This window comes from Devosia sp. WQ 349K1, assembly GCF_016595685.1.
Classification (GTDB): domain Bacteria; phylum Pseudomonadota; class Alphaproteobacteria; order Rhizobiales; family Devosiaceae; genus Devosia.
This window is the reverse complement of the sequence record NZ_JAENGO010000006.1, coordinates 168217-225251: the sequence shown is the minus strand read 5'-3', so window position 1 is coordinate 225251 and position 57035 is coordinate 168217. Positions and strand designations below refer to the sequence as shown.

Sequence of the window (57035 nt, the reverse complement as noted above, 5' to 3'; positions counted from 1 at the left end):
GACGGCAGGGGCAGCAAGGTCGGCTCGGTCAGGCCCAGATTGCCCGCGAGGACCGCCCGCACCTCCTGCAGCTCGGACTTGGCAAGCGACGCCTTAAGGTCAGCAAGAGCGCCGGCGGCTGCCGCCTTCTCGAGGATCAAGCGGCGAGCAGCGGCTCCGAGCGCTGTCGGCAACATAACCAGCCAGCCGTCCTCATTTCGTAGCAGCGGAAAGCGTTCGAGCGAACTGTTGGCCAGCGACTCGTTCGCCAGATCGGCAAAGTCTGCCGCATTGCCAACGAAGGGCGCGATATCGCGGGCGGTCAGCCCCATTACGGATATATCTTGCAGGCTGAAAGTGACCGCTTTCACCCCCGCTTCGACGTTCCTCGGCGCAACTCTGATCTGCGAGCTTGGTTGAGAGTCGGCGAGGGTATAGCGGACCACACCTGCCTTCTGCGCGACCGCCTTTGCCATGTTGACCAGAGACATCACAGCGTGCATCGCCTCGTCTGCCCAGGCCTGTCCGCGCATGGGTAACAACGCAGCCATCACTCGTTGCAGGTGATAACCGTTATCCTGCCAGGCTCCCTCGAGGATCGTGGCGCTACCGACGCCTGAAGGAACCACGGTGCTGAACACATCCTCAACCGGGTCCTCGCCCCTGCCGATGGCATCCTCGAGCAGAATCTTATTGACCCATTCGCGGACCTGCGGAAGCGTCGGTTTCCGCGTGCCATTGCAGTAGAGGAAAGCGAGATGGATCATGGCTTCAATACGCAGCGTCGCCGCATGGGTTTCTGGCTGCGTCAAAAGCCCGGCAAGGATCTCAACTAGGTGTATTCGGCTGAATTTCACCAGCCGGGCGCACAGCGACCGCTGGCGCTTCGTCAGTCTTTCGAGGCTGAACGAAGAGGCGCCGCCTGCGGCTGCGATAAGACCTTTGAGGGCATCCAGATACGATCATTGACGGCCATGTTCTTGTCCTTAAACCATTCGGCCTGCATTCCAGCAACTCGACCGGATGAGGCTATTCGCTGCTTGCGGTTGGCCGCGATGTGACCGTGCCATAGCATTTTGAAATCTGTGATTCCTGCAAGGACGAAGGGGCGCGCGAAGACGCATTTCTGACAGGCAGCTCGCGACCTCAATTTCGCCATTCCACGGTGAATGACTGCGTCGCAAAAAAAACTCCCGTTATGACGCGCGTACCAGCATTCTGATGCCGAGTATGCAACAGTCTGCGTGATAAATTTCGACCCTGGCGACTGTGTTCATAGAATGCCTCGTGGACTCGCAGACCTCCGGCACCCTGGTTCCATTCACAGGAAAATGTTGGAAACCATCGAGCGCGGGATCCCATGTCACCAAACACGAGGGCGGCGGTAGGATCAGCAGGGCGTGCGGCTCAACGAGACGATCTGTTCGTGCCTCCTTTGCGTCACGGTAACGCCTGCCATTCTGTGTCATGAACATCCTTTGACCTGCCGACTGAAATTCCCCGCAGACGGCATGCCGGAATGATGCATAACGATTGTGCACGTACCTGAAGCTGCATGCTTTCTGTGTTGACATATTGTATTCTTGTCATACAAGATGACGCTCATGGTTTGAGTGGTCATATTGGGGGCGAGACATGCGGACTGCCATCGTCAACTTGGGTTGCATCGTCAGCGGTGACTGGCGCCAACCTTTCGTATCGGGCGATGCCATCGTTATGGCTGACGGTCTTATTGAAACTGTCGGCACCGTGGACGCGGCGACTTTGGCATCCTGTAATGTGGTGGTCGACGCAGGCGGCGCGACCGTTATGCCGGGCCTGATCGACTCGCACGTTCACATCACTTTTGGTGACTACACCCCGCGCCAGAAGACCGTTGGTTATCTCGAAAGCTACGTGCATGGCGGTGTCACCACCTCCATTAGTGCCTCGGAAGTTCACGTGCCTGGCCGACCAACGGACCCAACCGGCGTGAAGGCTCTGGCCATCGCAGCGCAGCGTTGCTTTACCAATTATCGCCCCGGCGGCATGCGTGTTTGGGCCGGTTCGGTCATCCTAGAGCCTGGCATGGTTGAGGCTGATTTTGCAGAACTCAAAGCTGCCGGCGTTTGGCTGGCAAAAGCTGGCTTCGGGGCTTTCGAAGACCCATTGGACTACAAGCCCTTGGTCGCGCTGGCGCGTGAGTACGGCATGATCACCACTATGCACACCGGTGGCGCGTCCATTCCAGGTTCATCCCCGATCAGCGGCGATCACGTCCTTGCCGTTAATCCGCATGTCTCGTTTCATATCAATGGTGGCCCCGTCGCCATGCCTGACAGTCACTTTGAAACGGTTATTCGTGAGAGTGATGTTGCGCTGCAATTGTGTACAGCTGGCAATTTGCGCACCGCATTGCTGTGTACCAAAGCGTCTATTGCCAACGACGAATTTGATCGCCTGCTGATTGCCACCGATACGCCAACCGGTTCGGGCATTATGCCCCTTGGCATGTTCTATACCATCACCCATCTGTCGAGCCTGCTCGACCTGCCACCGGAAATGGTGATTGGCGCAGCAACCGGCAACAATGCGCGGGTCTATGGGCTCAACTCCGGCTTCATTGCAGCTGGTAAAGATGCCGACCTCGTGCTGGTTGATGCGCCCTTGGGTGGCACACAAACCACGGCGCTCGCCGCCCTGCATCACGGCGATCCCGTCGCTGTCGGTGCTGTGTTTACCGATGGCGTGCCGCGCTTCGTCGGTCGAAGCCGCAATACCCCAGCCCCAACTCGCGCAATTCGCGTCGCCGAAAATCGCCTTCCGCGCGATTTCGGTGGTGGTGGTCACTAAGCTAAGATTTAGGAGATTATCCGTGTCCGATAATAACCGCGTTCTCATCAGTGGTGGCGGCCCTGTGGGCCTGTATGCTGCACTGGCGCTCGCACGCAGCGGCGTTCCTGTAACTGTACTTGAGCGTTTTGACGCGCTCCAGGACGATCCGCGCGCTGCCACCACCCACTCTGCTACACTTGAGCTTCTGGGGGCCTTAGGCCTCGAAGAAGAAATTCGTGCAGCAGGTCTTGTCGCTGAAACCTTCCAGTTTTGGGATCGCGTCTCCGGCGAGATGATTGCCGAATATGACCACGCACTCATCGCCGATGAAACGAAATACCCTTATGTGGTGCAGTGCGAGCAGTTCAAAACTTCTAAGATCATCCTCAAGCACCTGCAGGATGAGCCGAATGCAGAAGTGCTGTTCAGCCATGAGTTGTTGAGCTTTGAAGCATCTGACACGGAGGTTGTTGCAGAGGTCCGCACGCCTTCTGGCTACCAGACCTTTAAGGGACGATATCTCATCGGTGCTGATGGCGCCCGCAGTGCTGTCCGCAAGGGGGCTGGCATTGAGTTTGCAGGCTTCACCTGGGAAGAGCAGTTCCTCGTTCTCTCCACGCCTTTCGATTTCCAGGCAAGCCGCGGCTACGCCTATCGCAGCTATTTTGCCGACCCCGGCGAGTGGTGCAATTGCTTCAAGGTTGCTGCTGATGGACCGCCGGGCCTCTGGCGCACTGTATTCCCAACCTTGGCAGAGCATACCGAAGCTGAGTTGATGTCGGATGAGGCCGTGCAGGCGCGTCTCCAGCGCTTTTTCCCCAAAGAAGGTGATTACGAGATCGTCCATCGTAATCTCTATCGCGTGCATCAGCGCGTCGCCAAAACTTTCCGTTTGGGCCGCGTGCTGCTGGCTGGTGACGCTTCGCACGTCAACAATCCGATTGGTGGCATGGGCTTGAATGGCGGCATTCAAGACGCGGCAAATTTGGCTGAGAAGCTGGCGCGCGTTTGGCATGGCGAAAGCGACGCTCTGCTCGATCTTTATGACCTGCAGCGTCGCACGCTCTCGACTGAGTTTGTGCAGGCGCAGTCGATCCAGAACAAGAAGCGCCTCGAAGCCAAGGACGAAGCCACCCGTCAGGCTAATTTCGCCGAAATGCGCCGCATGGCTGCCGATCCAGTGGCTGCGAAGGCGCATGTTCTGCGCTCGTCAATGATCGAAGCCAATCGCAAGATTGCCCAGCTCTATCTGAGCTAAGAGAAATCCGCTTCAAAGGAATAGCAAGTGACTCACCCGTTCAGCGACAGTCCATTTTTCCGCCAGCAGCTCTATATTGGCGGCAAGTGGAGCGATGCTCTTTCTGGCAAAACTCTGGCGGTTGAAGATCCTGCGACCGGCACGATCCTCGGTTCCATCCCCAATGGTGGCACCGAGGAAACGCGCCTCGCCATTGAAGCGGCGCACACTGCGTTCAAAAGCTTTAGCCAAACGACAGCCGCCGAGCGGGCCGATATGCTTCGCCTGCTGCATCAGCTCATCCTCGACAATAAGGAAGTGCTGGCGCAGATCCTAACGGCAGAGCAAGGCAAGCCACTGAGTGAAGCGCGCGGCGAAGTCGGCATGAGCGCAGCCTACGTGCTCTGGTTTGCCGAAGAGGCTCGCCGCACCTACGGGGAGATCATCCCCTCCCCATGGCAGGGTCGACGGATCATGGCGACGCGCCAACCCGTCGGCGTGGTTGGTGCCATTACGCCTTGGAACTTCCCCTCTTCCATGTTGGCGCGCAAAATTGCTCCAGCCATTGCTGCGGGCTGCACCATGGTGTGTAAGCCTGCAACGCAAACGCCATACTCAGGGCTTGCTTGGGCTGAGCTGTGCGAGCAGGCGGGCATTCCCGCCGGTGTGGTCAATGTCGTAACCGGCTCAGCGCGCGAGATTGGTGCAGAACTGACCGCGAACCCAAAGGTGCAAAAGATCACGTTCACCGGCTCGACAGATGTGGGCAAGGTCCTTCTGACTCAAGCTGCGCAAACCGTTAAAAAGGTGTCGATGGAATTGGGCGGCAATGCTCCCTTCATCGTCTTTGACGACGCGGATCTTGATCGGGCTGTCGAAGGGGCAATCGCTTCGAAATTCAGAAATGCGGGTCAGACCTGTGTCTGCACCAACCGCATCTATGTTCAGTCTGGCATTTACGACCGCTTTATCGACAAGCTCACAACGGCAACTGCGGCCCTTCAGATCGGCCGTGGAACGGAAGCGGGTACCGAGATCGGCCCACTCGTTGATGGCAATTCGGTCGATAAGGTTGACGAGCTGCTGGCGGACGCTGTTGCCAAGGGTGGGCGTGTGGTTGCGGGCGGTAAGCGCCATGCACTCGGGGCGAACTTCTTTGAGCCCACTGTCATCGCCGACGCCACCTCCGACATGCGCTTTGCTCGCGAAGAGATTTTTGGGCCACTGGCGCCTGTCTTCCGTTTTGAAACCGAGCAAGGCGCTATCGATCTGGCCAATGACACAGAGTTCGGTCTGGCTTGCTATTTTTACACCAAAGATCTCGGTCGCGCCTTCCGTGTCTCTGAGGCTCTGGAATATGGCATCGTCGGGGTCAACGAAGGCCTTGTGACCACGGAAGTCGCGCCCTTCGGCGGCTTTAAGGAATCCGGCATGGGCCGGGAAGGTTCGCTCCACGGCATCGCAGACTATTTGGAGATCAAGTACGTCTGCATGGGCGGGCTGAACGCCGCGTCTTAGCGCCAATACTGCGGAGCAACGCCATGCCTCTCTTCGAGTTGGCGGTGATTTTTATCTGCCTGGCCTGCGGCGGAATACTCAAGGGCGCCACTGGTGCTGGCGCCCCCATTCTCGCCATTCCGGCCCTTGCGGCCTTTTACGACGTTCGTTTTGCCATCGTCATTCTGACGGTGCCGAACATCGTCACCAATTTCACCCAGCTGTGGCGCAATAGGCAGTTTACCTTGCCGCGCTACTTCTTGATCCCGTTTGTTGGCGCTGCGGCGATCGGCGTTCTCGCTGGCTCTTGGGTGCTCCTCTTGATGGATACCCGTACGCTCTCGGTCATAGTCGCCTTGGCGGTTGTTCTCTATTTGCTGGTCCGATCGCTCAACAGTCGTTTTGTGTTGAGCCTTGCTCTTGCTAGCAAACTTGCCCTGCCGACTGGCTTCTTGAGCGGCTTGCTTCAAGGAGCAGCGGGTATGTCTGCCCCCATTTCGATCAGCTTTCTCAATGCCATGAAATTAGACCGGCAAGTCTTCATGTGCACCGTGTCCTTGTTGTTCGTCACCTTTGGCAGCCTGCAACTAATGACGCTTAGCCTGATTGGCATCATCACGCCCGAGCTTTTCATGCTGAGCTGTATCGCTGTCTTTCCGATGCTGATGGGCATGCCAATTGGCAGTGCCATTAGCCGGAAAATCTCACGCAGGTGTTTTGATCGGCTGATCATGCTGCTTCTGGCGGGTCTCGCTATGCGGATGCTTTGGGAAGCAATAGCATTGGCATCATAAGATTGACTGCTGTATGATTGTATGACAAAAAAGTTTGAAACTTTGGAGCTTCCCTATGGATATTAAGATCCGCCGCACCTTCACCATCATTGACGACAAGTACGTCGAAGCAGGTCAGCAGGCCGCTTCCCCGTTGCGTAAGGTTGCCGTCGTTTTTATCGTCGAAAACCCCTATGTCGGGCAGTACGTCGAAGACCTCTCCGGCATGGTCACCGTCAGCGCCGAAATCGGTCGTCGAATTGGTGAAGCCGCCAAAGTCGCGCTCGGCGGCATGGCTGTCCAGGGTTATGGCAAGGGCGGTGTTGTTGGCCTCGGCGGCGAACAGGAACACGCAAACGCGCTGTTGACGACGACTTTTGCCAATCCAATTCGCGACGTCATCGGCGGCGCTAAGGCCTGGATCTCTTCCTTCACCAAGGTCTCTGCACCAAACGCGCTCATCGACGTGCCAATGAATTGCAAGGACGACGTTTACGTACGCTCGCACTACGACGGCATGACAATTCACATTCCTGATGGTCCAAAGGCGGATGAAATCGCACTGATATTCTGCATGAGCACCGGCCCACGCCTGAACGCCCGTGTTGGCGGCATGACCTACGAAGAGGCTCAGGGCTAATCATGACCAAGACCCCGGCGACCCAATCACTGCTTATCGCCCCGGATGCCGACTATCGCTCCGGCAAGACGACGCCGAACGATGTTCTGGCGCAGCGCTTGGGCGTGATTGATCGCCGGGAGGCCTCAGTGAAAGCGTTTACTGCGCTCGCGCGTGACGCGGCACAAGAGGCTGCGGAAAGGTCCACCCGACGGTGGCGAGACAATGACCCTTTGTCTCCCATTGATGGCATGGTGATAGGCATCAAGGATGTCATTGAAACCTGCGATCTGCCGACAGGTCAGGGGTCTCCGCTATGGGAAGGTTTTGAGACGCGCCGAGATGCTGCTTCGGTTCAGGCCCTGCGCGAGGCCGGAGCAATCATTCTCGGTAAGACCACCACCACCGAATTTGCGACGAGCTACACCTACGCTGACACTCGCAACCCTCATGACACGAACCGGACCCCTGGAGGCTCCTCCTCGGGTTCTGCCGCTGCTGTAGGTGCGGGCATGATTGCGGGCGCGCTCGGCACACAGGTCGTTGGGTCAACTCTGCGCCCCTCGAGCTATTGCGGCGTCGTCGGATACAAGCCCAGCTTCGGTGCGCTCAATCGTGGCGGTTCCTACGATCAGCTCAGCCATTCCTGTCTCGGCACACTCGCCTCGACCCTGTCAGGCGCATGGTCAATAGCCATGGCAATTGCCAAGCGTGTTGGGGGTGATCCTGGCCATTTTGGCTTGTGCGGGCCCGAAGACCTGCCAGAGGCGCAATCTTTGAGCCGCGTTGCTGTTCTAAAAACAGCGGGTTGGTCTGAGCGAACGGCTGGAGCCAGTGCTTCCTTTGAAGAAGAGCTGGCACGCCTAAGTGCCGCTGGTGTCAAGCTTGTCACCTCCGAAACCGATAGCGAGCTATTCTATCTTGAGCAATTGCTCGCCCAAGCCTGGCCGCTGACCATGCGCATTTTGGCATGGGAATTTTCGTGGCCCTTACGCAGCTATCCTTACGATCAGCTCAGTCCAACCATGCAGCACCGTGTTGATGCTGGAAAAGCTATGACTTTGGCACAGTATCATGACGCCCTTGTTCAGCGGGATGTTATCCGAGGTGTCTATGCCAAGATCGCTTCCCGGGTTGATTGTTTCCTGACGTTGAGTGCGACAGGCGCAGCCCCGCGCATTGATGAGAGCACGGGCAGCCCCGCCATGAATGTCCCGGCGTCACTGCTGGGCGTGCCCGCGGTCTCGCTGCCCATTTTGCAAGATCAAAACCTGCCACTAGGCCTGCAGCTAATTGGGCGGATGCAGGATGACGCTTTGCTCATGTCGCAAGCCCGTTGGCGCCTCGAAGCGATCGCCCCCTAATTCGCGGAGACAGTCATGTTCAAGATGATGGTGGCAGACGTCGACTCTCCCTCCTACATCGTCGCAACAGCGGCGGTAAAACTGGGCTTTTTCGCTGCCGAGGGTGTCGAGGTCGAGTTCATCCCGGTTTACGGCGCAAAAGACGGTATCGAGCAGCTCAAAGCAGGTAAAATCCACTTCTTTGGTGGTCCGGCTTTTGCAGCAACCCGGGCCTTTCCGCAGTGGCGCGGTGCCAAATTGCTCTGTGCTTTGGCTCAGAATTCTTACTGGTTTATGGGCATTCGCAAAGACATTCCCATTGCGCGGGGTGATGTGCTGGCGCTCAAGGGCGTGCGCATAGCCTGTTCCTTCGCATTTCCCAAAACAGCGCTGCAGCACATGCTGTCTGAGGCAGGTCTCGCGCTAGGCGATGTTGAAATCGTCGAAAGCCTTAAGAACGGCTCAGAATGGCATAGCCTTGATGGCATTCGTGCCATTGAAGAGAATTATGCTGATGCGTTTTGGGGTAATGGCATGCGTCTGGCTCTCGCAGAGAAAGCCGGGCTTGCTAGAATGCATATTGATACGCGGCGTGGCGACGGGCCGAGCGGCACAAAGCATTATAATTTTGCGGCCCTTACCGTCAGCGATAGATTAATCGAGCGTTCGCCCGAGGTTGCAGCCGCCGCGGTCCGGGCGATTAAGGCTACGCAGAAAGCTTTGCAGCGCGATCCATCGCTGGTCCGCCATTTTGCCGATGAGATGTTCCCCAAGGCGCAGGCTGAACTCATGCCGGAGCTCATCGATCGTGATAAGAGCTTTTATCAAGCAGAGATCGGCGTTGAGGCGCTATCTGGCCTCAACCGTTTTGCGCTTGCAAACGGGTTGCTCGACCGAGCACTTGAGCCTGAGGAAGTCATCGCCACGCAGTTCATGGATACGTGGCTGTAGGCCAAATGACTTACTAACGACGTTTACAGGTAAAGGCGCCTCTCGGCGCCTTTACCCTATTTTGCTTTGGCTTCGAGAGCGAGTTGTCGAAGAGCGGCGTCGCGTGCATTCGAAACGTGCAAGCGGGCAATATCCTCGGCGCGCCGTGTATCTCGCGCAACGATCGCATCACACAGCTGGCCAATTTCCTCGACACTCACCTTCAAGCGGCCGGGCTCGCTGAGCGACTTGCTACGCAGGAAGGCAACGCGCGCCATGAGCTGGCGTACCACACTCTGCAGCACCGCATTGCCTGCGCCATCGAGCAGAGTATCGTAGAAACTGCCCATGCTGGAGAGCAGGGCTGATTTCTCGCTGGTTGCAGCGGCTTTGGCAAACGCTTCAGCCGCCCCCTTGAGCGCAATGCATTGCGCATTGGTGGCGCGTTCCACAAAAGCTCGGACCACTGCGGTTTCAAAGATAATCCGGGTTTCGTAGATCGCATTGGCTTCAACCACACCGATGGTGGCCACCGTCGGGCCTTTGCGCGGCTCGACGGTGATTAACTGCTCGGTTTCAAGCTGACGCAAAACTTCACGGACGGACGTGCGGCTCACTCCAAGTGCTTCGCAAAGTTCCCGCTCAATCAGGCGTGTCCCTGGAGGGTACCAGCCTTCAATAATAGCGTTCCGCAGCTTGTCTAACACTTGCTCGCGAAGCAGTGCCCGAGGTTGAACGATGCGAAGATCTTGCATGAGGTCGAATCCAATTATCCCGCGAATAGGACCGCAGCGGGCTTTGTTACTTTATCCATTTGTAGGACGTGGGGTCTAGCCTGCAGGTGTTGCCTGAAACCGATCACTTCGTTTGTCGAAGACCATATAGCTGCCCTTGAACCAGTTTTCAGCAGCCAAACGGTCGCGCCACGGCGTATCGCGCGCTGCGGCGCGATGCGGGCTGTTCATCGCGTCCACGGAGGAGAGGTGATGCAGGGCGATATGGGTATAATTATGCGGCGTGCCATCCACAATTTCATAGCGTCGCACGCCGAGCCACTGCGGCTCTACCAGCAGTTTCGGCACATGGTCTTCTGTGTACCAAGCGTTGAAGTCATTGCGACGCTCTTCCGGAACTGTGAATAGCACGGCGTACAGGACAGGGCTTTCTAACATCTCCAGCTCGCTGACGGCGTCCTGCTGCTGCCAGCTGATCAGGCGAGCGGTGTAGCGGGTAAAACCAGTTACATCGCGCAGCATGCGGACGGTCGTTTCGCTCGGCTGGCCTTTGATGGCCTTATATTCAGGGGTCTGTAAGACCTCTGGGCTTTCCATGTCGTAGACGGCCAGAAAGCCCTCACCGTCATGACGGTTATAGCGCTGTGCTCCCAAGAAGCCCGGTGCCGCCATGCGGATGGGGATATGGTGGGTGTCATACCAGGAATGGAACTCTCCCTCCCAAGTCGGATCTGGGGTCATTTCGGAAAACAGCACGGCGCCTGGACGCATCATTGGCCTCTATTGACGTTTGTATTCTTGTATGACGATACTATGGCAGTTCGTACAAGGATTGTCCACTAGTCGTCTAATGCTATGGAAATACGTTATTTTTTCGAAGTCATGGCTTTTCGCTTTCGGTGCTGGTGTGCTCATTTTAAGTGCCGATTTCAAAAACGACTAAAGATCGAGCTACTGTCTGGACATGCTTTGTATGACATAATATCGTCTAACAGTGATGAGCGAATACGCTTTACGAGCTAGGAGAGCTCAGAGGGCGGAATGCACGACCACAGAAGGGGCGCATCGATGGCAATGGGGAACGTTGTCAGTCGAGTTGCCCTGGGCGCGCACTGACAAATCACGGGCACGCAAACCACGCTGTCTATCCGGATGGCGCCGCGTGCTTGTCGAACAAACTGAGGGACTGATTTATGAAAAAACTTATTTGCCTCACCGCAGCAGCGCTTTGCGCCACAACGTCGATTGCCACGGCACAGGAACTAGAAGCCTTCCGTTTCGGCACCGTTGCCGCTAAGGGCGATGCGGGCTTCGTATACATGGTCGGTGAAGACGGCTTCGACGACTACTTTGGCCTCGACGTGGATATTCAGGCCTTCAAAGGAGATGCGATCCTGTTGCGCGGCCTGCTCGCTGGCGAACTCGATGCCTATATCGGCAATCCAGGCGGCCCAATGATCGCCGCAGCGCAGGGCGCTGACGTCAAGGTTATTGGTTGCCCATGGCCAGGCTTGACATACGGCCTATTTACCAAGCCAGAGATCACCAGCATCAACCAGCTCAAGGGCGGCTCGATCGGTGTTTCTGCCCCAGGTTCGCTGCCTGACCTGTTCGCGCGCGCCGTTGTGCTCGCTGCGGGCATGTCGCTGGACGATGTTGAGTTCACTGTTGCCGGCTCCGACGCTGAACGTGTGGCAGCTGTTTCGGCCGACATTATCGCCGCCGCACCCAGCTCGAGCGAGTTTGAAGTTAAGGCGCCAGAACTCGGCTTGCATATGCTGGTTCATGCGCGTGACGTGGTTCCCCAGTACACCCGCTTCTGCCTGATGACCCGCGGCGACCTGATCAAGGAGCGTCCTGAGTTTGTTGCAAAGTTCCTTGCTGCTCAGATGAAGGGCTTCCAGTTCGCGCTCGACAACAAGGACGCAACGATCGCCCTGTCTTATGACAAGGCGGAGCTACCTGCGGACGACAAGGCACCACTCGCGATCTTTGAAGAAGTTGTCGCTAACGATGCTGTCGACCCAAGCATGACCATCGACATCGATAAGCTGCGTTGGCTCAGCAATCTGCTGGTCGATACCGGCAATATGACTGCTGGCTATGACCCAACCAACATGGTCGACACGACCGTGATTGATGCCGCCCAGGCACTGCTCGCAGCGCAATAAGACGACTAGGAAGGAGGCGCCTTATGGCACTGGTTGAAATCCAGAATGTTACAAAAACATTCAAAACCAAGGTGGGCGGCGTCCATCGAGAGGTTAAAGCGCTACAAGGCGTCTCTTTTTCGATGGAACGCGGCGAGATTGTCGCTATTACTGGCGCGAGCGGTTGCGGTAAGACCACAATGCTGCGCATCATCATGGGCCTTGAAAGGGCCTCTGGCGGAGCTGTCATCGTCAATGGCAAGGAAGTCAACGGGTGCGGTTATGACCGCGGGCTGGTGTTCCAGCATTCCGAACTGCTCCCATGGCGCAATGCCGAACAAAATGTTGCCTTCGGCCTTGAATTGAAAGGCATGGGCAAAGTCGAGCGTCAGGCTGAGGCTAAGCGAAACCTCGAACTGGTTGGCCTCGGCCATGCTGGTGACCGTTTGCCCCACCAGCTTTCGGGGGGCATGAAACAGCGCGTCGGTATTGCACGCGCTTTGGCGATCAGCCCCGATGTGCTACTGATGGACGAGCCATTCGGAGCTCTCGATGCGCAAACGCGCGAAAGTCTCCAGAATGAGCTTTTGGTCATTCAGGCGAAAACCCAGCAAACCATTATCATGGTCACGCACGATCTCGACGAAGCTGTCCTGCTTGCCGACCGCATTGTCGTCATGAGCCAAGGACGTGTAAAAGAGGTTCTGGAAGTCCATCTTCCACGCCCTCGACCAAGCCTGGCTGCACTGCGCGGCGACCCAGAATTCGGCGAAAAGCGCCTACGCCTGTTCGACTTGCTCAAGTCGGAAATGGAAGCAGACGCCAAGAGGGCAGCATAATGACCACAGAGACAACGGCTACCACAGACGCCGCGCGCCCGCGTTTTAACATCACGTGGAACAGCAATAAATTGATCACCGTGGGCTCTGTAGCCTTCGTCTTCCTGTGCTGGGAAATCTTCGGTCGTCAGGTCAATCCGCTGTTCGGCTCATACCCCTCGGCAATTGCTGCTGAGATGTGGCAAATGCTGCAATCCGGCCGCCTGACCAAAGCCTTCTTCCAGAGCACGCAGACGTTCGCCGTCGGTTTTCTGATCGCTGCCGCTTTGGGGATTCCTCTCGGCATGCTGCTCGGCCGTTTCCCCAAGGTTGAAGCAGCGCTGGGGATCTATGTGACAGCAGGCAATGCGATGCCGCTGATCGCGATCACCCCTTTGTTCATGCTCTGGTTTGGCCTGGGCTTTAACGTGAAGGTCGCGATCATTGCGACGCTGTCCTTCTTTCCCATTTGCATGAGCACGTGGGATGGCGTGAAGTCGATCCCCAAAACGCTCATCGAAGTGGGCGAGTCTTTTGTTGGTTCGCGTCGTGCCATTCTGACCAAAATCGTGCTGCCCGCATCGGTGCCGTCGATTATGGCTGGCCTGCGTCTCGCCGTCGGCAAAGGTATTATTGCCATGATCGTCGCCGAGTTCTTCACCGCACTCTCTGGCCTTGGCGGCATCATCCTGACCGCTGCCAACAACTATAACACAGCGCAGATGTTCGCGCCGATCATCGTGCTTCTGACCTTTGCTATTGTGCTCAATGCCCTTGTCGCTTGGCTCGAACGCAAAATTGCTCCGTGGCACATACAGGTCACCGGCCGCGGCCACTAAAAGCGCACCAACACTGAATGGGAGGGCCTCAACGCCCTCCCGTTTTTCTTTTGGTGCAGTGCTAAATGCTGAACTTAATGTTTGTCATAGCCTTATCTAATGCCCATCACGCAGCGCGTTATCGAGGTGATTGTGCTTGAGACGTCCGGATATGGGGCTGAAATGAGGGCGTTGTCTGTTACTAACATTGAGGTCGCTGAGGAGGTCTCGGACATCCTCGAAACCTCTAGTTTTGAGACCGGATCCATTGGATCATCGTCTGTTTTTGGGTAAACGCTAGACAAACGTCAACGTCAGATTTGGGGGCGAGAGCTGAACATTCCCTATCGATCTGCCAGCTATGCGCACGGACGCTGAGGCGGGACAGATCGCGTTCTTTTCGCAACGCAAAAATGGAAAAGATGCCTGAAAGCTAAGTTTAAGCTTGGCTCGATATCAACCCTTTCCGGGCTGAGGCGATGTGGCGGCGCATAAGCAATTCGGCCAGCTCTACGTCACGGTCTGCAACCGCTTCAACGATGCGCTCGTGCTCAGCCAAGGCGCGCTGTGCACGGCCCGGTACGATGCGGTGCTGCATACGATAGAGGCGGAACAGGGTGTAGTATTCGCCGCACAGCAGATCAAACAAGTGCTGATTGCGACCAACCCTGGCGATCATAAAATGAAAGTCGGAATTGGCCGTTGCCTGCCAATAGACCAAGGCGTCAGGCTCAGATAAGGCGCCGCGATGGCGCTGCAGCATGGCCCGCAATTCATTGATCTCGGCATCGGTCGCATGCTCGGCGGCCTGGCGAGCGGCCAAGCCTTCGAGCACTTCGCGAATGGTGAATAGCTCCAGCGCATCACTTGGGGTGGGTACGACAACGCGCACACCCTGGCGGGGTGCGCGTGTCACAAGTTTGCGTTCCTCAAGGCGTCGAATAGCCTCGCGAAGTGGTCCACGGCTCACGCCGTATTGAGCTGCAAGCCGAGGCTCACTGAGTTTCGCACCCGGCGCGAAAGTGCCTAAAACAATGGCTTCGCTCAGTTGCTCGAACAACTGGTCGGTCAGCAACCGTTCGTCGGTACCTTCGCTTGGCCCCAAGATCTGCTCCATATTACTCGCTCGTCGCGTAACGCTTTTCGAGGGTGTCGTAGAAAGGTTTGTTCACGAGGCGCTGACGTTCCTTGAAGGTCGCCACCGGCCCCCTTTCGTCAAGACTGCCATCGGCCTTGAGCTGCCCAAGCGCATTCTGCATGCCGTAGACAGCGCCTTGCAAAGCTACGTTGGCGTAGAGGACCAGCTTAAAGCCCATCGTGCCCAGCTCTGCTAGGGGTAAAATGGGTGTGCGGCCACCAACCACAAGGTTGACCAGTTGTGGTGTCTTGGGGAGGCGGGCTGGGATCGCCCGCAGTTCCTCTACGCTCTCGGGCGCTTCCACGAAGGTGATGTCAGCACCATCCTCGATGAAAGCCTGTGCCCTCTCTATGGCGGCATTGGCACCCAGCGTCGATCGCGCATCTGTGCGCGCAACGATGAGCAGGTTGGAATCCTGACGTGCATCGGTGGCTGCCTTGATGCGGCCCCTCGCTTCATCGAGCGAGACAACGTCTTTACCGGCAAAGTGCCCACAGCGCTTGGGGTTAACTTGATCCTCGATCTGAATGGCACTCGCCCCAGCACGTTCGAGTGTTCGGATTGTGTGCCGTACATTGAGCGCATTGCCAAAGCCGGTATCGGCATCGACGATAATTGGCAGGTCGGTGGCATCGCGGATGGTGGCAGTATGCTGGGCAATCTCGGGCAAGCCAATAAAGCCAAGATCTGGCATGCCAAGATAGGTATTGGTAAGGCCAGCCCCAGAAAGGTATATCGCCTCAAACCCCATGTCCGCGATTATCCGTGCCGCCAAAGCATTGGCCGCGCCGGGGAGCAGCAGGACGCGATCCTCGGAAAGCCGTTCACGGAAAGACCGATTTATCTCGTGGTTCAGCATTAGATATTACTCAAGACCGTGGTCGAAAATACCCTGGCCAGTTGGCTTGGATGGCGAGACGCGGCCAAGCTGTAGGGCCGGGATCAAAGCGTCGAGTGCGCCTGCGGGCAGTGTCGCAAAGGCTTTTGCGGACGCGAGAAACGTCTTGCGCTCGCTGTCCGATAGGTCGTCCATCGTCAACGTATCGAATTTGTTGGCATAGTCCTGCCATGTCCAAGGGTGATTGCCGTTGGGATGTGCATCGGCGACGCCGCGTTCACCAGTGATGACCTGACCATCGTCGAGCGTCACAATGATCTTGCCGCCAAAGGCGCGCTTGGCTGGGTTCGGATCGAGATAGCGGATAGTCCAAGATGGCTCTTCCACGGTCGCGATCTTGTGCCAGAGCGCGACTGTCGATGCCGTCCTCGCCCGCTCGCGAGTGTAGGAGTTGACGTGGTGCCAGTTCCGGTCCTCTAGCGCGACTGCAAGGATGTACATGATGGAGTGGTCAAGCGTCTCACGGCTCGCTTCTGGATCCATCTTCTGCGGATCGTTGGCGCCAGTGCCGATAACGTTATGGGTATGATGGCTGGTTTCGAGCAAAATATCTTTGACCTTTGTCAGGTCTCCGATCTGCGCGGATAGATCAATAGCAAGATCGATGAGGGCTTGTGCCTGATATTCAGCGGAATGGGCTTTGGTATAAGTCTCCATGATACCGCGTGGGCTCTCACCGACAGCTGGGAGCGAGACTTCGTAGGCTTCGTTCTTACCGCCGAGCATCCAGGCGAGAACCGACTCTTCGCCTTCGTAAATTGGCGACGGCGAGGCTTCGCCACGCATGGCGCGGTCCACGCACTCGGTGGCGAGCTTGCCCGAGAAGCCCGGCACATAGGCCTTCCAGGAGCTGATCTCCCCCTTGCGCGATTGGCGTGTGGAGAAACTCAGATGTACCGCTTGGTTGACCGCTTGGAAGATGATTTCCGTCGGCAGGCCAAGCATCGCGCCGATACCAGCGGTCGTTGCTGGGGCCAAATGCGCGACGTGATCCTTTTTATACTTGTGCAGAGAAATTGCTTTCACCAGAGCGACATGTACTTCGTAGGATACGGCGATGCCGCGCGCCAAAGCGCTTCCATCAAGTCCCATCTGCTGGGCCACAGCGATCAGAGGCGAGATCGCATCGCCGGGATGCGAATAGTCGGCAGCCAAGAAGGTATCATGGAAGTCCAGCTCACGAACCGCAGTGGCATTTGCCCACGCGGCCCATTCCGCATCGACCCGCACATCACTGCCAAGTCCATAAACCGTTGCGCCACCTTTGCGCGGATGGGCTAGAGCCATCGCGCGTGCTGCAGCCACAGGCGCACGATTTATCGCCGCTAGGCCGACACTGGCGTTGTCGACAATACGGCAGGCGATCATGTCGACCACGTCGGCATCAAGCGGACCGCAATGCGCGGCAAACTCTGCGATATGCCAAGCCAGTTGATGCTCGCGTGGCAGATTTGCGGCGGAAGGGTGAACTTTTACGCTATAGGTATTCATGCTCGGAAAATTTTCCAATTCAGATAATTAGGCGCTCGCGCGAAGGCGCTTAAGCACAATGGGCAGTGCCAGAAGCAGCACGGCGAGAGTGATGAGAACGGCCGAGAGCGGGGTCGAGATCAGGACCAGCGGATTACCCTGTCCGGCCGCAAGCGCGGTGCGCAGCTGTGTTTCGGCCATGGGGCCAAGGATCAGGCCGATCAGTACGGGCGCGATGGGGAAATCATAGACCCGCATCACATACCCGCCCAGCCCAACGACCAGCATAATTGTTAGATCCATCCATGATCCGGCCAGCCCCCAGACACCAATCATGGCGAAGACGAGAATGCCCGCGTAGAGCTGTGGGCGCGGAATGCGCAGCAGCTGCACCCACATCCCAACCAGAGGCAGGTTCAGCACTAACAGCATCACATTGCCCACATAGAGCGAGGCGATGAGGCCCCAAATCAGGGCGGGATTAGAGGTGAAGAGAAATGGGCCTGGCTGTAAGCCATAGTTCTGGAAGGCGGCCAACAGCACTGCGGCCGTTGCCGATGTTGGCAGACCAAGGGTGAGCAGCGGCACAAGAATACCGGCCGCAGCCGCGTTATTCGCCGCCTCCGGCCCGGCAACGCCTTCGATAGCGCCTTTGCCAAATTCTTCGGGATATTTGGTGAGCTTGCGCTCAAGTGTATAGGACAGCATCGTCGGAATTTCCGAGCCGCTGCCCGGCAAAGCGCCCATTGGGAATCCGATCGCCGTACCGCGAAGCCAAGGCTTCCAGGAACGTGCAAAGTCTTGCTTGGTCATCCAGAGCTGACCCTTGATGGGGGCCATCACGCCGGGCGTGCTCCGATAGCGGCTCGCGACGTAAAGGATCTCACCAACAGCGAAAAGGGATACCAAGACGACCGTCAGCTGAATGCCGCGTAAAAGCTGCATATTGCCGAAGGTGAGGCGCGGTTGCCCGGTCATGGTGTCGATGCCGATGACGCCGATTGCAATGCCGAGGAATAATGAAATGAACCCACGGGTGCGGGATGTGCCCATCACCACGGCAACGGAACAGAACGCCAATGCCGTAATGGCGAAATAGTCCGTTGGCTTGAAGTAGAACGCTAATTCCGCCACGGCAGGAGCGGCAAATGTCAAAGCAAGCGTCGCGATGGTACCGGCGACAAAAGAGCCGATAGCAGCAGTTGCCAAGGCGGCAGCGCCACGACCAGCACGGGCCATTTTGTTGCCCTCAAGGGCCGTCATCATAGACCCGGCCTCGCCAGGCGTATTGAGCAGGATCGAGGTCGTCGAACCGCCATACATCGCGCCATATAGTATGCCGGCGAACATGATGAAGGCGGAGGTTGGCGCGAGTGCGGTGGTGACAGGCAGGAGCAGGGCGATCGTTAACGCCGGACCGATGCCGGGAAGAATGCCTATGGCGGTGCCTAGAAGCGAGCCTATCAAAGCCCACATGAGATTCGTTGGCTGCAGCGCAACGCCGAAACCATTCAAAAGAAGCTCGAAAGTTCCCAAGACTTACACTCCCAAAGGCGGGAAGAACCGGCCAAGTTGCAGGCCCAACTGCTTGAACAAGAACCAAGCGGCGCATGCCAGAGCGATGCCGCAGACCAAGTCGAGCATCCAGCGGCGCGAACCAAAAGCGTTAGCAACGAGTACGAACGACAGCGTAGCGGTAAACGGCATACCCAGCGGACCCATCGTCCCAATCGGCAGGGCGACGGCGACAAGTGCGGTCAAAAAAGCGCGCTTATCCATCTTGTTCGAGCCGTCCGCGTCTTCCGCGTCCTGCGCTTCAAAGCTTTCGCCGTTGCGGATTTGGAGCATCAGGATAACGCCCAAAATAAGGAGGGCGGCACCAGCTATTGTTACGAAAAGGCCCGGTCCAACAGCGGCGTAGCGCGCACCTTGCGGTAGGCCGAAACCGGCATAAAGCCAAACCAGACCGATCACCATCAAGCCGATGCCAATCCAATAGGGTTTGGCGGGGGCAGCCGCTGCGCTGCCCCCGTGAGTTGATTTTTGACCGTCAGTTGACAAGACCAGCGTCCTTCAAGATCTGGCCTTGACGCTCCGTTTCCTCAGTGATGAAGGCGCCGAACTCGTCACCGGCCAGGAAGAAGTCGTCCCAGCCCTGTGCTGTGAGGACAGCTTTCCAAGCATCGCTCTGCGAGAGCTTGGTGAAGTTCTCTACCCAAGATGCGTAGTTTTCGTCTGGAGCGCCCGGCGCTGCCAGAATGCCGCGCCAGTTTGCGATCTCAACGTCAAAGCCAGCCTCATGGTAGGTCGGCACATCTGGCAGATTGCTACGACGTTCGGCAGAGGTCACGCCGAGGATCTTGATGCGCCCCTGTTCGGCGAACTGAGCAAATTCCGACGTGCCCGAAACACCGGCAGTCAGAGTGCCGTTGACGATCGCGGTGACCGTTTCAGCGCCTGACGTCTGTGGAATATAGTTTAGATCGGCAACTGGAATGTCGCCAGCTTGGGCGAGCAGTGCGAGGGAGATGTGGTCAACACCACCAGCAGAGCCCCCACCGAGTGCCGCCGCACCAGGGTCAGCCTTGATGCCTGCGACGAGGTCTGCAAGGGTGTTGTAAGGCGAGTCAGCAGCAACGGCGATCACCAGATACTCAGCGGTCAACCGGGCGACAGGGCGGAAGTCTGCGAGGTTGATCGGCGAGTTATTGAGCTGGATTGCGCCAACGGTGATGGCCCCGAATACCGCCAACGCGTCAGGCTGGCCAGAAGATGTGCCAAGGAATTCGGCAAGACCCACTGTGCCACCAGCGCCGCCAGTGTTGGTGAAATTCACACCACCCGTGTAGATGCCAGCGTCGTTGAGTGCTTGGAACGCTTGACGGCCGGTGCCGTCCCAGCCGCCGCCAGGATTTGCTGGCAGCATGACGTTAACCTGAGCGCTAGCTGCACTAGTCCCCAGTGTTGCAATCACAGCTAATGTCGCTAGTGTTTTTGTAAAATGCATATTTTCCTCCCGAACAGACTGTCTCTGCAGGCTTCCCTAGCGCAGACTGTCCATCTGTTCATTCTGTCGACAGAACTGACTTTGAAATCAGAACAAATACGCCATAAAGTGTCAAGGCATCAATTTATGTCGACATAAATCGCAGTGTGATGCCGAAATGAGCTTCGGCGCATTTTGCAGGGGAAGCACAATCAGCGTCGCTCATTTCCAGAGGCGTGACTTGTTTTATCTCGGCCATACCGGCCCATTTTGTTGGTGTACGTCGCCTTTCTGAAGAAGAATGGGTTCCGGTCTGCAGACCTGCTGCGGCGACCAACAAGCACGCAAACGCAATGATGTTCGATGCACCAAGGGCCTTAGGCACCTCATCGGTCTCACGACGAGCAGGGCTCTCCGTGAGTAGCTTACTGATCTGGATGGATTATCTCGCTTTGGGTGATGGATAGCGAGGGACGTACCGTCTTAATCTCTTTCGCCATGTTCCAGCCTATACGGCTCCGTGAAAAGTGGGTGCGCCCGGAGTCCAGCATCTTTCCCCCCAAACAATATGCGCTCAGAACGTTGGCAATGCAGAGTTGCGGACAGCGATGAAGTTGGTTCCACCTAGCAGATAGGGCCAGCCTTCTCGAGATGACGCTACTTGCGTCTATCAGCGTAGCCCCGCAGTCTAATTTTAGGAAGGCGAGGTAACTCGCCGACGACTTTATTTGGGGCCGCCGCGCGGGTCATACATTGCACTGAAGAAGCGGCTCTACACCATCGATACCGCGGTGCCGCAATATCCAATAGTCAGCTGTGCGGCTGGTGTGTCCGCTTTTAGGAGGTCGGCAAAAGCACTCTAATGACCAGAATGGGGGCGGAAGCGGTTCTGCAGCATTTCTGTCACGAGCAGTCATTATCCAGCGTCAGTAAGTGATTGGTCTGGCGGTAACGCGCAAACGGGTGAAGGCACAGCTTTCTCTGAATGTGCCAGTTGGGTATGGCGCGTCCGACTCGCGGCATTGGGTCAAGCTCATAAGCAAATATCAGGCAGTACCTGATCATTTGCTACGCATCTTGCATTAACTGCTTACGATCCCGTCGCGTCTCCTACAGCTCATTGTTCAAACAATAGGCATTCAAACTCATTGACAACGTTATCATATGTCGCTTGTATGGTAACGTTGTCATTTGGAGGTTGTAGCGGCCATGCTGCGTGGTTTAGTTGGTGTGATCGAGGACGGTGTGGATGCTACTACGGCGGGTCTACGGCCAGAGCGTGGGGATTTGTCGCTGCCCGTCCTGACACTTGATCTCGCGGCGTTCGAACGAAATGCCGATGCCATGCAAGGCTATGCGAGCGCACTCAATCTCCTGCTCGCGCCGCATGCCAAAACGCCGATGTCTCCAGAACTGAGTCGGCGCCTCGTAGAAAAGGGCGCCTATGGTCTCTCCGTTGCCAATCTGCAGCAGGCTGCTGTCATGCTGCAAAACGGCTTTGAACGACTTTTCGTCGCCAACCAGATCGGCGGTGCAGTGTCGGGCGCACGCTTCGGCAAGGTGCTTGCAGCCTATCCATCCGCCGAGGTGACGTTCTTCGCCGACTCCGTGCCCTCCGTGCGCTCAATCGCGGCGGCGGCGGACGCAGCTGGTCGAGCGCTACCGGTTCTCGTCGAGATCGGCCGTGGTCGCGCTGGCGCCCGTGATGAGGAAACGATTGCCACGATCATTGCGGAAATTCTTGCGTCGACGTCGCTAATCCTGTCTGGGGTTGCGTGCTATGAGGGGGCCGTCGCCAAGGCATCGGCCGTCGAGACCGATGAGGCAATCGCCGAGCTCTGCACCTTTTCTGCCCAAGCATTTGCGCAGATCCGCCAAGCTCGCCCGGATGCCAATCTCATGCTCAGCGCCGGCGGCTCGTCTTACTTCGATCTTGTCGTCAAGCACCTGCTTCCTGTGGCAGAGGCCGATGGCAATGCCCGCGTCGTACTGCGCAGCGGCGCCATCTTCTTTCATGACCACGGCGTATATGAGCGCTCTCTCGCCCAACTCGATGAGCGTAATGGCTTTGCACCGGTCACCGGCCGTACCGCGTCTGGTGCTTTTACCCCCGCCCTTCGCGTCTGGGCCGAAGTGTTGTCGCGCCCCGAGCCCGGCCTGCTGATTTGTGGCATGGGCATGCGCGATGTCTCCTCCGACCAGGATCTGCCGCGTCCACTCGCTTTCTATCGTGGCGGGCTATCGCTGGCAGACATTGGAGGGGCAGCGGTTTTCAAGCTCAATGATCAACACGCCTTTGTGCGCGTCCCGACCACACACCCTGCTCAGGTCGGCGATGTCGTTGAATTTGGCATTTCCCACCCTTGCACCTGCATCGATCGTTGGCGCGCCATTCTGGGCCTCGGTCGAGACGGCACCGTCAGCGCCAACTTCCCAACGTATTTTGGCTAACCGGCATAAAAGACCCGCCACATGAACCTCAACTTCAACCAGCTCTGGCGTTATCAGGACGATTTCCTGCATGGTATTCAGACGACACTGACGCTGACCCTAATAGCGACGGTGGCTGGCATGCTCATTGGCCTGGCCGGTGCGCTTTTGTCCAACAACCGTCAGCCGGCGGTGCGGTTAGCCGTGCGCACCTATGTAGAAATCATCCGCAACACTCCGGCGCTGATCCAGATATTCCTGATCTTCTTCGTACTGCCTTTTGCTGGGTTGCGCCTGCCGCCGTTTGAGGCGGCTGCACTGGCGCTATCGATCTACATGGGCGCCTATACAGTCGAGATCTTCCGATCCGGTCTCGCCTCGATCCCGAAGAGCCAGATCGAAGCCGGCCTCTGCCTTGGTCTCTCTCAGTTCCAGCTGTTCCGCTACGTGATATTGCTGCCCGCAATGCGAAACGTTTATCCGTCGCTTGCCAGCCAAGTGATCCTGATCCTACTGGGGTCGTCGCTTGCCAGCCAAGTATCGGCAGATGAGTTGTTCCACACCGCCGCCTTTGTCGAAAGCCGCACATATCGCAGCTTCGAAGTCTACGCCGTAGTCTGTGCCATCTATTTCACCATGGTGCTTTCGCTGCGGCTGATCTTTGTCGGTGTCGAGCGGATTGCCTTCCGCTGGCCAACCCGTCGCTAGGAAGCAAACGATGCGCGGATTTACCTTCTCCGACTTCCTCACCATGCTTTGGGCCGTACAATGGACTGCCACGCTGGTGATTATCTCGCTCACTCTCGGTGGCCCGCTGGGTCTAGCGATGGCAATGATGCGGTCCAGTCGCAATGTCATCCTCAACGGCATTTCGCTAGTTATCCTGCAGGTCGTGCAGGGGGTGCCTTTGCTCGGCATGCTGATGTTCTTCTACTTCGGTGTGCCGATTTTCCTGGGCATTCAGGTACCAGCGCTTGTCTCGGTTTGCGTTGCGTTCACAATTTTCACCGCAGCGTTTCTCGGTGAAATCTGGCGCGGAGGCATCCAGGCGGTGCATACCAACCAGAGCGAGGCGGCAGCCTGTCTCGGCCTCACGCGCTGGCAGGGTTTCCGCCACGTCATCGCGCCACAGGCCTTCAAGGTTGCGTTGCCTGCCACGGTCGGCTTCGTGGTGCAGCTGATCAAGAATACGTCTCTGGCCTCAGTCGTGGGCTTTGTAGAACTCGCACGCGCCGGCCAGTTGGCCAGCGCCGCCACTTTTGCGCCACTCACCGCCTATGCCTGCGTCGCTGCCATCTATTTCGCCATCTGTTTCCCACTGACTCAGTGGTCCCGCTCTCTGGAGAAGAAGCTTCATGTCGTTCGTTGAAATCAACAATGTCCGCAAAGCCTTCGGCGTCACAGATGTGCTCAAAGGCGTGACGATCAACGTCGAAAAGGGTGAAATCGTCACAATTATCGGCCGCAGTGGCTCGGGCAAATCGACCCTGCTGCGCTGCATCAATGGCCTCGAAACCATCAATGACGGCGAAATCCGCATCAATGGCGAAGTGGTGCATCACAAAGACACCGATCTGCGCCTGCTGCGCCAAAAGGTCGGGATCGTGTTCCAGCAGTTCAATCTATTCCCGCACATGACAGTGGAGCAGAACATAACACTTGCTCCCACGCTGACCAAGCGCCTGCATAAAGGGGAGGCTGCACGCCAGCTGGCTCTCGAAGTACTGAGTCGTGTCGGACTAGAACAGAAGATCGACGCCTATCCTGAACAGCTCTCCGGCGGTCAGCAGCAGCGCGTAGCGATCGCGCGTTGCTTGGCCATGGGCCCGGAACTGATGCTGTTCGACGAAGTGACCTCGGCACTCGACCCCGAACTGGTGGGCGAAGTTCTCAAGGTCATGGAGGATCTGGCCCGCCAGGGTATGACCATGATCCTCGTTACCCATGAAATGAACTTCGCACGCGATGTCGCGTCTAAGATCGTCTTCATGCATGCCGGCCGGGTACATGAACAGGGGCCCCCTGCCGAGCTTTTCGCCAATCCGGCGACCCCGGAACTGAAAAATTTCATCAGTTCCACAAAGTGACTATCCAAGGGAAAGAGACCAAAATGAACTTCAAGACTGCCTTTGCGGCCGCCGCCGTAGGGCTGATGGCCATGGCGCCTGTCAATGCTTTCGCAGATAAGCTGACAGACATCCTCAACAATGGTGCTGTTCGCATCGGCGTGCTCGCCGACTCCGCCCCGTGGGGGTTCCGGGACGGTTCGGGCATTCTAACCGGTTTCGATATCGGCCTGGCCAATATGGTCGCTGCAGACCTCGGCGTTAAAGCCGAGATTATCGAAGTGACCGGCGCTGCCCGTATCCCGAGTCTGCTCTCGGACCAAATTGACATTTTGATTGCTGCGGCCGGTGCAACGCCTGAGCGGGCCCAGCAGGTCATGTTCACCGCGCCTTACGTCGCAACCGATCTCGGTGTCTTCGGTTCGGCGGATTCTGCAGATTTCGAAACTCCCGAAGCCATGGCTGGCGTGTCGATAGCCGTCGCTCGTGGCAGCACGCTCGACGTGTGGCTTACAGACAATGCGACCGGTGCCAACATCGTGCGATTTGAAGATGCCGCCAGCGCACTGGCTGCCTACTCTGCTGGCCAGACCCAGTACTTTGCTGAAAACAGTGTGATCGTCGCCAACGCCCAGGGCGCCGCTGATCTCAAACTCAAGTTCCGCATCCGTCAATCCCCGGCACACATCGCCGTCAATCAGGGCGAACACAACCTGCTTCAGTGGTTGAATACTGATCTGTTCTTCAACCGCCTTAACGGCAAGCTGGACGCATTGCAGATCGAATACTTCGGCGAAGTTTCCGCCGTCCCGAACATGCTCTAAGGAAAGCAGAACTCATATGACCCAGCGTTTTGAAGTCGGTCCGCGTATGAGCCAGGCGGTAATCCATAACGGGATCGTGCACATCGCCGGTCAGGTTGCCGACAACCGCAGATCGTCGCTCGAACAGCAGACTCGCGAAGTCCTGGCCAAGATCGAGTCCCTTCTCGCTCAGGCCGGTAGCGACAAGTCGAAGCTGCTTTCGGTAACGGTGCTGTTGCCGAATATCACCGACTTCGACGCGCTGAACTCCGTCTATGACGCATGGATCGATCCCGCCAATCCACCAGCGCGCGCCTGCTACGAGGCCCGACTTGCTGATCCCGACCTTCGAGTCGAGCTAACGGCCATCGCCTACGTCTAACTTGTCGGGCGGCGGCCAACTATCGCCGCCGCCCTCTCTAATGAGAAGCAACTCCCATGCACACCGGTATTTTTCACAATCTTGATCTCGATGCCGACGGCAAGTCGATGACCCATTTGTCTATTCCGTTTTCCGTCGACCGCTCGCCTTACTTCCAGGTGAAGGTCCCCGTGACCCGCATTCGCAACGGCGATGGTCCAAGCCTGCTCCTCATGGCAGGCAATCACGGTGACGAATATGAGGGCGAAATTTCACTGGTTCGCCTGGCCCGTCTGCTTCAAGCGTCCGATATCCGCGGCTCGGTCACCATTATTCCCTTCGCCAACGCACCTGCGGTTATGGCGGCGCGCCGTCGCTCGCCGCTCGACGAAGGAAACCTCAACCGCGCTTTCCCAGGCGACGCCAATGGCACCCCCACTCAACGCATCGCCCATTTCCTGGAACATGTGTTGTTCCCTAAGCATGATGTGGTGATGGACTTGCATTCCGGCGGCACCTCAATGGAGCACCTACTCTGTGCGCTGATCGAACGGCAGGGCCAGCCCGAGCAATTTGCTAAGTCGACCCGGCTGATGCAGGCCATGGCCCTGCCATATGGTTTCATAGCCGAGAATGGCTCTGCAGCGCCGACCTCTATGGCTGCGGCAGCCCGCGCAGGCGCCATCGGCCTTAGCGGCGAATTCGGTGGCGGCGGGACGGCCACCAAGCAGTCCATGGCTGTAACAACGCAGGCGATCGACAACGTATTGATGGCGATGGGCATTTGCGACAAGCCGGTGCTGTCTCGTGGCCCGCTGCAGAACCAGACCATGACCTTGTTGGCACTCTCCAGCCATGAGCAGGCCATCTATGCGACCCGCCGCGGCTGGTTTGAGCCCGCGGTTGCAATTGGTGACAGGGTGGAAGAGGGGGATGTCGCGGGATGGTATCACGACTTCGAAAGACTTGATCTGGTTGAAGAAACCCTGCACTTTCCCGTGGGGGGGGTCGTGTTGTCGCGGCGTCTGCATACCGACTCCCAGGCTGGCGATTGCCTCCTTCAGGTCGGGTTGTTGATTTAGATGAGCGAGCGTTTGGGCAGTATGGTGAACGATCTGACTGCCCATTCCTTCGACGATGTGGTGCGCATTCAGCCTACTGAAGCGACCGCACCGGGAGGTCGCGCCAAGCCGCTGCGCATCGAGGAGGTCGCAAAGCTCGCAGGTGTTTCGCCGATCACGGTCTCCCGCGCGCTGCGCAACCCCAAGCTTGTCTCCGTAGTCACGCGAGAACGCATTCTGGCGGTTGTGCAGGAGACGAACTACTGGTCAAATCCCCACGCCTCGGCGCTACGATCGGGCCGGTCCAGCATCGTGGCGGTGCTTGTCTCGAACCTGCTGAGCCAACAATATACTCAAGCCGCCCGCGCCTGTGCTGAAGTGATTGAAGATCACGGTTTCCAGATGTTGGTCGGGCAGACATCCTATTCATACTCGCGAGAACTGTCAGCGATCCAGTCGTTGCGCGCCTTACGACCAGCCGCCGTGTTCCTGACTGGCGTCATCGAGTTAGAAGAGAATAGGCAGATGCTGCGCGATCTCAACATTCCCATCGTCGAGAGTTGGGCCAATACGCGCGATCCTATTGACATGCTGGTCGCTTTTTCAAATGTCGACGCAGGGAGGTTGGCCGCCTCGTACCTCTACGATCGGGGATACAAGTCTCCGGCATTCATCGGGCGCGGTGGTGGACGTGGAAAACTACGGTTGCAGGGCTTTTCTCAGAGGCTGAGGGAGCTCGGACTTGATCTAGTCGGCAATGTGGTAGTCGATTGGGTCGAAAGCGTCGAAGATGGGCGCAAGGCTTTTCGCCAATTGCAGGCCAGTGGCATCGCCTTCGACAGTGTTTTCTGTGCCAATGATCTGCTCGCGACAGGCTCCCTGATCGAGGCGGTGTCACAGGGCTTATCCATTCCAGGTGAGGTTGGTATACTCGGCTTTGGTGACCAGCAGTTTGCTATGAGCCTCTCACCGCGCATGTCGATGGTCGCCGTAGACACAAAACAGATCGGCCGCCATGCCGGGGCAATGATCCTCGGGCGCCTGAACGGAGAAGAGGCCGAAGGCCGCGTTTGCCTCGACCTCTCTCTACTTGTCGGTGGTACCGCCTAGACCCTTTCAATTAGACTTGCCAAATCGCGGTTCGGATTTTGCGCGGTTTGACCCCACATACTGTTCAAACGCCAGAACCACATAACGTATGTTATGGCTGCTTTTGGGGAACGGCAAGATCGTTCAAATGGCAGAAATGGGGGCGGCTTCTGCCAATCTATTCATGCCCCCAAAGCTGTCGAACTATTCGTTAGTCCGCCCATCGAATTTTTTGCGAGCGTCGACGATATAGTCCTGTTGCGACCGCGCCCAGCTTGCGAGAGTGAGCAGTGGCTCGTGTAGGGACCGCCCCTGCTCGGTGAGCTCATAATCTACCCGCGGGGGGATCGTGGCAAAGGCGGTGCGCGTCACGAGGCCGTCGCGCTCTAATCCTCGAAGGGTTGTCGTCAGCATTTTATGCGACACGCCCGGTATGGCCCGCTGCAATGCATTGAAGCGCATCGTGCCGTGTGTGGACAGCGCGCCAACGATCATGATGGTCCATTTGTCGCCGATCCGCTCGAAGATCTGGCCAAGCGCCTTACAGTTGGCTTCGCCTTCAGCGGCGTAGTCGACCTCGATCAGTTGCAGTTTTGCTTGTGCCATCATCGCTCCATTACGCACCTTGAGGTGCGTGACGTTCATTCACGTGCGTTCTTGCGCCGTTTTTAAGATCCATCATATCGCTACGAACTAACGGAACGTAACGAAAGGCTCAATCATGAATATCGGTGTCAGCGGGGCGAGCGGCAAGCTTGGCCAAGCAATTGTCCGAGAACTCCAAGCCCGCAATAGTGACCATGTATTGGTCGCTATCTCCAGGACGCCCGCGAGCACTCCTGGCGTTGAAGGCCGCGTCGGCGATTACGACAAGCCCGAGACGCTGGCGACCGCTTATGCGGGCCTCGACAAACTCATCATCATCCCGACAACTGACCTGCGTCCCGGCATGCGCGGCACTCAGAACGAAACCGCAATCACTTCTGCGGTCGCAGCAGGGGTCAAGCACATCGTGTTTCTGTCTGCTGCGGGGACGCGAGAACAGGCCGAGCCGGCAATCGGCGCATCTTATTGGCGTGGCGAACAGGCGCTAATCAAATCCGGGGCTTCTTGGACCATCCTGCGCATGAATTATTATGCCGAAGCTCTGGCCGACGAGGCGGAATCTGCCCTCGCGACCGGCGCACTCACCGGCTTTGGCGAAAACAAGGTCGCCTTTGTCGGGCGAGAAGACGTGGCCGCAGCGGCCGCAGGGATTGTCCTGACCGAGGGCCATGCCGGCGCGATCTATAATGCCACTGGTGCAAAGAGCTATACTGGTGCCGAGCGCGCAGCGCTAATGGGCGAGGTGCTGGGCAAGACCGTGGTCTTTGCCGCCATTCCTGTCGAAACCTTCAAGGCTGGCATGGCGCAGATGGGCCTCCCTAGTTTTGTGATCGACACTATCACCGGCATCCAGCTGGATTTCGCCAGCGGTGCGTTCGACGTGGTAACCGGCGACGTCGAAAAGCTCGCTGGCCGCAAGCCGCAGGATCTACGCGACGTGCTCGTTGCCAAGCTGGGTTAGGAGAACAAGCTTGAATTTGAAATGGGTCTATTGGGGTGCCACAGTTCTTCTGGCACTGATGTATGTGGCTGGCGGGGTCATGTACCTGACGAATATTCCGCTGGTGCAGGGCACCTTTGCTCAGTTGGGTTACCCGGCCTATCTGGTTCCGATTTTGGCCGTGGTCAAACTCGCTGCTGCGGTGACCATTGTCTGGCGCTTCAGCGTGGCGCTGACTGATCTAGCCTATGCCGGCATGCTGTTCCACCTGCTGCTGGCGCTTGCGGCACATCTGGGTGTTGGCGACATGGCGTTCGCGCCGGCAATTGTGGGCCTAGTGCTGCTCGTCGCCTCGTTCCTTACGCAGAACGCGGCGCGGAAAAAGCCTTCACCCTATGGTTCTCTCGCAGCGCTGCGGTCGATCTCCCCACGATAGAGCCGATCATTGAGGATCGGGGCTAACCCGGTCCTTACCTTAAGGGAACCTGATCATGGAACTGGGTATATACACCTTTGGCGACATAATCGCCGATCCCCATACCGGGCGGAAACCATCCTCGGGCGAGCGCATGCGCCAATTGCTCGACATGGCCCGGCTGGCTGACGAGGCAGGGCTCGATATCATTGGCGTGGGTGAACATCACGGCCGCGACTTCGTCAATTCTGCCACCGCGACGTTGATCGCCGGCATGGCCGCAGCGACCAAGCGCATCCGCCTCACTAGCGCCTCGACCCTGTTGAGCACGGCTGACCCCGTTCGCACCTTTCAGGAGTTCGCCATGGCGGATCTGGTGTCCGGTGGGCGGGTTGAGGTCATCTTTGGGCGCGGCGCCTTTAACGACAATTTCCCGCTCTTTGGCTATGACATGGCCGACTACGATGCGTTGTTTGCAGAAAAGCTCGGGCTGTTCGAGCAACTCAATGCCAATGAAGGGGTGAATTGGTCGGGCAGGTTTCGGCCAGCCCTCAACAATGCCGAAATAGCCCCGCGGCCTCACCAGGCCAAATTGCCGGTCTCCATCGGTGCGCTCTCGCAGGGTAGCGTCGCGCGTGCAGCCCGGCTGGGCTACCCTCTGGTCATTCCTGTACTCGGTGGCTCCATCGAGGGCTACGCCAATATCGCTCAATACTATCGCGCGGTTTGGGCACAGGCCGGGCACCAACTGCAGGACGCGAAAATTGCGCTGTTCTCTCATCTCCACGTGACAGAAACGGCGCCGGAAACCGAGCAGGACTTTTATCCCTACTATTCGGCCTATCTCCGGCCGATGTTCAACGGCCCTATCCCGCCAGCTGTCTATGCGCAGATGCTCTCGCCACAAGGCACGCTGGTCGGCGGTTCGGTCCAGCAGGTGGGGTGGTTGATGACGCAAGGTTAGGGAACGCACCTATTCGATGCCTCGATAAACTGCAATGATTGGTCAGAACCTGTGTCTCAGAATTAGGTTCTGACGCCGGGAAAAGCCTCGGCAGGGAGTGGCTCATGGCTTTGATCCCGGCCCGCCGCGCTAGGCGCGCAATACGGATCAGGCAACTGGTCTCACCTTAATAGAGCAGATCATCATGTGGCTCGCGGTAGCCATAGACCTTGCCGCTCTACTGCCACGCATCATCGATCAGCTGGGTCTTTGGGAATGTCCTCCTGCGCCCGTTTGCTCAATGGGCCCCTAAGCCAAGCGTAAAAGCCTCTGGCGTGGATGCGCAGGCACCGGCACATAAAGCGCACACATTATTGAAGGCGACGCTCGGCAACGAACGCGTACCTCACTTTGCATCCTTGGCGAAGTCACAGCCGCTTTCCTAAGGAACACTCACAACTTCTGTCGCAGGCTCAATATGATAGCCGAGGGAGAGGGCATGGCGCTGCAGATTGGCAAGAACCCGGCCGCAGTGGTCGTTATAATACGATGCAGTTTCCGTACCCTGATAGCGCATAACGTGATGAAGGGAGTTGTAGAACTTATAGCGACCTTACGGGCGGTGGCTGTTACCGCCTTCTGTTCGCCAATGCGCCCGGCCAAACGCCGATAGGAATGCCCCGCAAAAAACGGGGCATTGCCAGAACACATTTAAGTAACCATGGGGGTCGAGGCTACCGGTGGCCCGCAAATCCAATCGGCTCCGTGTTTCGTAAGTCTAAACTGAATGTTGCTGCTCCGCACAAGGAGCCTTGCCTTGGGCCTTATTTGGCTATGGTGGGAGGGATTATCCTAGCCAATGGGAAAGTTTGTATGTTGCGTACAGTAGTTGGGCGGCCCTATTATATGGGGGCACGCTAAGTGGCCCTTCAGTTTTTTCAGCGCGCAAAAGCGAAGCGAAATGCTATCAATGCTGATGCGATGGCGGCCCTGAACAAGTCGCAGGCGTTTATCGAGTTCGAGCTGGACGGAACCATCATTACAGCCAACGACAATTTCTTGTCGGTGATGGGGTATGAGGTGGAAGAGGTCGCTGGCCGCCATCACAGCATGTTCCTCGAGAACGATTATGCCAACTCTCCGGAATATAGAAAGTTTTGGGACAAACTGGCCGCGGGTGATTTTCAGCGTGCGTGCTTCAAACGGCTTGGCAAGGGCGGCAAAGAAGTCTGGATTGAAGCCTCCTACAATCCGCTGATCGACGCTGACGGCAATGCCTACCGGATCATCAAAGTGGCGAGTGATGTCACCGCCCGTCACAAGGAATCTTCGGACGCGCGCGGTCAGATCAGCGCCATATCGCGCTCCCAAGCCGTTATCGAATTCGAGCTTGATGGCACTATTATCTCGGCCAATGAGAACTTCTGCAGAGCGCTGGGCTATCGGCTCGATGAAATTCGCGGCCAACATCACAGCATGTTCGTCAACCCGAACGAAGCGTCCGGAGCGCAATACATAGAGTTCTGGCGCAGTCTCAGCATGGGTGAGTTTTCGTCGAATGAATATAAGCGCATCGGCAAAGATGGCAGAGTGGTGTGGATCCAAGCATCCTACAATCCGATCTTCGATGCCAACGGGCGTCCCTACAAAGTGGTCAAATACGCAACGGACATCACCGAGCGCAAGATGGCCGTCGATGCGCTTAGTCATGCATTGAATTTGCTAGCTCAGGGGCATTTGGACTGTCATATCACCGAGGCGTTTCCCGGCGAATTGGCGCAGGTTCGCACGGCGTTCAACGACACCGTGAGCCGGTTTGGTAATCTCGTACAAGAACTGCGGGGCACGACGACGGCGCTGCGGTCGGCGACTGGCGAAATCCTTGCCGGAACAAATGATTTAGCCGAGCGGACGATGCGGCAGGCCGCCGCAATTGCCGACACCAGTTCGGTTATCGAGCAGCTTTCACAGGCCGTAACGGAAAATGCGCATCGTGCGGAAGCCGCCCGGGCAAATGCTACGAATGTGTCTGACGATGCGGTCGACGCTGGCGATGTTATGGGCCAGGCGCATCAGGCCATGGAAGATGTGACGGTTCAGGCCGCGAAAATCTCCAACATCATCGGTATGATTGATGAAATCGCATTTCAGACCAATCTTTTGGCGCTTAATGCCTCTGTAGAGGCGGCGCGCGCTGGCGATGCCGGTAAGGGCTTTGCCGTTGTAGCTGTGGAAGTCCGTCGGCTCGCGCAATCGGCCTCCAGCGCCTCCAGTGACATCAAGGTTCTCATCGAGCGATCAGCGGAGGCCGTCGCGACGGGGAGTAAGCTCGTTTCGGCAGCGGCCGATCGCTTGGTGGCGATGGTTAACCGCGTTCGGGGAAGTGCCGAACTCATGGAAGAGATCGCTCGCGCCAATGGCGAGCAGGCCAGTACCATCTCGGGGGTCAACTCAGCTGTCCGGAAGATGGATGAGATAACGCAGCACAATGCAGCGCTTGTCGAGGAAACAAACGCGGCGATTGAGCAGACCGAAGGCCAGGCGAGCCGTGTTGATAGTCTCGTTGAGTTTTTCGTGGTTGGAACTGAAGCACCGTTAACATCGATCTGTCCAAAATCCCTGAAAGCCAAAAATACGTCGATGAAGGCTCGCATCCCGCCTCTACGCTGGGAGCCAAATTGATTACTAGGAGATCTGGGGACGTTGTCGTGGGAATCCCGGAAGGCTGCAAGATGCAGCAGCTTCAGAGCGTGCCATCGGCTTTTACGCCGAATTATGCCCGCGAAGAATTCTATGAAATCGCGTCCAAGCTCTACAACGCTCGCGCTGAAGGCCGACGCGGACAGCGACACTGTCCGCGTCGGCACATGTTGCGCTTGAGGCAGCGACCTCCTGCAGGGGCTGCCGGGGCAGTAGCTCGACCGAGGTAACACCTGTAGATTTGATGTAGTCGATGACTTCGCGTTAAGCCAAACCTTAAAGGTGCCGCGAAGGTTTTCCGGTATCGCAGGGTGAAGATGGCTGACCCTTTGATGTGGGTTTCGTAAGAAATGGTATTGGCCCAAGCGATGCAAGGCTTTTCGTCGTTGCTTTATTCGTAGGCGACGGGATCAACGACGCGAACTTTTTGGGGTGACCAAAGTGCTGTCTTCGTGGTTGAAGGAAAGGTCCTTGCCCCCGGCGTCCGAACGTTAGCCCAAATGGGCGGAAGGACTACTGGATGTCGCCCAACAGCGCGCATAAGGATCGATCAGCAGCTTGTTGGGGGGGCGCTCGCCTGTGCATCAATCGCTGTGATCAGCAAGATGAAGAAATTCAGGAACCACAAGGCTCCCCAGCCATTGACAACCCTGAGACCGGTGCGCGTCAACCGGACCCGGCGGCATAGGGAACGAGGATGGTTTTTCCGGTTTCCCGCCTCGGCCAACGAATTGGCAGCCGAGCCCTTATCCCGCCCGCTCCGGTTTCGTCACCTTCTTGGCAGAAATCAACTCCTGCGCAGCACGGATCTGTCATCGGAATTCAACGATTTGCCTATCCACGTGCCCGCAGTCGCCTATCTCTTGGAAGTTGGATCCGGCGCAAATTTTCGTCGACGATCAGGCTGTCGGGCATCTAAAACACTGCCTCATGCATGCAAAGTCCTCGGAGTTGACCACCAGTGCGCTCTACCGTTGTCTCAGCCGCCGGTAGTTAAAGAGCGTCCAGCTCGGCATCGGCCTTTCTGGCCGTAAAGGACGACTTCCCCTCAATGTGAGAGTATACTAACCGCCAATAGGTGTCCTGGTGGTTCGAGCCGATAGAAAGCTCAATCTCTGCTGAAGGCGAACCATATAAACTGTACCAGTAGGCCTCGCTCTTGCTCAAGGCGTAGGCAAAATTGTCGGCCTTTCCGTAAAAGTTATCCGAGGAAGGTCGATGACTCCTACTCGTCAAAGCGTAGCTTTTTGCCAGCGATGCGGCCAACTGGTCATAGCGTGATTTGGCCTGGGAGCCGTACTTGTCGTTGTCAAACTCATTGCCTATCGCAGCCACCCTCCACAAACGATCATCATAGCCGAAGGACAGCACCACCGCTTCTAAGTCCGATATCGCCTTGGGTAAATTTGTGGCCGCAAATGACTTCCCGAACGTCGCAATATCCATTGGTGTTAGCGCTACTCCGAGTGCCTCAATTTCCACGCTGCTAGCCATCCACCTCAAACCGAATGGGGCCGCATCCTCTTGAGCATTCGCATTTGAGGCGAAAGCCAAAAAAATGAGAACGGTCAATGTGTAAAGTCGGGCGATCATAGGGCGTCTCCATCATTGTCGACTATGCTTTGACCAATAGGCTGCTGGGGCTCGGCAGGCTCTACTGAAAAGCGGAAGTAAAATCCATATTGCTCAGCCAACCTGGCCTGATTGAGTTGAGCTATCGATACCTCGGTCGTGGCTGCGTTCAACAAAGCCATAGTCTGGATCAAGCCACCCGAATATCTTGCTGCTTCAGCCTGCATCCGATCTCGCTCCGCACTGGCCACCTTGATCTCGCGCTCGATACTTGCAACAGCCTCTGAGTTCGGTGCTGCTCTTTCACCGTCTACCGTGTAGGCAAGATCAATTCTGCGCAGCATGCTCGACCGCTTCTGCTCCAGCATCGCGGCCGTAGTCCGAAGAATTTCAATTCTTGCCGTGAAGAGGTTCTCGATTGCGCCACCTGAAACTGCGGTGCGATCAGCTTCGGCTCGCGCTATCTCGGAATGTACTGCGGCCAGATCAGCATTGACTTGCTCTGTAGACGGATCTGAGCTTAGGCGATCCAGTCCCACAAATAGTGTTATCAGAACGATTGCGCATGCAATCGCGACGGATATGACGAACTTCAATTGATTTCCTCAAGCAGTAGGCTGGATTTGACCATCGCATCAGGCAATTACAGTGTCCAGTCTCAACAACAATCTGGCATGCAACGCGGACGAAACTGAGGAAACTATCTACCCACCCTATGGCCGCGGACGACCCTGTTGCGGACGTTAGTTTGTTGCAGTGCTTCTCTGGTGAAGTAGCTTACGCTGCAAATTGCGTGCGTTCATAACATTGATCCCGATGTATCGCCCGCTTGAAAGCTGCTTCAGGAAGAGTTTTCTGCAGTTCCAACTCCGGTTCTTTCGCTTCGCGAGTTGGTCCTCATTATCGTGGCATACACCCGATTGTGTAGCGGCTGATATGTTTGGTGCCTTAACGCAGTGCGGTTTACCCTAGTACCGAACGTCTTCGGCCTCCACTGCCCGCCAATCCGGGTGAAGGGTGATATTGCGCGGAACCCCAGTAAATCTAGCGATTTTTCCTATATTTTGTCGCTATGTGCGTTCTGGTTTTGAACTCTAAGAAGTCTGTTGAGGAATGAGGTAGGCATTTTCGAGGTTGATGTGGAGACTATGCTGTCCTACTATGTGCTCCAACAAGCGACAGAGTTGCAAACTTCTCTCCGACAAGGTTAGCCTTTCGAGTTGATACTCTTTTGTATTTTTAAAGATCGCAGGAATATTGATCGATATGCTTATCAGTATTCTTGCTGAGTTAAGATACGAGGTCTTATGACTATCAAGTTGAGGGTCGAAAAGATCTTCAAAATCTTCGGTAATCGGTCGAATGAAGCGTTCGCTCTTTTAGAGCGTGGTGAAAGCAAAGAAGCTATTTTCTAGGCGACGGGGCAGCTTATTGAGAAGGGAATACGCGTGAATTCGGTTGCTCCTGGTCCGTTTTGGACAGTGCTGCAACCAAGTGGTGGGCAATTTCCGGACAAGGTTGTTACGTTTGGCCAAGACAGTGCCTTTGGTCGTCCAGGTCAACCTGTGGAACTTGCGCCGATATATGTCCTGCTGGCGTCGCAAGAAGCCAGTTACATTACCGGTGAGGTTTTTGGTGTTACTGGGGGCAAGGGAATCGCCTGACTGCGCAGTGACGGCGGCGGAGAAGGCGCGTTGCAGTTTCAATCAAACACGGTAGGGGCCCGCACACTTAATCCCGGCTCGAACTTTGATGCGACTTTGGTGATGGCTACTCTTGCGACGCGCCGATCGGCCGAATGGTAGGGGTGAGTGATGTTGGAGCGGGCGTCTGCAACGCTGCCCTGACGGTGAATTAACTTGCGAACATTGACCTCTTGTCAAAGTTGCGGAGGTATTGTGTCAGTCGTGCCGGACCTGACCACTCAGATAACGCAGGCCGCTAAGGCCCGGGGTAACTACCAATCGCGTTGCGTCCATGCACGCCAGCACTCTACGCAGCACATGCTGATCGGAAAGAATAGCCATCTTGCGCTTGGCCAACACTCACGTGCAGGGGCGTGGCGGGTTTCTATCGAGATAACGGCTTCACTGCGGAAATACAAAGAGCCGCGCAGCTCTTGGAGGGGATACACGCTGACACGCGGCCCAGGCCTGAGATCGACAGTGAGCAGTTGAAGAGGGATCGCCTGTGCTATTATCGGGCCGAAACCGTAGCAGTGACCTGCAGGAGTGGATACTTTATGCGTTTGTGGCTATCTGGTGGTCGCGGTTTTAGAAGAAGGTATCTGCAATCGATGCGCCGCATATTTTTGCCAGTTTTGACCCTCGTAACATTTGGTACTACGCCTTCATTGGCTCAATCTGCCATCGAGCATCATGTCTGGCAGGATAGCCAAACCTTTATAGCCCTGAGCCGGACTGCCATCTCAATTACCGGTGACATCGGGCTTTCGGGAAATCCCAGCTTCGCCAAGGTCGGCAGCGTGATGCAGATTTCGTTCGGCGCCGGAGACCCGGTCGAACTCGTTTCCGAAGGCGCATCGTGGCGACAATGGGGCGTTTCTGGCGACAAGCAGACGGCCGAGGTGTTCCGGCTTGCGCATGATCCCGGGGAACTGCTCAACGGCACCACGCTCTGTGGGAGCGATGCGCGCTATCTTGTCTTTTCCGAAAGCTGGCTGGGAGGCGGCCAGATACTTGAGGTCGCGGTCTTCGAGGGTGATGTGCCACCGTTCGACATAAACAGCGATGACCTCTGCTCCACGTTCAGCTACTTGGTCGACTGAAATGCGTCTCCAAGATAGGGCGACTCCTTGGGCTGCAGCACTGGCGTTGCTCCTAATGACGCTGACGGCGCACTGCCATCCGATCGAAAATGGCACTGTCCAAATCGACGGTTCCGCGATCAGGATCATGGGCGTTATCGATAAGACCGTCGCAGATTTTTTTACCCGGACTGGTCGCGGCGCATCCGGCTCTGGATACGGTGAGCTTGGACAGCCCTGGCGGCTATGTCATCCTCGCCTTGGACATGGCGAGGAGCGTCTACGCCAAGTGACTGAAGACCATTGTGCAGATCGGTGATGGCTGTCATTCGTCTTGCTCACTGATTTTTCTCGCTGGCAACGAGCGGGTGGCCAACGGCGACCGCCACCTCAATCGAGCGATCAGTCGGCATTTCCGATTCTTGATGGAACACAAGGATTTGATTTTTCGGGACGAGCGCGAATGGCGTCCGACTCATGTGGCTCGCTGAGCGGTAGCTACGGCTTTGCGGCGGCAACGGGTGGGTGACCGTCCCGTTCCTTCTTCGTCATATTGAGCAAGAAAGACCACCTGCGGAGCGTCTAAGCTTTCGATCTGAAAGGGTGTTACGCATGCGCTACGCCTCGTCGGGATAATGCCCGTTGGTTTGGCCTACCATTTTCGCCAGTTCTGAAAAAGTCAGCACGTCTGTCTCAGATGCGCTGTTGTTTGCAAGCATGAGCAGCCGGGCCGGGAAGGCCACTGCATCGCGTGATGCGGGCGTCAGATCTTCCAACAGCCTATCGTCACCAACCGCGGATTGTTCCGCGCGCCTTAGAGCCAGATCGATCTCTTCGCGGCTGATAATGCCCTTGGCGACGAGTGTGTTGTTGATGGATGCTATGGCTAAGTAGAGTCCTTGTAGCTGCAAGTTTGATACGTTCATGCTTACTGTCCGGAGTTATGGGGCCATTATGCGGGCAATGTTTGTAGTCGAGTGAAAGTTGCGCGACATGGCGGCGGGCGCGCGCTCCCCAATACCGAGACCCGTACCCAGAGCAGACTTCGTCGCCTCAGATGTAATGAGACTGGCCTGATTATTGTGTTTCTTACCCTAGGCTGCGACACGAAAAGTTCGTGGCAAATTCGTCACCTTAGCGCGTGCTTCAGCGTTTAGGATCACACTAGACAATATTGGAGGTTGCAGTGGACCCGGACCAACTGGATCCTTGGAGCGATAGTGCATTCCAACTTAAAACTCGTGAGACGGCTTACTTTCTCTGGGAACAAGATGGAAAACCAGAGGGTAAGGAACAGGAATACTGGTTTGCAGCTCTGGAGAGAGGTCTACGCGAGCGCGACTGTGACAAAAAACTAGCGCAAACGATTATGACCGACACTGGGCAGATGTTTGAGAGGTAACATCAAAATATGCTCTCTGGAGTGTGTTGGCGGATTGTTCGCAAAAGTAAGCCTACGTGTTCGAACTGAATGCGAAGAGTAAAGACATTTCGGAAATCTTAAATATAATCGTGGGCTTCAAATGACGACGGCGTGAAATTCATCCATGGGGAACGTACCTCAGTCTGAGGCGTTATCTAGATAACGATTTCAAGACCAGGTGATCGTCATGACAGACGTGCATGCTACTTATTTTGAGCTGCCACCTGTCGGTCCACCGATCTTTAGACGGTTGTGGGCAACAGGCTTATTGTTCGCAGAGGATTTGGATGAACTGGCAGCGCAGCCTTGGAAGCGGGAAAATGTCCGTCTCCATAGCCAGATACAGTGTGGGTCCGATCTTTGTTTTATAGCGTCTGGGTTTGCGTTCCGTTGCAGGGTAACTGCTGAATCTGAACGACATCTAATGTCGTTGGCTATTCCCGGCGATATTTGCACCTACACCTGCGTTACCGGGCGGTCAGCGTATGCCGTTCCTGAAGCGGGGTCGCGATGTTCAGTTCTGCGGCTTGATGCAAATCATGCGGCAGCGTTGTTTGAGGGTAACCCGCGTCTTCGATGCGCTGTGTTGGCCAATCTTGCGTCCGACAATGTTGTGGTCGAAGAGCTTCTCACGTCAGTGGGGCGGCGCAACGCAATGCAGCGTATCGCACACTTGCTTTGCGAGTTAGAATTCCGATATCGCCGTCTAAACCTTACCAAAGGCAATCAGTTCACGCTGAAGCTTACTCAAGTTCAGATGGGAATGTATCTGGCGCTTTCTGCGGTGCACGTAAACAGAGTCATTCAAGAGCTGAGACGGTTGAAGCTCATCGAGCTGCGTGGTCGTGCGCTCACTATCCCTGACGTGCAGGCTCTGCGACGCATGGCAAATTTTTCCTCAGACTACCTCGAAGATTATTTGAACGAAAACGAGCCTAGGCTGAAAGCTGTATAAAGTTGCTGACAGAAGAGGAGAGATACTTGTCGTTCAGTAAACAGCGTACCCTAGATTTGACTTCTCTAAAGCACCATAACGCGTTTGGCTTACCTGCAAACGGTTTGGGTTCAGAGTAGGAGCGGCTCGGCACCGAGAACGAGCCGAAAAAGTTTGCATCTGTATCGTAGAAATGCAGCTGGAAGGCACAAACAACCTATGCACGTCATCTGGGATATCGAAACGGTTTCTGATGTAGCGGTTACGCCAGATCCCCGAGACTGGTTGGTCGCATTGGTTGAGGGGTCCCACGATGCAGTCATCAGTAAAGATCTGAATGGCACCATCCGAAGCTGGAATCCCGCAGCCGAGCGCCTGTTTGGCTATACTGCGCAAGAGGCTATTGGCCGTAACATCACAATGATCATCCCTGAAGAGCGGATTAGTGAAGAATCCCTCATCATTTCCCAAATCAGGGCGGGCCGGCGGGTCGACCACTTCGAAACCTTGCGCCGTCGTAAAGATGGAAGCTTAGTGCCGTTGTCTTTGTCGGTCTCGCCCATTCGAAATGTGGACGGAACGATAGTCGGTGCGTCTAAAATCGCCCGCGACGACAGCCTGCGGCGGCAGAATGAGGAGACCCTGCATTTGGTCGTCGACGAAATGCAGCATCGTGTAAAAAATCTATTTTCGCTCGCGGCGGCCGTGGTTTCGCTAACGGGACGGTCCAGTACGGACGCCCAAGATATCGTAACTAATATCCATTCTCGGCTGAGTGCCTTGGCGCGGGCGCACGAATTGACCATGGCGCGTTGGCAGTCAGAGGGGGCCAGCAATGTGTCCGGTGACCTGCTGGAACTCATTGGTACAGTCTTGGAGCCGTACCGTCTTGGTGACTGCATCATGCTATCAGGGGATCAGATTTCCATTGGCCCTAAGTCTTCGACGAGCGTCGCGTTGCTGTTCTATGAGCTTGCAACTAATGCCGCCAAATATGGCGCTTTGTCTGTGCCAGAGGGAGCGCTGGCTATCACCGCGAAGAATGAGAACGACGCGGTTTCAATCGAATGGGATGAGAGAAATTGCCCAAATACGGGGACGGCGGTCACACTAGGTTTCGGCGCCCGGCTGGAGAGCACACTGCTGGCAGCGCTAAGCGCCGATATTCATCGCGATTGGTTGCCCACTGGCCTGCGAGTTACCATCAATATCCCGTTGGTGTCGCTGGCCGTTTGAGAGAGTTTCACGGCCCTACGGCTTTCTTGTGAACAGCTGTCCGCTCAGTTCTTGCTTTGCAAGCCTTGCTCGCGGAGGGTGGCGAATTGGAGGGTGAGGGGTTCGATATTGTAATCCAGCCATTCCGACATCGCGATTTCTTCATCCAAGGTCGTCGTGAGCGTCGCCACCGCGTCGCTGTCGTTTTGCGCACGAGCCAGTGCAATCAATGACTTATAGGCCGCGATTTAGTAGTATTCGAAGGCAAAATTGGCGAAGCTGTTCTTGACGATCTCATCGGGCGCCAATTTGTGACCGAGTGCTACAATGGTTCCGCCAGCGCCCATAGCGATATCTTTTAGCGCCGACTTCTGAGCGCCAGCGCGCTCTAGCAAACTCTCAAGCCGTTGGATCTGACCTTTTGTTTACTCAAGATGCTGTTGCAGGCGTTGTGCCACTTCGGGGTAGTTCTTGATGCTCGCAACCTGAGGTTCCATGATCGCCAACGCTTCGTGTTCCATCGCGTGAGCGTTCTTGAGCCCAGTAACGTAGATCTCTGAAAGCTTGGTCATTTGCGGCTCCTTTTGAATGGCAAGCTAACGCCGGTCTACGGGTGAGGATCATTGATAAACCGGAGTTAAGGTCGGCGGACAACTATGACCGGCGCGTTCGTTAACACATGGCAAGCTCGGAACGCCGGTCGCAGGACTTGGCTTGGAGGAAGGCGTCGGTAGTCGGCGTTCTACCAATCAGGCAGGAATGACATGATCCGGAACATCCCGAAAATTACCCTCACTGACGGCAATAGCATTCCTCAGCTCGGCTTTGGTGTGTGGCAGATGCCGAACCATGAGGCCCAGAAGGCGGTGTCGACCGCCATCGATGTCGGCTACCGGCTGATCGACACCGCGCAAGGCTACGACAATGAATCTGGTGTGGGTGAAGCCATCGCGGCAGCCGATGTGAGCCGTGAGGAGCTATTTATTACCAGCAAGTTGCGTAACGGCGCTCACCAATACGATGACGCCATGCGGGCTTTCGACGAGAGCCTTGAACGGCTGAAACTTGATTATCTCGACTTGTTCTTGATTCATTGGCCAGTTCCTGAGCAGGACCTTTACGTGGATGCGTGGAAGGCGCTCGTCGCTCTACACGAGGATGGCCGCATTCGCTCTATTGGAGTATCCAACTTTCTACCAGAGCACATTGAACGTATCGGCGAGGCAACAAACCTACTGCCGGTGATCAATCAGCTGGAGCTGCATCCACTCTATCAGCAGCGCGACGTTCGGAATTTTCACGCAGGTCACGCGATTTCGATTGAGTGCTATAGCCCGTTGGGCAGTGGCGCGCTGCTCGACAATCCAACTATCGCCAAAATCGCCAAAAAGCACGGTAAGAGCATTGCTCAGGTGATTTTGCGTTGGGAGCTCGATCAGGGGCTGGTGGTAATTCCCAAGTCTACGCATGAGCATCGGATTAGAGAGAATTTTGATGCGTTTGGCTTTTCGCTAGATGCGGAAGACACTGCTGCGCTCGATGGTCTTGATGATCCGGAAGACGGCAAAACAGGCGGTCATCCTGCAACGATGAACACTCTGTTCTAATCCCACTTTTCACAACCACGCGGTTGAATGGTGCAAGATGTCTCTCGACTGTCTTCCTGGAGTTCAACGGGCTCAGCCCTCACGTTTCGGCACGCAAATGCTGGTGGAAGGGGTGCGCTTCCGTTTGTGGGCTCCCAATATTCCCAGTGTTTCTTTAAAGATCTTAGATCTCGAATTTGAACACCCGATGACGCAGTGCAGGGGCGGTTGGCACGAGATTGAAGTCCCGCATGCTCTTGCTGGCATGCACTATGTTTTTGTTCTGCCTGATGGCCAAACCGTGCCCGATCCGGCTTCGCGCTTTCAGCCTTACGATGTGCATGGCCCAAGTGAAATCATCGACCCGAGAAGTTATCGCTGGACCGATCTTGGTTGGCGCGGGCGGCCTTGGGAGGAAATGATAATCTATGAGTTGCACATCGGCACGTTCACCCCGGAGGGGACGTTCCTAGCTGCAATTGATAAGCTCAAAGCATTGCAGGAACTGGGCATTACAGCAATTGAGCTAATGCCCGTGGCTGACTTTCCCGGTCGTTGGAATTGGGGCTACGACGGGGCCTTTCTCTATGCTCCAGACAGTAGCTACGGCCGTCCCGAGCATCTCAAAGCCTTGGTCGATGCAGCACATGGTTTGGGTCTCTGCGTGTTCCTCGATGCCGTCTATAACCATTTTGGTCCTGAAGGGAATTACCTCCAAAGTTATGCCCCGATCGTCAATCCAGACCGTCATACACCGTGGGGTGGTGCCATCAACTATGATGACGCAGGAGCGGCTCAGGTGCGCGAGTTTATATTCGCCAACGCCCGCCACTGGCTGATGGAATATCATTTCGACGGTCTACGTCTCGATGCAGTACAGGAGATCCAGGACATCGGCCCTCGCCACATGCTGGTCGAGCTTGCAGAGCAGTTGCGCAGGGTGACCGATGGTCGGCACATTCACCTCATTGTCGAGAATTCTGACAATGAGGCGGGCTGGCTGAAACGGGGGCTCGATGGTGAGCCTTGGCTCTACAACGCACAGTGGAATGATGACCTTCATCACAGTCTGCACAACGCCTTAACCGAAGAAAATGCTTGGTACTATGCGGATTTTGACAAGAAGTTGGATTTGGTTGGGCGAAGCTTGGCCGAGGGGTTCGGTTTCCAAGGTGAATACTTGGAGCATGAAAAGCGTTTTAAAGGTGAGCCGAGCGCTTTCCTGCCGGCGACAGCTTTTGTCGCTTACGCACAAAATCATGACCAGATCGGCAATCGCCCTTATGGCGAACGGATAACCGATATTGTTTCGTCAGAAAAAGCGCGGTTCTGGACCGCGATAAACTTGTTGTCGCCACAGATTCCCTTGTTATTCATGGGTGAGGAATGGCACGCAAAACAACCATTCATATTCTTCTCGGACGTCGGTGCCGAACTTGCCGATAAAGTCCGAGAAGGCAGGCGAGACGAGATCAAATCTTTCCTGCCGCAACCGGAGAAGGGGCATCCGCCAGACCCGTTGAGCGAAGATACATTCAAAACTTCCAAGCTCGACTGGAGCCAGCGTGAAGAGCTTTCACACAGTGAAGCATTGGCGCATTATCGGCAACTCATCGCGCTGCGGAGGTCGGAAATCATCCCTCGTCTTTATGAGATGGATGGAAACAGCGGGCGGTATGAACTCGACGGTTCGATTTTGACTGTTGCATGGCAACTGGGCGACGGTATGCGCCTCAATCTGCTAGCGAACTTCTCTGACCAAGCTCTGAGTTGTGGCGCTGTGGGCGGGGATGTCCTCTGGATCGAAGGACACTTTAACGAGACGGTTATCGGTCCGTGGACAGCAGTTTTCTCGCTGGCGCAGTGAGCGCTCTGCTCGTTCTGGACGAGGCCGGAAAGCGATGTGCTTCCCGGCCTATCCTGTTCGCTATTGGAGTTCGCCAGCTGGCAGGGCGTAGGCGATAAAATAGTCGCCGATGGGTGTCTCCATAAAATCATGGCCCCCCGCGTTGATCACTACTATCTGGCGACCACCGGCCTCGTAAGTGATTGGAGTAGCTTGCCCGCCTGCGGGAAGAGCGGTTTGCCAAACCTCTTCGCCGGTATCGACCTTGATGGCTCGGAACATGTCGTCGGTAGTGGCACCGATAAAGAAAAGACCTGTTGCTGTTATGAAGCCGCCCCCATTGTTTGGTGTACCGATGTCTATCGGCAACATGCTTGGGATGCCGAAGGGGCCGTTATTACGGGCTGAGCCAAATGGACGATCCCAAAGAATTTCACGGGTGTTGAGGTCAATAGCAGCGATGCCGCCATAAGGAGGCTGTTTGCACAGCATCCCTGTGAACGGAACGCGCCACCCCGCGTTAACGCGGATGCCATAGGGCGACATCGCTTGAGGGCTAAGGTTGCCATGGGAGCCGCCACCAACATCTGGATCGTAGTTTGGATCGGTAATTGGTAGAATGCCGAGGGCATCAACCTCTTCACGCGGAACAAGCTGGTTGTAGTTCGGCATGTCATTGTAATTAGTGATCATTAGTCCTTTGACGGGATCGATCGCGACGCCGCCCCAATCCACGCCGCCGTTATAGCCGGGGTATTGGATCCATGGTTGATCAACTGTCGGTGGTGTGTAAACACCATCGTAAGCGGCTTGGCGGAACTGGATACGGCACCAGAGTTGGTCAAGCGGGGTTGTGCCCCACATATCCCGTTCGGTCAGGTCGGCTTTCAGCAGATTTGGGAAGTCGGTGACGAAAGGTTGTGTCGGAGAAAGGCGTTCTGGCTCCACGCCGCCAGTGGGAGCAGTGCGCTCTTCAATGCTAACCAGCGGTTCACCGGTTTTGCGGTTCAGGATGTAGAACTGTGCCTGTTTGGACGGCATAACGATTGCAGGAACTGGACCCTCGGGTGTTGGGAAATCAACCAAGGTGCCTTGTCCTCCAAGGTCATAGTCCCAAATATCATAGTGAACGGTTTGATAGTGCCAAGCGACCTCGCCGGTTTCGACATCCAGCGCAACAATGGCGGTTGAGTAAGTGTTTTCTGCCTCGGAGCGATCGCCGCCCCAATAGTCGACAGCTGAGTTACCCATCGGCAAATAAACCAATCCAAGCTCATTATCGCCCGAGGCAATCGTCCAAACATTGGGTGTGCCGGGGGTGTAGATCTCACCTTCAGGCGGCAGATCTGTCTCGCCGGGGCGCCCCATATCCCAAGCCCATTCAAGTGCACCGGTTACAACATTATACCCACGGATGACGCCAGACGGAGCTGCGCGGGTTTGTCCGTCGCTCACTTGGCTTCCAACTACGAGCACATCGCGAACGAGTGTTGGAGGTGACGTTGGGGCGTAGAATCCCGGCGCATGGTTTCCCATTCCTTCCATGAGGTCGACGGTGCCAAGGGCGCCGAAGTCCGGGCACGGCTGGCCGGTGACTGTGTCGAGCGCAATCATGCGCGCGTCGTGGGTCAGATTGACCACGCGGGTCGCACACATCGTATCGGCCACAACCGTAATGTCTTCAAAATACACTAGGCCCCGACAGGACGCATTATAGCCAACAGCATCTGCTGAGACGACTGGATCGTGGGTCCAAAGAGCCTCGCCTGATGCTGCATCGAGCGCCGATATCTTGTTCAGCGCTGAACACAGAAAGAGCCGATCCCCCACTTTTACGGGGGTGTTCTGATTGCCAAATGGTTCGTCGTCTTTCGGCAGGTCTCCGGTGCGAAATTCCCAGATTTGCTCAAGCATTTCCACGTTCTCTGGCGTAATCTGTCTGAGGGGCGAATAGCGCGTTGCCTTGTGATCGCCTCCATAGGCTGGCCAGTCGACACCCGTTTCTAGGGCAACGTATTGCACTTGAGCTGCGCTGGTCGGGGTTTGTGTAGTCAGTTCGCCTCTTGGTGGGGCGGTGGCGGCCGGTGCATCTGGCGTTTCGAATGCTGGCGGCGACACGGTCTCTTGCGCAACGAGATGCGGCCCCCCGTTCGACATGAGAACCATGACAGATGCAATGAGCGCCATCACACCAGTTGCCGCCGCCGCAAATCTACCGCGTGGCACAGCCAATCTGCCACGGAGCGCAGGGATAGTCAGCAACACCAGAATTAAAATCACACTTGGTGCAAGCAGACGCGGGACTTGCGCCCATCCGTTGAGGCCAGACTCCCAAAGCGCCCAGATCAGAGTAAAAGCGAATGTTGAAATATAGATCCAGACGCCAGCAATTGACTGTCTGAATAAGAACGTCGCAGAGGCCAGAAGGCCTGCGCCCGCTATTAGATAATAGAATGAGCCCCCTAAGCTGAGAAGCCATGCTCCTCCGAGCATAATTGGCGTGCCGAACAGCACCATTATGGCGGCGAGGGCCATCACTGCCCAGTAACCAAAGCCTCGGTTCCTCGTTGCCATAAACATTTCTCCTCACACGCCTTTATGAGGAGCTAACGAAAAAGTGCAGAAGCAGTTCCTATTTGGTTCGACGGGCCATTAGCGCGCTATTTCGCGTCCTAGACGCCATCTTGGCGGTGGCAGCACCGACAACCAAATCTAGTACCGTCGAAGAATGTCTGACGGGGCGATCTGGTCTTCATTGGTAGAGTTCCTGTGGGTGTCAGAGTTTTGACCGTCAGTCGCCCTCGCGAAAGCTGTCCAACATCACCACCTCTGCGTCGGAAGTAGGTTTCCGAATTAGAGGTGTCCGTCGTCAGATGCTTTGGCTCAGATTTTCGGACAGCGCTGCTCGTGTTCCATTGAAGTTGTGCGGCAGGCCTATGGTGCATCTAGCGTTGATGGCGGATTGTTTTGCGCTTGTTATTTTCACGCTTTTTGATGATGGCGAAGGATACGCCTGCGGGTGCTGAAACCGCAGGGCTTAAAAATCAGCGTGGCTTCCTCGCTATGGTGCCCTTCGTGAAATGACCGTAGTGGGACATAGAGCCGAATAGGTCTAACAAGGCCAAGAGTACGATGATTTCGCGGTCCCGATAGGTGTATTTTGCCTTGGCCATTAGCTGGCGGCTTTGTTGCTCTCAGTTTGGCGGGGCGATACCATCATCCCTCATAGGACGCACCATACATTCTTGATACGCCCCCGGCTGAATCGAGGAGGCGGCGGATGGGTTCGCGTTGTATGAAGTTAGGACGTCTCTTACCGGCTGCTCATGACCTCCTTTTTGCTTTCGACATGCGACGTTCATGATGCAGCAAATTCCCATCTCCGCTACTGTTATATGCCGCTCTGAAAATCCTCGCCGGTGGAGGCGCTGATGCGTCGTCTAAATGTTGTGGTTGTAGTCATCCTGTTGGTCATTGCCGTACTGTGTGGTGTTCTACAGTTGAGCAACGCCAGAACATTCCAGGTCTTTGGCGATATCGTAGCCCGTGTTGACACGGATCGCGCTGTTGTGGCGCTGACTTTCGATGACGGTCCTACAGACAACCATACCAAACCTGTTCTAGAGATTTTGAAATCGCATGACGTTAAGGCAACTTTCTTCCTCACTGGAAGAGAGACTTCCCGAAATCCAACAGGGGCCAAAGCTATCGCCGAAGCCGGTCACGAAATCGGCAACCATTCGTGGTCGCACAACCGCATGATCTTCGTGAGCCCTACCACCGTTCGTGAGGAAATTGAGAGCACAGACGCCGCGATCCGCAATACGGGGTATCGAGGCGCGCTGTATTTTCGCCCGCCGTATGGCAAGAAACTTTTCTCTTTACCATGGTATTTGGCACAACACGACCGCACCACGATAATGTGGGACGTGGAACCAGAGGCGGATGCGGTCGCGGCCGCTGATCCCAAAGCCATGGCTGAATATGTGTTGGACAACGCAAGCAACGGCTCGATAATTATTATGCACGTTATGTACGACAGCCGGGAAATTAGTCGCCAGGCACTGCCATCTATCATTCAGGGTCTTAGGGCTCGTGGTTTTGAATTCGTTTCGGTTTCTGAATTGCTGGCTCTGCAACACCGTTAAGGCGTAGTGGCTAGGGACATCGACAGCTGAGCTTTGTTATTTAGCCGCGAAAACTGCCGGTCCGCATTCCACGACGTTTGAACCTGTCGCCCATCAAGTAAGCGCGGGAGCTTTTGGGAAATGGCCAAAGGGCTCCGGATGACCGACATGGGGGAGAAAGCGGCAAGCGTGATACATTATCTTCGGATGGTAGAGCGAAGCCAGCCTGTTCTAACCATCCAAACGATCGTGACCAGTCAGGGTACGTCGCTCGCAGAATGTTTTTCTATCCGCTCCGGAGCTGCCTTGTTTGGCTATATTCGTATTCGCTTTGTTTGCCTTCCCTAAGAAACTAATTCGCTCGTTAGGCTAAGAAGAAACCTTTACTCTCCTTAAATCGCTAACCCATTTTTTTGAGAAAGAGGTGGTAACGTCGGGCAGTTTGCCACGATCCACCTCTAAAAAATCGCTGCATAAGAGGCACGTACCGGTTCGCGAGCAAAAGAATATCTAGTAGCGACTCTTGAGGATTTAGCAGGTCACTTCAAACTCAAAATGGTGACTAAACTCACTTAGTAAACGTTGAGATCATAGATGCGGAGGGCCAAGGGTCCTCCGTTCGTTGTGATTTAGCGTTTAGCTGTGTTTCTGGCCCATTTTGCCGTCTTGAGAAGGCTTCTCATTCTTATCGCTGCCGGCGGAACCCTTCTCATCACGGTTCTTAACACCAGAGTCAGCTTGCTTGGCCTGATCTCCAGACTTGCCTTGATCGTTGGCAGAAACATTGCGTTTGTCTGAATCTGAGTTGGCCATGGTATCTTCCTCCTATAAGTGCCTATCCTTGAGCACGGTCAGCAATGGGCCAATAGGGATAGTGTTCCAATAAATGCGTGATAGCCGAACACTATCAGGTGATACATTGTTCTTGGCCGTAGTGCCATTTGCGACTGGATATGATTTTGCAGCCTTGCGGTGAAATAGATAGTGGTCCTAAGTTCGATTGTGCGGTTTATTTGCTTTGTGTATTTTTGATCTTGTTTTGTAAGACAGTGCTGGGCCTGAAAACCACTACTCGACGTGGTTCTATTATTGACGTTTCAAGTGTTCGGGGGTTCCGTCCCAAACGCGCCAGCCTGGAGCGCACCTCGAATGTTCCGAACGAAGTTAGCTTAACAAGCTGATCGTCGATGATTGCGTTGCCTATCATCTCGATCGCTCGGCTCACGATGCTTTTCGCTTCATCTCTGCTGAGGAAGGAAGCTGCATACGCCACTTCAGTTAGCCGTTCGCGAGTGATTGTTCTTGAGGGCATGAGCTTGGACGCTGATATGGGTAGGTTTGGGCGACGAGGCCATGAAATCTATGGCTCATTTTAGGCGAGGGGCATTTTCGCGCTTAAAATGTAGAAATATCAGAAGGCTAGGCTAACGGCAGTTGAGGTGTGGCGTTTCGCAAGGCAGCTCAATTCGAGGGCGTTAAGCTAGGTGCAAAGAAAGCTTCAATTGCCTGATAAATAGCTTCGAGGTCAGTGTCTGAAACCTCGGCGCTCACCGTTTCCCCATCGGTAGACAGAGCTAAGACGATGAGAGTTTCGTTCGGCTCGTCTGCAACAAGATCTGTGTTGATTTCGAAAGGTAGAAATTTTGCACTTAAATAGGCATCGAGGTCGCCTAATTGGCCTCCTCGGCCAAAATAGGCTTTCTCCCAGTGGCGCGGCAAAACTACGCCAATTTTCGATCTCTTCGACAATTCACAAAACCCATTCAAACTTATCGAACGGGTAAACTCTCAGCAGAATGAAATGATCCACTTGCACAAGCTCTTAATGCTGAGGGGCACTCCCTCTCTCGTATAGTAGCTCCAAGTTCGCGCTATTTAGCTGGGGTAGATTACCGTCACCGTCACGTGGTGACAGCATGTTGGCCTGACGCGTCGATCGCTTCACGTGATGGTGGTCATGCGCCGTCAACAGCTTCGCCAATGGTGCCTTTCACCCGTATCAAGGCATTTAAATGGCCAAGTTTTTTCGAGCAATTTGAACACTGAACTTGCTGGTTCAAACTTACTCCTTGGATGTGCATTGTGTTCTGTTGTTTGCAGTGAGGGCAATTGACAGTCACGACAGGCATTCCGCGTTCCTTTATCGCTGGGTCAACTCAGGAACCAAATATCAGGCGCCAGAGCCTGCTGTTCCTCGGAGTGTGACGCCAAACTAAATCCCCGGCAGCAAATGCACCTTACGCCTAGGCATTGCGGGTGGCGAGTCGATTGATTAGTGGCAAATCACGGTGTGCATGCCGTGGGTTTTGCGGCCATGATCAGACCGTTTCTTCTATTGTAGTTGGCAGCTGTGAGTTTAAGAGCCTGCTGCTTTAAAGCCGGCAACTCGCTTTCCAGCCTGCTGGATGTAACGACGCTCGCTAGAGGCATTGTGGCGTGTCGCTGCTTGATAGCGGGCAAGGACAAATATGATTCAGTTATTCGCGGTAATCGCGCCAACTGATTTGGGCTCGCGTCGGCGGGTCTTTTCGCTGTAGCGGTTCACACATCTCGCTGCGGTGCAGGTGAGCAGTTTTACTGCTCGAATTATCGCGACGACCACTCTGCCAGATCGAGATGGTTTTAGCGGCCAGGTTGAGTCAAAATTTTACGATGCCGTCAATATCGTAATTTTGCTTGAAGCCGAAATAGTAACGATAAAGCGTTCTATTTCGTAGAATAAAAGCGCCGTGGCCGATTGAGGGCATTTGGCCTCTCGATGGCTTGGAACACATCAATATGATGAAAATGCTAGTTGGCGCCTTAGCTGCACTGTTGCTTTTGGCTCCGGTACTTCCGTCGATGGCAGAAGAGACTGTTAGCGATGAAGTTGATCAGGCTCTCTGGTGCGGCGCAGCTTTTGTTGCCGTTTCACTGACAGAAGGCATGGCAGAAGATGAAATCGCTGCAGCTGAAGTCGCTGCTGAAGCCATTTTCGCTACGGCGCATGCCGCAATGGTTGAGGATGGTATTGAGGAAAGCGAATACGATCGCTTGGTCACATACTATACGGAAATGGCCGTAGAGAACCTGACCAATCCAGATGCAGAAATGCGTTACACTTCCGATGAATGCGCGGCACTGATTACCGAGTAGTTGTCAGCCGGGTGGGCGTGAAACCTCGCCCATCCGGTGCGCCGTCATTTCTTCAATTTTTGAAATTTCAGAACATAGATTTAGGTAATAATGGTGCCAGTTAAGAGGCACTTTGGCGCTTGACCATCTAGAACAAACGAAAGAGGGTTCCCTGCGGCTAAAAATTGGGCCGCGGTAGGAGATACTCGATGAAGTTCAGGATCCTGTCTGCAGGAGCTTTGACATTAGTAATGGTCGGGCTCGCATATGGGGCGGCGTCGAAGCCCACAATTAATCCCTGGCACTATATTGGCAAGATGTCGTTCGTTGACCATTTGTTCGAACACCACGACGCAGACGGTGATGGCGAGATCAACCGCGATGAAGCACAGGCATTTTTTGAAGAATTGGCTGCAAACGCCGAGTGAGCGTTTGAGGTGAATGGCTCGCGGATTTCGGACGGGCGCTCAGGCGTCCCCTCCATTCTGCTGCCGACATGCCGCGCAGGACCGCAACCTTGTTCCGCATTTGAGCGTCTGATCAGAAAGGGAGCAAATTTGCCCTTAATGTCGTCCCGAAATCTGCGCAGGACCACTTGTAAGCCCTACAATTCTGTCCGGGCAGCGAGTGTGACGGTAATGCTGCGAACGTCTCGCTGCCAATCGAACGCCACCTGGAGATAAAGATTGCCTGTTTTAGATTTTGTGTCGGCGTGGCTCCCTTGATTAGCTCGGGCTAAGGTTCACGGGGCAAGGTCGGCTGACAACTGCACAACGCTGCTGCCCTGGGATTTTATGTTGGCCTCAACGCATAAACTTAGAGGACGTGCGTGTGAGCGCTCCGGTCCGACGTTCGTGGCTTCCGATTACTTTGGTGTTCTTAGTCTCAAAGCCATTTTCATATAGGCGCAATTGGACCATCGAAATCCGAGCTTACGTGTAGCTTGTACGCGAGCCGCTGGACCTATACTGTCACATCTGACCGTCACAGTGGCGAGTCTTAGTTGACCTTTTTATATTACGGGGCAATGGCTTACGGTGGAAATGGGTTCGAATCCCCCCCTCTCCGCCACTTCACTCTGGAATGCCCAGAGCTCCTTGATTTCCTGCAAGTCCAGTACCTTAGCCTTCCTGCTGTTCCAGTGAACTGTTACAGTGAGGGCATGACTGACGTGCCAAAACATCCCCGACTAATGGTCCGTAAGGGCGTCTACTATCACCGTGCTTCGGTGCCGTTGGACATCCGCGACACCTATCGGAAGACAGAAGAAACCTTCTCGTTGAAGACCAAAGACCCGCGAGAAGCGATATTGCGCGTCCGCGTTGCGGCTGCTGAGGTGGATGCGCGGTTTAAAGAGCATCGTCGTCGCCACAATGTGGTGGTCACTACTCGCGATGAGTTGACCGATGCGGAGCTGAAGACTGTCGAGCAAGCCTACTACGTCTACCTGCTTGAGGAGGATGATCAGCGGCGCGATGGCGGGTTTTATGATGGTGAAATGCTGGAGCTGCCAGCACCGTCCTTCGATGAGTACGAGCTGCAAGTGGCTGACTCGCTAGAGTATGTGCAGCATCAATTGCCGCGTAGAATGTCTGACGTGTTCTATGACGCCGAGGTGGATGAGGTTCTGAGCTGGGATGGCTTCCACATCAGCTTGTCCAAGAGTTCCATAAGTCGCAAAAAGGTCGTGGCGGCGATCCAGCGGGCAGAGATCAAGGCTTACAAGGACATCGTGCTGCGAAACCAAGGTGAGCTGATCGACACTCCCGTGGTCGACACACCTGTTGTCCGTACGGCGGGTGGGGTCATGCTAAGCGATGCCGCAAAGGCTTGGGTCTTAGACAAGCGTCCGGGCTGGACCGACAAAACCGCAAAAGCGAATGAGGTGGCAATTGGCTGGTTCATGGATTTGGTGGGGGATAGGTATCTGGGTGACTACACCAAAGCGGATGGCAGAGCGTTCAAGGCGGCACTGCAAGCGCTTCCCGCCAACTGGACCAAGCAACCAGAACTGAAGTTGCTGAGCTTCAGCAAGGCCGTAGAGAAGTCCGCCCAGCTTGGCCTAGAACCGATGAGCCTAAAGAACGCAGCGAAGAACATGCAGTTCGTAGGGGCATTCTGGACGTGGGCGGAGGGCAACTACGATGAAGTGTCGGGCAGTCCGATGGTCAAGCTGACGCTTCCGAAAAGTTCGGCTCGGGATGAGCGTGATGCGTTTACGTCGTACGACCTAACTGCGATCTTCTCAGCTCCGCTGTATCGTGGGTGTTTGTCGCTGCACAACTGGAAGCAGAAGGGCAACTTCGTGCCAGTCGACAGCGGTCGCTATTGGGTTCCGCTGGTGGGGCTTTACACTGGCGCTCGTCTCGCTGAGATCGTGCAGCTCCACGTAGAGGACGTGAAGTTCGAGGGCGATGTGGCTTACCTCAGCTTGATGCCTGGGGCTGAAGAGGGTGACGACCGTCGGGTCAAGAATGCGAATGCTCGCCGCAACATCCCCATTCATAGCCAGCTTGTATCTGCTGGATTTTTGAAGTTCGTGCAGCGGGCTAGGTCTGCCAAGCAAAAACGTCTGTTCCCCGACATCGAGAAGGCCGCAGACGGCACGTACTCGTCAGCGTTCTCCAAGTGGTTTAGCAACTTCCTCAAAGCTTGCGACGTGAAAACCAAGAAGAACAGCTTCCATAGCTTCCGCCACACGTTTGAGGACGCTTGTCGTGCTGGCGGTGTGCCGATGGAGTACATCAACGCGATCCAAGGTCACTCGCAAGGCGGCGAGGCTGATCGTTACGGGAGCGGTGGTTACCCGGTGGCGTTGCTCAAGGACCAGATGGAGAAGGTTAGCTTTGCGTCATGGTGAGCGCGTGAGGTCGTTCTGGGGGTGAGGGGATCGGCGCGTGGGGTATAGTGCGTTTCTTTGTGCTGCTGCACTCCTTCGTTCTTTTGGTGTTTCTGTCAGTGTATCTTAAACATCGATATGGCGTGTTCGTAACTCGCATCGTCAAAAGATATTCTGGCGCAGTATGACACATTGCTGAGACTGTCTTTGGTCGGGTGGTTGTTTCCGAAGATGTCTTTATAGGTGATTATGAGGTGGCATAGGATTGTAGTGCGCTGAGGTAGCTCGAATGCAACGCCTTCGGCGATAGCGTCCACCGACGTTAAATGTTTGCCGTGTGCCTTGCCCGTAGCAGGTAAGTCTGACCGATTTTCTGGGGCGGCTATGGATGTTATTTCGATTAGACTTCCGTCAGCTGCGTATCCTGAGATTGCAATCGTAAGTTGTGTAGCAATGTTGGTTGCGGGAGTGCTTCCTGAGTTTTCGTAGAAAAACTCGATCAGAAATGACCCGTCTATGTCGGCTCGGATTGTTACTCGACTGACCGATAGATACGCACGTAGTTCTGCGAGACTAAACTCTCTCTGTATTCGGTTGGAATCTACTGCTGCAGTAGCGCTGCGTTGGGCCTCCAGTAGTGTCCGGTAAATCAAATAAAGGCTCATTGTTCCTGCGACTGTTGCGACTGAGGTAATCGCTACCATCCACCATGCCGCGCCAGCCATGCTCATTTGGGCCTGAAGATCTAGTTGCGCGAGGTCAATGCTGGCATGGTTCGCAACGTTGATGTTCGTTAGCCACGGCATACCCGGAAGAAAAGCAACCAGAACAATTCCCAGAAGTGTCCCTGATAAGAAGACTACGCAAAACCAACCGGATGCATTTAACAGCTTACGTATCTTCCAAATCTTCATCACGTGCTTTGCATGTCTGGTAAATTCTACATAACTAGCTGTTGGACAATGAAAATAAAAGATCCATATGTAGCCGGTGTCTTAGTTTCAGGTTTTGGTGGTAGCCGTTGATGTCGCTAGGCGATACACCGTTGATCTCGCCACGTTGAGGCGCTTAGCGACGGCCGTAGGAGTCTCTCCAGCGGCCAAAGCTGAGCGGATGGCCTCTGCGTCCACAGTTACCGGACGGCCCTTGTAGCGGCCTTCCTGCTTCGCCTTTGCGATGCCTTCAAGTTGCCTTTCCTTGCGCAAGTCTGTCTCGAACTCAGCGATGGCGGCCAGCATGTTGAACATCAGCCGACCTGTTGGTGTTGTCGTGTCGATGCTCTGCTCAGTGACGATCAGATCAACGCCCTTGGCCTCAAGTTCCTTGCTGATGCTGTGGAGGTCGACAACTGACCGGGCTAAGCGATCCAGCCGTGTCACCAGCAGGACATCGCCAGAGCGAGCATACCGGATTGCCTCTTCGAGCTTCGGGCGTCCTTCACGAGATGTGCCGCTCGCCTTGTCGATGAACAACTCCTCTACGCCATTGTTGATCAGCAGGTCGGCCTGAGCCGCTTCGTTTTGACAAGTGGATGAAACGCGAGCATAGCCGATCTTCATGGTGTCCTGTTGTGTTCGAAAAGGTTTAAGACCGTTGCGGAATAATGTCCGATAAGTATCAAGTCAAGCCATGTCGGACGCTCTTGGGGCGTCGTTGTTGTGTCTTTTTAGGGTATACTCATGTCGGACGAAAAATGAGGCCCGCCCACTCCAGCCTCGCGGCATAGGAAACGGACGGGTCCCATCAGGGTGGGGCACGGGGGAAATCAGCGCATGGGCACTTGTAGGAATATGCTTACACATGCCGTCACCAAAAAGGTCCGAGGTGTCCACAATGGACATTCAGTGGTGGACACCGCCGGACTTCAGCAGGTCAGTACTCGAGGTCTTCCTCGTCGATGTCATCCTCGGCTTCGTGCCGGTGGATCGCAATGTCACTGATGGACCGCCAGAGCTGCGGGGAGAGTTCCATCAGCGCCATGATCATAGCCTCAG

The 57035-nt window shown here is 55.6% G+C and carries 52 protein-coding genes and 3 pseudogenes (2 of these 55 only partly in view); 33 read left to right on the top strand and 22 right to left on the bottom strand.

Annotated features, from left to right (window positions below):
* Positions 1-791: the beginning of a hypothetical protein gene (locus JHL21_RS13475; RefSeq protein WP_200214027.1), read on the bottom strand. The gene continues 2386 nt to the left of window position 1, outside the view; the window shows 791 of its 3177 coding nt (coding positions 1-791); it begins with the start codon at positions 789-791; its stop codon lies beyond the left edge, outside the window.
* 823 nt (positions 792-1614) lie between these two features.
* Here JHL21_RS13475 and JHL21_RS13470 point away from each other — a divergent pair.
* The 7 genes from JHL21_RS13470 to JHL21_RS13440 are packed head-to-tail and all read left to right on the top strand — an operon-like array spanning position 1615 to position 9213.
* Positions 1615-2811 (top strand): amidohydrolase family protein, encoded by a 1197-nt coding sequence (locus JHL21_RS13470; protein ID WP_200214025.1) that lies wholly within the window; start codon positions 1615-1617, stop codon positions 2809-2811.
* 22 nt (positions 2812-2833) lie between these two features.
* Positions 2834-4051: an FAD-dependent oxidoreductase gene (locus JHL21_RS13465; RefSeq protein WP_200214018.1), complete on the top strand. Its 1218-nt coding sequence runs from the start codon at positions 2834-2836 to the stop codon at positions 4049-4051.
* Positions 4052-4078: 27 nt separating this feature from the next.
* The gene (locus JHL21_RS13460) at positions 4079-5548 is read left to right on the top strand and encodes an NAD-dependent succinate-semialdehyde dehydrogenase (RefSeq protein ID WP_200214016.1); all 1470 of its coding nucleotides are present in this window, start codon (positions 4079-4081) and stop codon (positions 5546-5548) included.
* Positions 5549-5571: 23 nt separating this feature from the next.
* Complete coding sequence (locus JHL21_RS13455; RefSeq protein ID WP_200214014.1) at positions 5572-6321, top strand: sulfite exporter TauE/SafE family protein; 750 nt, start codon at positions 5572-5574, stop codon at positions 6319-6321.
* A 55-nt stretch (positions 6322-6376) separates the two neighbouring features.
* On the top strand, positions 6377-6940 hold the full coding sequence (locus JHL21_RS13450) for an amino acid synthesis family protein (protein ID WP_200214012.1): 564 nt from the start codon (positions 6377-6379) through the stop codon (positions 6938-6940).
* Positions 6941-6942: 2 nt separating this feature from the next.
* Positions 6943-8283 carry an amidase gene (locus tag JHL21_RS13445; protein WP_200214007.1) on the top strand — a complete coding sequence of 447 codons (1341 nt, stop codon included), beginning with the start codon at positions 6943-6945 and terminating at the stop codon, positions 8281-8283.
* A gap of 15 nt (positions 8284-8298) precedes the next feature.
* On the top strand, positions 8299-9213 hold the full coding sequence (locus JHL21_RS13440; RefSeq protein WP_200214006.1) for an ABC transporter substrate-binding protein: 915 nt from the start codon (positions 8299-8301) through the stop codon (positions 9211-9213).
* A 56-nt stretch (positions 9214-9269) separates the two neighbouring features.
* On the opposite strand, the gene JHL21_RS13435 is transcribed toward JHL21_RS13440, so the two are convergent.
* Together JHL21_RS13435 and JHL21_RS13430 are read right to left on the bottom strand one after the other, a co-directional pair.
* Positions 9270-9947, bottom strand: a complete 678-nt coding sequence (locus JHL21_RS13435) for a GntR family transcriptional regulator (protein WP_200214005.1) — start codon at positions 9945-9947, stop codon at positions 9270-9272.
* 75 nt (positions 9948-10022) lie between these two features.
* A complete protein-coding gene (locus tag JHL21_RS13430) occupies positions 10023-10700 on the bottom strand; it encodes a DUF4286 family protein (RefSeq protein ID WP_200214004.1) in 678 nt (225 codons plus the stop codon).
* 419 nt (positions 10701-11119) lie between these two features.
* Here JHL21_RS13430 and JHL21_RS13425 point away from each other — a divergent pair, with 419 nt between their 5' ends.
* Genes JHL21_RS13425 through JHL21_RS13415 form a run of 3 tightly spaced genes read left to right on the top strand, consistent with a single transcriptional unit; the run spans position 11120 to position 13733 of the window.
* Positions 11120-12097: an ABC transporter substrate-binding protein gene (locus JHL21_RS13425; protein ID WP_200214003.1), complete on the top strand. Its 978-nt coding sequence runs from the start codon at positions 11120-11122 to the stop codon at positions 12095-12097.
* A gap of 23 nt (positions 12098-12120) precedes the next feature.
* The gene (locus JHL21_RS13420) at positions 12121-12915 is read left to right on the top strand and encodes an ABC transporter ATP-binding protein (RefSeq protein ID WP_200214002.1); all 795 of its coding nucleotides are present in this window, start codon (positions 12121-12123) and stop codon (positions 12913-12915) included.
* Positions 12915-13733 (top strand): ABC transporter permease, encoded by an 819-nt coding sequence (locus tag JHL21_RS13415; RefSeq protein WP_200214000.1) that lies wholly within the window; start codon positions 12915-12917, stop codon positions 13731-13733. The genes JHL21_RS13420 and JHL21_RS13415 overlap by 1 nt, the downstream gene beginning before the upstream one ends.
* Before the next feature lie 418 nt (positions 13734-14151).
* Here JHL21_RS13415 and JHL21_RS13410 read toward each other — a convergent pair whose 3' ends face one another.
* From JHL21_RS13410 to JHL21_RS13385, 6 genes are read right to left on the bottom strand one after another with little or no spacing between them, the layout of a single operon-like run.
* Positions 14152-14829 carry a GntR family transcriptional regulator gene (locus tag JHL21_RS13410; RefSeq protein WP_169197042.1) on the bottom strand — a complete coding sequence of 226 codons (678 nt, stop codon included), beginning with the start codon at positions 14827-14829 and terminating at the stop codon, positions 14152-14154.
* Between the two features lies 1 nt (position 14830).
* Complete coding sequence (locus tag JHL21_RS13405; protein WP_200213998.1) at positions 14831-15709, bottom strand: oxaloacetate decarboxylase; 879 nt, start codon at positions 15707-15709, stop codon at positions 14831-14833.
* A gap of 6 nt (positions 15710-15715) precedes the next feature.
* Positions 15716-17239, bottom strand: a complete 1524-nt coding sequence (locus tag JHL21_RS13400; RefSeq protein ID WP_200213996.1) for an MmgE/PrpD family protein — start codon at positions 17237-17239, stop codon at positions 15716-15718.
* A gap of 27 nt (positions 17240-17266) precedes the next feature.
* Positions 17267-18754 carry a tripartite tricarboxylate transporter permease gene (locus JHL21_RS13395; RefSeq protein WP_200213995.1) on the bottom strand — a complete coding sequence of 496 codons (1488 nt, stop codon included), beginning with the start codon at positions 18752-18754 and terminating at the stop codon, positions 17267-17269.
* 3 nt (positions 18755-18757) lie between these two features.
* Positions 18758-19279, bottom strand: coding sequence for a tripartite tricarboxylate transporter TctB family protein (locus JHL21_RS13390; protein ID WP_248306128.1), 522 nt, complete (start codon positions 19277-19279; stop codon positions 18758-18760).
* Positions 19269-20225, bottom strand: a complete 957-nt coding sequence (locus JHL21_RS13385; RefSeq protein WP_200213993.1) for a tripartite tricarboxylate transporter substrate binding protein — start codon at positions 20223-20225, stop codon at positions 19269-19271. Before JHL21_RS13385 ends, JHL21_RS13390 begins: the two co-directional genes overlap by 11 nt.
* Positions 20226-21413: 1188 nt before the next feature.
* Here JHL21_RS13385 and JHL21_RS13380 point away from each other — a divergent pair.
* Genes JHL21_RS13380 through JHL21_RS13345 form a run of 8 tightly spaced genes read left to right on the top strand, consistent with a single transcriptional unit; the run spans position 21414 to position 28035 of the window.
* A complete protein-coding gene (locus tag JHL21_RS13380; protein ID WP_200213991.1) occupies positions 21414-22655 on the top strand; it encodes an alanine racemase in 1242 nt (413 codons plus the stop codon).
* A 21-nt stretch (positions 22656-22676) separates the two neighbouring features.
* Positions 22677-23342, top strand: coding sequence for an amino acid ABC transporter permease (locus tag JHL21_RS13375; protein WP_200213989.1), 666 nt, complete (start codon positions 22677-22679; stop codon positions 23340-23342).
* 10 nt (positions 23343-23352) lie between these two features.
* The gene (locus JHL21_RS13370) at positions 23353-24003 is read left to right on the top strand and encodes an amino acid ABC transporter permease (protein ID WP_200213987.1); all 651 of its coding nucleotides are present in this window, start codon (positions 23353-23355) and stop codon (positions 24001-24003) included.
* A complete protein-coding gene (locus JHL21_RS13365; protein WP_200213985.1) occupies positions 23990-24721 on the top strand; it encodes an amino acid ABC transporter ATP-binding protein in 732 nt (243 codons plus the stop codon). The genes JHL21_RS13370 and JHL21_RS13365 overlap by 14 nt, the downstream gene beginning before the upstream one ends.
* Positions 24722-24744: 23 nt before the next feature.
* A complete protein-coding gene (locus JHL21_RS13360) occupies positions 24745-25524 on the top strand; it encodes a transporter substrate-binding domain-containing protein (protein ID WP_200213983.1) in 780 nt (259 codons plus the stop codon).
* A gap of 16 nt (positions 25525-25540) precedes the next feature.
* Complete coding sequence (locus JHL21_RS13355; RefSeq protein WP_200213982.1) at positions 25541-25885, top strand: RidA family protein; 345 nt, start codon at positions 25541-25543, stop codon at positions 25883-25885.
* A 56-nt stretch (positions 25886-25941) separates the two neighbouring features.
* On the top strand, positions 25942-26946 hold the full coding sequence (locus JHL21_RS13350) for a succinylglutamate desuccinylase/aspartoacylase family protein (protein ID WP_200213980.1): 1005 nt from the start codon (positions 25942-25944) through the stop codon (positions 26944-26946).
* Positions 26947-28035 (top strand): LacI family DNA-binding transcriptional regulator, encoded by a 1089-nt coding sequence (locus JHL21_RS13345; protein ID WP_254082054.1) that lies wholly within the window; start codon positions 26947-26949, stop codon positions 28033-28035.
* Positions 28036-28218: 183 nt separating this feature from the next.
* Here JHL21_RS13345 and JHL21_RS13340 read toward each other — a convergent pair whose 3' ends face one another.
* On the bottom strand, positions 28219-28620 hold the full coding sequence (locus JHL21_RS13340; RefSeq protein WP_200214137.1) for a helix-turn-helix domain-containing protein: 402 nt from the start codon (positions 28618-28620) through the stop codon (positions 28219-28221).
* 115 nt (positions 28621-28735) lie between these two features.
* Here JHL21_RS13340 and JHL21_RS13335 point away from each other — a divergent pair, with 115 nt between their 5' ends.
* From JHL21_RS13335 to JHL21_RS13325, 3 genes are read left to right on the top strand one after another with little or no spacing between them, the layout of a single operon-like run.
* Positions 28736-29581: an SDR family oxidoreductase gene (locus JHL21_RS13335; protein ID WP_200213978.1), complete on the top strand. Its 846-nt coding sequence runs from the start codon at positions 28736-28738 to the stop codon at positions 29579-29581.
* A 10-nt stretch (positions 29582-29591) separates the two neighbouring features.
* On the top strand, positions 29592-29996 hold the full coding sequence (locus JHL21_RS13330; protein ID WP_200213976.1) for a DoxX family protein: 405 nt from the start codon (positions 29592-29594) through the stop codon (positions 29994-29996).
* A 55-nt stretch (positions 29997-30051) separates the two neighbouring features.
* Entirely contained in the window at positions 30052-30939 is an 888-nt protein-coding gene (locus tag JHL21_RS13325; RefSeq protein WP_200213974.1) for an LLM class flavin-dependent oxidoreductase, read from the top strand.
* A gap of 106 nt (positions 30940-31045) precedes the next feature.
* Here JHL21_RS13325 and JHL21_RS17795 read toward each other — a convergent pair.
* Positions 31046-31346, bottom strand: a pseudogene (locus JHL21_RS17795) (IS3 family transposase); the annotation flags it as partial.
* A 493-nt stretch (positions 31347-31839) separates the two neighbouring features.
* Between JHL21_RS17795 and JHL21_RS13320 the strand changes: the two are divergent.
* Positions 31840-33600 carry a methyl-accepting chemotaxis protein gene (locus tag JHL21_RS13320; RefSeq protein WP_200213972.1) on the top strand — a complete coding sequence of 587 codons (1761 nt, stop codon included), beginning with the start codon at positions 31840-31842 and terminating at the stop codon, positions 33598-33600.
* 1011 nt (positions 33601-34611) lie between these two features.
* Here JHL21_RS13320 and JHL21_RS13315 read toward each other — a convergent pair.
* A complete protein-coding gene (locus tag JHL21_RS13315) occupies positions 34612-35211 on the bottom strand; it encodes a hypothetical protein (protein WP_200213970.1) in 600 nt (199 codons plus the stop codon).
* Complete coding sequence (locus tag JHL21_RS13310; protein ID WP_200213968.1) at positions 35208-35786, bottom strand: hypothetical protein; 579 nt, start codon at positions 35784-35786, stop codon at positions 35208-35210. Before JHL21_RS13310 ends, JHL21_RS13315 begins: the two co-directional genes overlap by 4 nt.
* A gap of 828 nt (positions 35787-36614) precedes the next feature.
* On the opposite strand from JHL21_RS13310, the pseudogene JHL21_RS13305 reads away from it, so the two are divergent.
* Together JHL21_RS13305 and JHL21_RS13300 are read left to right on the top strand one after the other, a co-directional pair.
* Positions 36615-36854, top strand: a pseudogene (locus tag JHL21_RS13305) (SDR family oxidoreductase); the annotation flags it as partial.
* 578 nt (positions 36855-37432) lie between these two features.
* Positions 37433-37978, top strand: coding sequence for a hypothetical protein (locus tag JHL21_RS13300; protein WP_200213966.1), 546 nt, complete (start codon positions 37433-37435; stop codon positions 37976-37978).
* A gap of 596 nt (positions 37979-38574) precedes the next feature.
* Here JHL21_RS13300 and JHL21_RS13290 read toward each other — a convergent pair.
* Complete coding sequence (locus JHL21_RS13290; RefSeq protein ID WP_200213962.1) at positions 38575-38883, bottom strand: hypothetical protein; 309 nt, start codon at positions 38881-38883, stop codon at positions 38575-38577.
* 260 nt (positions 38884-39143) lie between these two features.
* On the opposite strand from JHL21_RS13290, the gene JHL21_RS18040 reads away from it, so the two are divergent.
* From JHL21_RS18040 to JHL21_RS13275, 3 genes are all read left to right on the top strand, one after another.
* On the top strand, positions 39144-39359 hold the full coding sequence (locus JHL21_RS18040) for a DUF2934 domain-containing protein (protein WP_367948193.1): 216 nt from the start codon (positions 39144-39146) through the stop codon (positions 39357-39359).
* A 208-nt stretch (positions 39360-39567) separates the two neighbouring features.
* Positions 39568-40335 carry a Crp/Fnr family transcriptional regulator gene (locus JHL21_RS13280; RefSeq protein ID WP_200213960.1) on the top strand — a complete coding sequence of 256 codons (768 nt, stop codon included), beginning with the start codon at positions 39568-39570 and terminating at the stop codon, positions 40333-40335.
* Positions 40336-40533: 198 nt separating this feature from the next.
* The gene (locus JHL21_RS13275) at positions 40534-41550 is read left to right on the top strand and encodes a PAS domain S-box protein (protein ID WP_200213958.1); all 1017 of its coding nucleotides are present in this window, start codon (positions 40534-40536) and stop codon (positions 41548-41550) included.
* A 44-nt stretch (positions 41551-41594) separates the two neighbouring features.
* Here the strand turns inward: JHL21_RS13275 and JHL21_RS13270 are convergent.
* Positions 41595-42101 (bottom strand): annotated as a pseudogene (locus tag JHL21_RS13270) (ferritin-like domain-containing protein).
* A gap of 192 nt (positions 42102-42293) precedes the next feature.
* Here JHL21_RS13270 and JHL21_RS13265 point away from each other — a divergent pair.
* Positions 42294-43136, top strand: coding sequence for an aldo/keto reductase (locus JHL21_RS13265; protein WP_200213956.1), 843 nt, complete (start codon positions 42294-42296; stop codon positions 43134-43136).
* Between the two features lie 97 nt (positions 43137-43233).
* Complete coding sequence (gene treZ, locus JHL21_RS13260) at positions 43234-44982, top strand: malto-oligosyltrehalose trehalohydrolase (protein ID WP_200213954.1); 1749 nt, start codon at positions 43234-43236, stop codon at positions 44980-44982.
* A gap of 60 nt (positions 44983-45042) precedes the next feature.
* Here treZ and JHL21_RS13255 read toward each other — a convergent pair whose 3' ends face one another.
* Entirely contained in the window at positions 45043-47535 is a 2493-nt protein-coding gene (locus JHL21_RS13255) for a membrane-bound PQQ-dependent dehydrogenase, glucose/quinate/shikimate family (protein WP_210338903.1), read from the bottom strand.
* An 857-nt stretch (positions 47536-48392) separates the two neighbouring features.
* Between JHL21_RS13255 and JHL21_RS13250 the strand changes: the two genes are divergently transcribed.
* Positions 48393-49109, top strand: coding sequence for a polysaccharide deacetylase family protein (locus JHL21_RS13250; RefSeq protein ID WP_200213952.1), 717 nt, complete (start codon positions 48393-48395; stop codon positions 49107-49109).
* 615 nt (positions 49110-49724) lie between these two features.
* On the opposite strand, the gene JHL21_RS13245 is transcribed toward JHL21_RS13250, so the two are convergent.
* From JHL21_RS13245 to JHL21_RS13235, 3 genes are all read right to left on the bottom strand, one after another.
* Positions 49725-49901, bottom strand: coding sequence for a hypothetical protein (locus JHL21_RS13245; protein WP_200213950.1), 177 nt, complete (start codon positions 49899-49901; stop codon positions 49725-49727).
* 196 nt (positions 49902-50097) lie between these two features.
* Complete coding sequence (locus JHL21_RS18035) at positions 50098-50400, bottom strand: HU family DNA-binding protein (RefSeq protein ID WP_200213948.1); 303 nt, start codon at positions 50398-50400, stop codon at positions 50098-50100.
* Between the two features lie 149 nt (positions 50401-50549).
* Entirely contained in the window at positions 50550-50837 is a 288-nt protein-coding gene (locus JHL21_RS13235; RefSeq protein WP_200213946.1) for a hypothetical protein, read from the bottom strand.
* Between the two features lie 1029 nt (positions 50838-51866).
* On the opposite strand from JHL21_RS13235, the gene JHL21_RS13230 reads away from it, so the two are divergent.
* The 3 genes from JHL21_RS13230 to JHL21_RS13220 all read left to right on the top strand — a co-directional run bounded on the left by JHL21_RS13230 (position 51867) and on the right by JHL21_RS13220 (position 55062).
* Entirely contained in the window at positions 51867-52223 is a 357-nt protein-coding gene (locus JHL21_RS13230; protein ID WP_200213945.1) for a hypothetical protein, read from the top strand.
* A gap of 188 nt (positions 52224-52411) precedes the next feature.
* Positions 52412-52630, top strand: coding sequence for a hypothetical protein (locus JHL21_RS13225; RefSeq protein ID WP_200213943.1), 219 nt, complete (start codon positions 52412-52414; stop codon positions 52628-52630).
* A 734-nt stretch (positions 52631-53364) separates the two neighbouring features.
* Entirely contained in the window at positions 53365-55062 is a 1698-nt protein-coding gene (locus tag JHL21_RS13220; RefSeq protein WP_200213941.1) for a site-specific integrase, read from the top strand.
* 95 nt (positions 55063-55157) lie between these two features.
* Here the strand turns inward: JHL21_RS13220 and JHL21_RS13215 are convergent, their stop codons facing one another.
* From JHL21_RS13215 to JHL21_RS13205, 3 genes are all read right to left on the bottom strand, one after another.
* The gene (locus tag JHL21_RS13215) at positions 55158-55955 is read right to left on the bottom strand and encodes a hypothetical protein (protein WP_200213940.1); all 798 of its coding nucleotides are present in this window, start codon (positions 55953-55955) and stop codon (positions 55158-55160) included.
* A gap of 87 nt (positions 55956-56042) precedes the next feature.
* Positions 56043-56600 (bottom strand): recombinase family protein, encoded by a 558-nt coding sequence (locus JHL21_RS13210; protein WP_200213938.1) that lies wholly within the window; start codon positions 56598-56600, stop codon positions 56043-56045.
* Between the two features lie 313 nt (positions 56601-56913).
* Positions 56914-57035: the end of a ParB/RepB/Spo0J family partition protein gene (locus JHL21_RS13205; protein ID WP_200213936.1), read on the bottom strand. 730 nt of this gene lie beyond the right edge of the window; 122 of the gene's 852 nt are visible here — the last part of the coding sequence; its start codon lies beyond the right edge, outside the window — the gene reads right to left on this strand; the stop codon is at positions 56914-56916.

Bases quoted from the DNA above. Each gene is read 5' to 3' on its own strand.
- JHL21_RS13230 (WP_200213945.1), top strand. From the start codon at position 51,867: ATGATGAAAATGCTAGTTGGCGCCTTAGCTGCACTGTTGCTTTTGGCT.
- JHL21_RS13360 (WP_200213983.1), top strand. From the start codon at position 24,745: ATGAACTTCAAGACTGCCTTTGCGGCCGCCGCCGTAGGGCTGATGGCC.
- treZ (WP_200213954.1), top strand. From the start codon at position 43,234: ATGCTGGTGGAAGGGGTGCGCTTCCGTTTGTGGGCTCCCAATATTCCC.
- JHL21_RS13435 (WP_200214005.1), bottom strand. From the start codon at position 9,947: ATGCAAGATCTTCGCATCGTTCAACCTCGGGCACTGCTTCGCGAGCAA.
- JHL21_RS13335 (WP_200213978.1), top strand. From the start codon at position 28,736: ATGAATATCGGTGTCAGCGGGGCGAGCGGCAAGCTTGGCCAAGCAATT.
- JHL21_RS13380 (WP_200213991.1), top strand. From the start codon at position 21,414: ATGCTGCGTGGTTTAGTTGGTGTGATCGAGGACGGTGTGGATGCTACT.
- JHL21_RS13445 (WP_200214007.1), top strand. From the start codon at position 6,943: ATGACCAAGACCCCGGCGACCCAATCACTGCTTATCGCCCCGGATGCC.
- JHL21_RS13375 (WP_200213989.1), top strand. From the start codon at position 22,677: ATGAACCTCAACTTCAACCAGCTCTGGCGTTATCAGGACGATTTCCTG.
- JHL21_RS13355 (WP_200213982.1), top strand. From the start codon at position 25,541: ATGACCCAGCGTTTTGAAGTCGGTCCGCGTATGAGCCAGGCGGTAATC.
- JHL21_RS13415 (WP_200214000.1), top strand. From the start codon at position 12,915: ATGACCACAGAGACAACGGCTACCACAGACGCCGCGCGCCCGCGTTTT.
- JHL21_RS13215 (WP_200213940.1), bottom strand. From the start codon at position 55,955: ATGAAGATTTGGAAGATACGTAAGCTGTTAAATGCATCCGGTTGGTTT.
- JHL21_RS13280 (WP_200213960.1), top strand. From the start codon at position 39,568: ATGACAGACGTGCATGCTACTTATTTTGAGCTGCCACCTGTCGGTCCA.
- JHL21_RS13290 (WP_200213962.1), bottom strand. From the start codon at position 38,883: ATGAACGTATCAAACTTGCAGCTACAAGGACTCTACTTAGCCATAGCA.
- JHL21_RS13365 (WP_200213985.1), top strand. From the start codon at position 23,990: ATGTCGTTCGTTGAAATCAACAATGTCCGCAAAGCCTTCGGCGTCACA.
- JHL21_RS13275 (WP_200213958.1), top strand. From the start codon at position 40,534: ATGCACGTCATCTGGGATATCGAAACGGTTTCTGATGTAGCGGTTACG.
- JHL21_RS13325 (WP_200213974.1), top strand. From the start codon at position 30,052: ATGGAACTGGGTATATACACCTTTGGCGACATAATCGCCGATCCCCAT.
- JHL21_RS13430 (WP_200214004.1), bottom strand. From the start codon at position 10,700: ATGATGCGTCCAGGCGCCGTGCTGTTTTCCGAAATGACCCCAGATCCG.
- JHL21_RS13315 (WP_200213970.1), bottom strand. From the start codon at position 35,211: ATGATCGCCCGACTTTACACATTGACCGTTCTCATTTTTTTGGCTTTC.
- JHL21_RS13255 (WP_210338903.1), bottom strand. From the start codon at position 47,535: ATGGCAACGAGGAACCGAGGCTTTGGTTACTGGGCAGTGATGGCCCTC.
- JHL21_RS13440 (WP_200214006.1), top strand. From the start codon at position 8,299: ATGTTCAAGATGATGGTGGCAGACGTCGACTCTCCCTCCTACATCGTC.
- JHL21_RS13225 (WP_200213943.1), top strand. From the start codon at position 52,412: ATGAAGTTCAGGATCCTGTCTGCAGGAGCTTTGACATTAGTAATGGTC.
- JHL21_RS13340 (WP_200214137.1), bottom strand. From the start codon at position 28,620: ATGGCACAAGCAAAACTGCAACTGATCGAGGTCGACTACGCCGCTGAA.
- JHL21_RS18035 (WP_200213948.1), bottom strand. From the start codon at position 50,400: ATGCCCTCAAGAACAATCACTCGCGAACGGCTAACTGAAGTGGCGTAT.
- JHL21_RS13425 (WP_200214003.1), top strand. From the start codon at position 11,120: ATGAAAAAACTTATTTGCCTCACCGCAGCAGCGCTTTGCGCCACAACG.
- JHL21_RS13400 (WP_200213996.1), bottom strand. From the start codon at position 17,239: ATGAATACCTATAGCGTAAAAGTTCACCCTTCCGCCGCAAATCTGCCA.
- JHL21_RS13450 (WP_200214012.1), top strand. From the start codon at position 6,377: ATGGATATTAAGATCCGCCGCACCTTCACCATCATTGACGACAAGTAC.
- JHL21_RS13455 (WP_200214014.1), top strand. From the start codon at position 5,572: ATGCCTCTCTTCGAGTTGGCGGTGATTTTTATCTGCCTGGCCTGCGGC.
- JHL21_RS13245 (WP_200213950.1), bottom strand. From the start codon at position 49,901: ATGGCCAACTCAGATTCAGACAAACGCAATGTTTCTGCCAACGATCAA.
- JHL21_RS13250 (WP_200213952.1), top strand. From the start codon at position 48,393: ATGCGTCGTCTAAATGTTGTGGTTGTAGTCATCCTGTTGGTCATTGCC.
- JHL21_RS13370 (WP_200213987.1), top strand. From the start codon at position 23,353: ATGCGCGGATTTACCTTCTCCGACTTCCTCACCATGCTTTGGGCCGTA.
- JHL21_RS13265 (WP_200213956.1), top strand. From the start codon at position 42,294: ATGATCCGGAACATCCCGAAAATTACCCTCACTGACGGCAATAGCATT.
- JHL21_RS13420 (WP_200214002.1), top strand. From the start codon at position 12,121: ATGGCACTGGTTGAAATCCAGAATGTTACAAAAACATTCAAAACCAAG.
- JHL21_RS13220 (WP_200213941.1), top strand. From the start codon at position 53,365: ATGACTGACGTGCCAAAACATCCCCGACTAATGGTCCGTAAGGGCGTC.
- JHL21_RS13470 (WP_200214025.1), top strand. From the start codon at position 1,615: ATGCGGACTGCCATCGTCAACTTGGGTTGCATCGTCAGCGGTGACTGG.
- JHL21_RS13385 (WP_200213993.1), bottom strand. From the start codon at position 20,225: ATGCATTTTACAAAAACACTAGCGACATTAGCTGTGATTGCAACACTG.
- JHL21_RS13300 (WP_200213966.1), top strand. From the start codon at position 37,433: ATGCGTTTGTGGCTATCTGGTGGTCGCGGTTTTAGAAGAAGGTATCTG.
- JHL21_RS13350 (WP_200213980.1), top strand. From the start codon at position 25,942: ATGCACACCGGTATTTTTCACAATCTTGATCTCGATGCCGACGGCAAG.
- JHL21_RS13405 (WP_200213998.1), bottom strand. From the start codon at position 15,709: ATGCTGAACCACGAGATAAATCGGTCTTTCCGTGAACGGCTTTCCGAG.
- JHL21_RS13345 (WP_254082054.1), top strand. From the start codon at position 26,947: ATGAGCGAGCGTTTGGGCAGTATGGTGAACGATCTGACTGCCCATTCC.
- JHL21_RS13210 (WP_200213938.1), bottom strand. From the start codon at position 56,600: ATGAAGATCGGCTATGCTCGCGTTTCATCCACTTGTCAAAACGAAGCG.
- JHL21_RS13410 (WP_169197042.1), bottom strand. From the start codon at position 14,829: ATGGAGCAGATCTTGGGGCCAAGCGAAGGTACCGACGAACGGTTGCTG.